Here is a 42,540-nt window from a genome sequence, read left to right on the forward strand (position 1 = left end):
CGCTCCCGCGCTTGCTTGCAAACTGCGCCTTGTTCTTCATCACATCTAGATTTTTTGAAACTATGAGGTCTACTACCGATTATTTTAGTAAAGTATCCCATCCACGGGCTCTGACTTCCAGTCCCTGTGATTTGCTCTCCAAGGTCCGGACGCATGTTTAGGCTTCTTCGAGAGGAGCCGTTTCGAATATTTTTTCCGGCGGGAATTCTTGCTAGCATCGTTGCGGTGGCACTTTGGCCTTTGGTTTACGGGGGATGGTTGGACTATTACCCGGGTGAAGCCCATGCGCGAATGATGATACAAGGATTTGTGGGTGGATTTGCGTTGGGGTTTTTAGGAACGGCGTTTCCTAAAATGATCGAGAGCCCGTCACTGACCTCCGCAGAACTTGGTGTGCTTCTACTTGCGTATCTGGGATGTGTCTTTGCGCATGCCTTCGACCAGATTGCATTGGGAGATATTTTCTTTCTGCTTTGTTGGTTTACGATGATGACTGCTTTGGTGGTGAGGTTTGTGTTTTTCAGAAAAGATCTCCCGCCACCTGGTTTTACTCTTGCCGGACTTGGTCTTTTGGCTGGTGTGGCAGGTACTTTAATTCTTCTTCTGGGACGGTTTTATGTGCTGTCTGAATTCCAATTTAAGCTCGGAGCTCTGTTTCTGAATGAAGCGTTTATTCTTGGACCCATTGTTGGAATTGGTGGGTTTCTCTTTCCGCGCTTCTTTTCCGACGAGGCAGTTAAAGAGTCCGCGTTGAGTTGGAACGCACGAGCTTGTTTCGGTTTCATTATTGGGCTGCTTTTATTTGGTACCTATATCACCCAAGCAGCAGGGGTTTCTACACTTGCGCCTATGATTCGCTCCTTGATTGTGACGTTATATCTACATTCTCAGGTTTCTGTGTTTCAGCGGGGATCTAGCACAGGCTCGTTATCTCTTATGCTAAGAATGGCTGTTGCCTTCCTTCTTCTGGGGATATTTGTCTCGGGTGTAACAGATGTATTCCAAGTAGCGATGAAACATGTAATTTTTATAAGCGGCTACGGTATGCTCATTCTGGCCATAGCTACACGGGTAACCTGGGGTCACAGTGGAAACTTGCACTTGACTCTAGGTAAACGAACCTCGCTCCGAATCATTCTTGGAATAGTTCTATTAGCCATGACGACTCGAATCGTTGCTGATTTGATCCCAGCCATCCGAGTTTCGCATCACGTGTACGCTGCGATCAGCTGGTTGATTGCGACCGTCGTTTGGTCATGGGCGGTATTACGATATGTCAGGCAGATGGATGCAGAAGAGGAGTAATTAAAACAATTCCTCTTTAGTGTAGGGGCGCTTGATTAAGTTTGAGTTATAGATGAATATGGATTTATTCCTACTTTTCACCAAATTTCACCTGGGTATTCTTTGAGAGCGCCCTAATCGAATGAGTTACCTTTTGAATAATTTTCGAACATTTCTTCTATATACCCTGATATCCTCTGTTGTTTCGCCAGTTGTATTTGCTGAAGTCGATTTTAATCAGGACATTTTGCCCGTTTTATCCGACAATTGTTTTAAATGTCATGGTCCTGATGAAAATACTCGGGAAGCAGACCTGCGTTTGGATATAAAGGAAGGCGCATTTGGGGATCTCGGAGGAGGTTTTTATCCGATTGTTCCGGGGAAACCCGACGAGAGTGAAATGATTTGGCATATCAATGCAGAGGATGAAGACGATCTTATGCCACCTCCTGATTCCGGATTATCATTAACCGAAAGGGAAAAGCAACTGATCGAGCAATGGATTGAGGAAGGAGCTGAGTGGAAAAAGCATTGGTCTTTCGAAGCGGTTAAACGTCCAGATCTTCCCAAGGTAAACTATTCAAAATGGCCGCAAAACGAAATAGACTATTTCATATTGGCCAAGTTGGAGGAAGGCGGTTTGTCACCCTCACCTGAAACCGATAAGACTACCTTAATTCGTCGTCTTACGTTGGACATTACAGGTCTTCCGCCAACGCCTGGTGAGGTGGATGCTTTTTTGACAGATACCAAGCATGACGCCTACGAGCGTTTGGTAGATCGTTTACTGGATTCTCCGCGGTATGGAGAGGCGATGGCTCTGCCTTGGCTGGATGCGGCCCGTTATGCTGATACGGATGGTTATCAAAATGATGGTCCTCGGGAAATGTGGCGGTGGCGCGATTGGGTGATCGATGCCTACAATCAAAACATGCCTTTCAATCAGTTTACCATCGAACAATTGGCTGGCGACTTGTTGCCCGATCCCACAGAGGATCAGTTGATTGCCACCGGGTTTAATCGCAATCATCGGTATAATTCCGAATCCGGTCTGGTTCTGGAGGAATTTCGTTTGGAAAACGCGGTAGATCGCGTGGACACCACTTCAACCGTATGGATGGGCCTAACCCTGGGCTGTGCCCGTTGTCATGATCACAAATACGATCCATTTTCCACCAAAGAGTATTATCAACTCATTTCTTATTTTAATAGTATAACTGAATCGGGAAGGGCGGTTAAGTTTAGCAACTCCGAGCCGTGGATTACAGCACCAACGAAAGAGCAGTCCAAAGCGTTATCTAAAAAGGATAAGCGTATTGTCGACGCGAGAACCGCACTAGAATCCAGTTTTCCGGAAATTGAGTTGGCCCAAAGCGCGTGGGAATCTTCTGGTGTCGAGCAGGCATCTGAGAGAAAATTTTTGAATAAAGGATTAATCCGCTATTATTCCTTTAATGGCAACGACCCAGGTGTGAGTGTGCTTGATGGACAGCCTTGGTTGAGTAGTGGAGTTTTCGGTACGGCGGCAAGTTTTGATGGCGGTAGTCTTTTTGTCGTGGAAAGTGATCCCATGTTTGTGACTGAGAATCGTTGGAGTATTTCGTTTTGGATAAAGCCCGATTCGGTGAGTGATTCGGTTATTATTTCCCGTCAGGAAACGAACACTACGAGGCCTGGGATTACAGTTGAATTAAAGGACGGGCATTTACAGTTTTATTGTATGACCAGGTGGGTCGCCGGGGTGGGGGCGGTTGAGACGCTTGAGGAACTTATTCCGGGGGAATGGAGGCATGTCACAGTCACCAATGATGGCTCTTACCGTGCCGGTAAAGGTATGAAAATATTCCTGGATGGAGTTTCAGTTTCGACTCGGGAATTACACAACACAAACAGTAACAAACAAGTGTTTGCGAAGAATGCGAAATTCCGTGTGGGAGGTGGTGTTGTTGGGAATAACTACATGGGCCTCGTGGACGAAATCCGTATTTACGACCGAACACTATGGGAAGATGAGGTGGCGATCTTGGCTGTTCCGCAATCGGTAAAGGAGCTAGCAGGCATCAAACCGAAACATCGTTCGAATGAAGCGACGGCAAAGCTTCAGAGCTACTACCTTGATAACGATGCAACCGAAGTTCACCAGGCTTTGGTGGATTCTCTGTTCGATGCGCGTTTGGATCGATTGAAGTTTTATGACAGCTTACCAACAACCATGGTCATGGAGGAGCTCGAATCTCCCATGGAAACGCATGTGCGAAGACGGGGTGTTTATCATGATCTTGGAGAGAAAGTGGAACGTAAGCTGCCGACGGTTCTTGTAACTTCCGACGAAATCTTCGAGGAAAACCGTTTGGGTTTGGCGCAGTGGTTGGTGAACGGAGAGCATCCATTGACTGGTAGAGTCACTGTGAATCGATACTGGCTTAAGTATTTCGGCCGCGGTCTGGTAAAATCCGCCGAAGACTTTGGAATTCAAGGGGACCGACCCAGCCATCCCGAGTTGTTGGATTGGTTAGCCGATGAATTTGTTCGTCTGAACTGGGATGTGAAAGCGATGCAAAAGTTAATCGTGACAAGCGCTACCTACAGACAGTCTTCACGGGTTAATCGTCAACTGTTGGAAAAGGATCCGGAGAACGTTTTACTTGCCCGTGGGACTCGCCAGCGTTTGTCTGCTCATGCATCTCGAGACCAGGCCTTGGCTGTAAGTGGCTTACTTGTGGAAAAACTCGGAGGACCATCTGTAAGCCCCTACCAACCAGATAAGTTTTGGGAAGAATTGAGTAATATGACGTACGAGCAATCGAAGGGGGAGGATCTCTTCCGGCGTAGCTTATACACCATCTGGAAACGAACCCTTCCTCCTCCATCTATGGCGGTGATGAATGCGGCTGATCGTGAATCCTGTATGGTGTCTCTCGATCGAACCAATACACCGCTACAAGCTTTAACCCTATTGAATGAAAAAGCGTATGTCGAATCGGCGCGCAATTTTGGACAACGCATTTTACTGGAAGGGGGAAGATCCATTCGAGATAGAGTTGAGTTTGCCTTTAGGAGCGTGGCTGGCCGCTATCCCCAGGAACAGGAGCAATCTCTATTGGAATCTGCCTATCGCGATTATCGTGTGCTCTATGCAGATGATCCTGAGGCTGCCAAGAAATTGATTTCTGTGGGAGAGTCCAAACATGCTGAAAATTTAAATTCTACTGAGCTTGCCGCAGCGACAACTTTTGCTAACATGTTGCTGAATTTGGATGAAGTCGTAACGAAGGAGTAAATCATGGATAACCTAAACCATACCAATGAAACTCGAATCTCCTGCGGGGAGGAGTGTCATAGCTATTCACAGCTTTCCTGTAATCCCTTAACGATGACCCGTCGCTTTTTCCTTGGAACAGCGGCCAAGGGGTTGGGTGGTATGGCTCTGGCCTCTTTGTTGAACGATAAGTTACTGGCAGCACCTGCGGATGGCAATGGTCTTCCCGGGATTCCACATTTTGCTCCCAAGGCCAAACGCGTCATTTATCTCTTTCAATCAGGAGGACCTTCACAGCTCGAGTTGTTTGATTACAAACCCAACTTGAATAAGCTTCATGGACAGGAAGTTCCTGCTTCGGTTTTTAATGGGCAAAGACTAACAGGTATGACTGCGGGGCAATCTTCGTTTCCTGTCGCGAGGTCCGTCTATGATTTTGAGCGTGTCGGAAAGAATGGAACTTGGATGAATACGGAACTGATGCCTCACCTCTCGAAAGTGGTGGATGATCTATGTATTATTAAATCCATGCATACCGAGGCGATCAACCACGATCCGGCTATTACTTTTTTCCAAACAGGTTTTCAAATCGCAGGTCGACCCAGTATCGGTGCTTGGTTATCTTACGGTTTGGGTAGTGCAAACGAAAATCTTCCAGCCTTTGTTGCGATGACGTCCAATGGAACCGCGGGTGGGGGGCAACCGCTTTACGATCGTTTGTGGGGTGCAGGCTTCCTGCCATCCAAACATCAAGGAGTAAAATTTGCGGGAGGAAAAGATCCGGTTTTGTATTTAAATAATCCTGACGGTATGAGCAGTGAGATTAGGCGAAAAACGCTCGATCATATCGCTGCCATGAACCAGATGAAGTTCGATGATTATGGGGATCCCGAGATTGAGACCCGTATTTCTCAATACGAAATGGCCTTCCGTATGCAGACGTCTGTTCCGGAATTAACTGATGTTACAAGTGAGCCTGACAGCACGTTCAAACTCTATGGCGAGGATGCCAAAAAACCTGGAACTTATGCAAATAATTGTCTGTTAGCACGCCGCTTGGCGGAACGTGGAGTGCGATTTGTTCAATTATTTCACCGGGCATGGGATGCTCACGGAAATCTACCCAGGGTTGAATCAAGGCAGTGCCAAGACACCGATCAGGCAACGGCCGGACTTATTTCGGATTTAAAACAAAGGGGCATGTTGGACGATACGCTGATCGTTTGGGGCGGAGAATTTGGGCGTACCGTTTATTGCCAGGGTGAGCTTTCACCCAAGGAATATGGTCGTGATCACCACCCACGTTGTTTCAGTATGTTTTTGGCCGGAGGGGGAGTGAAGCCAGGTATCAGTTACGGTGAGACCGATGATTTTAGTTACAACATCACTTCCGATCCAGTCAGTGTGCACGACCTTCATGCCACGATTTTACATCAGCTGGGAGTTGATCACAAAAAGCTGACCTACAAATTCCAGGGCCGCCATTATCGCCTGACCGATGTCCATGGTAATGTCGTCAAGCCGATCTTGGCTTGATGTATTTACCTCGGATCTAACTCAACTGTGCGATTGTACCTGTGCTGGCGTTATTGAAGTTGTCGTTTTCAACGCCGTACTTTTGGAGAAGTGTCAGGTGCAGGTTTGCCAGTGGAGTATGTTCAACGCAGACCACGTGACCTCCCGGTTTCAATGAACCACCTGCTCGACCGGCCAAAATGATAGGTACGTTCTCTTTTTTGTGACCGTTGCCATCTTTCATGCTGGAGCCATAAAGTACGGTTGAGTTGTCCAGCAAACTTCCATTGCCTTCGTCGATATTACTCATTCGTTCCAGCATATAGGCAAGCTGTTCAATATACCAGCGGCTTACCCGTGTGTATTCACTTACTGCTTGTTCCTGAAATTTGTGATGAGACATGCCGTGGTGATCGGATGTTACGCCATCCAGGAAACTGAAATTTTGACGACTGAAACCGTGCGCGGTCATTAAAGCCCCTACGCGCGTCGTGTCTGTCCAAAAGGAGAGCACCATGAGATCCATCATCAGTTTTAAATGCGTGCTGCGGTCTTGAGGAATGCCTGCCTCGGGACGAATCATCTCCGGTTGGGTGAGTGGCTGCCAGGAACGCTCCTGAGGATTCAAGGTATTTTCAATTCGGACTTCCACAGAGCGAACGCTATCAAGGTATTCACCGATTTTGTGTTGATCATGGTAACTCGCCTTGCGCTGTAAGCTTTTGGCATCGTCCAGAACCAGATCGACAACGCTCTTCCTTCGGGCTGCCTTGAGTTTAGCCTCAGGTCCGTTGTTGCTTCTGAACAGGCGGTCGAACGCTACACGGGGATTAATCTCGGGGGAAACACGTGTTGTCTCCGAGCTCCATGAAACGGTGTTGGCAAATGAAATGGGATTCCGACCGGCGTTTCCCTGGCGTGGAGGTTCTGTTCCTAAAGTAATAGACGGGAAAAGCGTATCCCTTCCTATGGCTTGGGCGACCATTTGGTCGAGGGAAACCGCATTCTTGTCACCCTCGATCTTGGTGCCAGTTAGAAAGGCTCCAGTCAATTGGACATGACCCTTACCTATATTGTCGAGGTTGGATAAAATGGTTAGCTCTCGTTTAAGTCCCTGGAGGGGTTTAAGAATTGGAGACAATTCAAATTGCCTACCTATACCAGTGACATCCCATGCTTCCGGAAAAACTCCATTTGGTTGAAAAATACAAGCCAATCGGGTTGGGGGAACTGCAGCCGAAGCCTTGGCCGAACTTCCCATAATGTCCAGATAAGGTAAGGCGAGACTGGCGCCTACGCCTTTAAGAAATGTTCTTCGTGAGATGTGCCAGTTGTTATTCATGATCGGGATTGGGGTGTTGAAACTGAAAGGGATAACTCAATATCACTTCTGATATTAATGACTTCGCATTGTAGTGGTTATTCTCCAAAGCATCAATGATTTTTATGATAGCCGCTTCGTCGTAGTGTTTCAACTCTCTGCCTAGCGCAAACGCTAACATTCTCTCAGTTATATTGCGGATAAACTCGTCCTGCTTATTTGCAAGAAGGTAGTCTTTGAGCTCAATGGGACCGTTAAAACTGACTCCGTCCGGCATGATGCCGCTGCTATCAATTGGTTGGCCGTTTTCCTTTGTTCGGTAGCGTCCAATAGCGTCGAAATTCTCTAGACCGAAGCCAATGGGATCAATTTTCTCGTGGCAATCCACACAGCTGGGATCGCGGCGATGCATTTCAAATTCCTCCCGCAAGGTTTGTCCTTTAACCTGCCCGGCATTTTCTGGAAGAATGCCAGCGTCGGCAGGAGGCTCAGGAATACGATTCCCGAGCAAGGTTTCCAGCACCCATTTGCCGCGACTTACGGGATTGGTCCGCACCGGATTGGAAGTGGCAGTTAGAATGCTGCCCATGCCAAGCAGGCCTCCGCGATTGCGGTCCGTGAGTTTCACAGGCCGCATTTGGCTGCCTTCCACGCCTTTTATTCCGTAGTGCATTGCCAACACATCGTTGAGATAGGTTTCGTCAGAATCCAACAACTCCAACAGACTTTCTCCTTCTTTTATTAGAGTATCAAATACCAGCAAGGTTTCTGCCTTCATTGACTCTTGAAGAGGGATATCGAAATTTTTAAAGGTTCCCGGGTCTGGAATTATGGATACACCGAGTGATTCGAAACCCAGCCATTGGCCAAGGAATGTTCCCATAGTCGCAGTTGCTCTTGGGTCCTGCATCATTCTGTCAATTTGCTGCTGAAGCGTCTTTGGATTATGCAAGCGATTTGATTTGGCCAAAAGAAAGAGCTCTTCATCGGGCATAGACATCCAAAGGAAATAGGAAAGTCTTGAGGCCAATTGGTAGTCATCGATGCGATATTCCTTGATTGTTTCTGATGGTGCCAACTCGGGACGATAAAGAAAGTGGGGCGATACAAGAACAGCTGTCAGAGCCAACTTCACCGACTCGTCAAACGATTGGCCTTCATTGGATGCTTTTTCGTAGAGTGAAGTGTAGCGTGCGACTTCCTTTTTTGAGACCTTTCGCCGGAAGGCACGCTGAGTAAACTGTTGCAGGATTGTATTGGCTGCTTTGACAGCGGACATCTTTTCTCCCGGCGTGGCTATAAAAACCAGTGACTCCGGAGGTGCAGTCTTGGGGCGGATGGGACCGCGAATTTTTACCCAGTCAATCGCCACACTTTGAGCCTTGTGTATCACTGCTTGTTTATCCGGTTTGACGTCGGCTATGGCAGCAAGAATCTGTTCGTTAGCATGAAGCTTTTCAGCATTCATGGAACGGAATCGATCTTCAAATTCCTCTTGAGACAGGTTCAGCTTTCTTGCGAGTTCTGCGGTAGCATCTTTGACAACCTCACTACGTTGAATGACGTAGTCCTTATATTTGAGAATTTCTTCAGGATCTCCTTTGGTTCCAAGTAAGCGCAGTTGTTCGTATTGCTCCTGCATTAGACTTATCGCTTCATTGAAACGTGCGATGGATGAGATAAGTGCTTCTGAATCACCCGGGCTTGAAGGGTACTTAGGCGCATTTTCAACTACGCCTTGTTGAACCAGCTTACCTGCGTCGACCGGAAGATCCTTGTAAGTTGGCTGCTTGGGTTGAGGTCTTGGTTTATAAAGGACAGCAGGTATTTGGATATTCCAGGCGACCTGATGACTGCCTTTTGCAACAAAGGTAGTGATTTCGTAGATTCCAGGATCCTCGCTGTAAATTTTGATATCTCCCTTGGTTTCATCGTTTATACGTAGACGCGTGCCCGTCGGACCCTCTGTACTCAGTGCTCGAACCGTAAATTCGTAAAACCCATCATGCGGAAAGTCGATCGACTCATAGAGAGTCATTTGACCGCGGTTAATGACGTAACCTAAGAAGTCGTTTCCAAACTGCTTTGGGGTTTCCCGGGTCTCCGTCATGAACATGTCTTCCGATTCATAATGGTACTCAATCGGCTCTTTCTTGAAGGACAGAAGTGCGTCGATGGAACGTTCTGCAGCATCAAAATATTTCTCCATCAAAACAGGGGTTATAAATAAGTTGTCGCGATCATTCGTAAAACCGCTTTGCCCTTCGCCGTCCTCGGAGAAAAAGTTTCCGGGCTTAATGTCAATGCCCAATAGGTCGCGCATAGTGTTGTTGTATTCCGTTTTCGTCAAACGGGGCATGGTTATGTGGCCTGGGTTTTTAACTTTGGACCAGTCAATTTCATTCAAAGTCTGTTCCAGCCAATTAACCAGAAGGGAGCGCTCCTCCGTAGTCGGTAGAGGCTCCTCATCCGGCATTTCTTCCGTTTTCACCAAATGGATTACCTCCTGCCAGAGCTTGTGCTCTTTGAGGAGCATTAGCTTATTATGGAAACTCGAAAGTTGGACATCTCCCTTTTGTTTTTCTTCTCCATGACAGCGAAAACAATATTCCTCCAGCAACGGTTGGATATCATTTTCAAATGTTATCGGGCCTTCTTCAGTTGCGGCTATCGCCACGCTGCCCAGTTCCAAAATTAACCAAAAAACCAGCACTGACAACATCGTCACTAGTGAGATCTTTGGGTGTTTCGGATTCAACTTTGAAGATAGCCAGTCGAAAGCCGTTGTATTTTTAGGAGAATGATTATTTCCCATTGGGAAAAAGGGTAGAAGATTACGATTTCAGGAACGTGCATTTCTAGAGGATTACTGCCCAGACTCAAGTACGATTGTTACTGTGAGATTTATCGGTTTTCCGCACTTGCGCGCAGATAAACAATTATGTCAGATAACAGCAATTTCGATGGAGAAGTTTAATAAGCCAGTCACTGAGGATTCAAACCAGGTAGCGGAAATATCAAGAGGTGAAATGCTTTTGCAGAAATTGAGATCCCGCATGTGGATTATTTCACCAACGGTTTTAGTCATAGTTGCTTTAATTCACCCTATCGCAGTACATCATTTCAAAATGAACCCATGGAAAGGGGGGGCGTTTGGAATGTTTTCATCAGTTGACCATTATAGTAATCGATTTCTTCGACTGACGGTGCCGACTGAACAGGGTGAATATCCCGCTTTATTGACAAAATGGAAAGCCAGTAGAATCCATATTATCTGTATTCCGAATATCGGCCTACTGAATGAAGAGGCGGCATGGCAAGATAACAAGAAATGGGTCCTTTTAAACACGAAGGATTTAGATATTTCGAAAGCTCTAAAAAGCACATCATCGCGGCAGGAGCAAGCGCTTGTAAATGCCTATGGGAGCAGCCCAGAACCAAGTAACAGGTCGATGAACTTTTACGATGAATTTCTTGTTCAATCTAACCTGGTAAAAGAATTTGAAGCCCATTCCGGAGTTGTCGGAAAATCGCGGCTTGAAGCCTTTCGATTGGTCTATGAAGGATCAGGTCAATTCAGTTCCAGAAAGTTGGCCTCTTCTGAAAACGACCAGGCTGGTAGATAGAGGGAAATCAATAGACCATTTTCTATGAATTTAAACGCGAGTTACCTTTGTAAGTTTTTAGATAGACTCAACGATTGGGTGAGACCCTATGTTCAGGGTGGTCCTTTTGATGCGGCGATCTGTATCACATTGGTATTCTTTTTGATCGAACGTTCCAGTGAACCACAGTTGCTAATCCTTAGCGGATTGGCAATCATCGTAAGACCCTTGTCCCGATCACCTGTTTATTGGATATTGTTGACCGGTTGGTATGTTGGATCCCAATGGCCTTATTGGTCGCATATGGACAATCATCTATACCTTTTTGCTTATTGGTGTCTGGCGATTATTCTGAGTCTTTTTAGTCAATTCCCAGAAGATGTATTGGCCAAATCAGCACGATGGTTACTTGGGTTGGTCTTCTTTTTTGCAGTGCTTTGGAAATTGCTGTCGATTGAATACTTGAATGGCTACTTTTTCGAATACGCTTTATTGGCCGACATACGACTATCACCTGTAAGCCTTGTCTTAGGACTTTCCGGGGAAACATTGTCAGAGAATCGTGATCTTTTGAGTATGTATATTTTCGGAGCTGATCCAACAAGCCAGCTAACCCTTACAACCTCCCCCTGGGTTCCATTTGTGGCCAAGGTATTAACCTGGTGGATATTGTTATCGGAGACAGCGGTAGCCATTGTTTTTTTGGCCCCGACGCGTTGGTTTAGTGATTTTTGGCGACATGGATCCATGCTTGTTTTTCTTTATACGACATACCCCATGGCCCAAGTAAGTGGCTTTGGTTGGATTCTGACTGCGATGGGAATTAGCCAGCTTAAGCGGTCGTCCAAGCCCATTTATCTTGCCCTGTATTTGGGAGCATTTCTCGTAGTATTTTTCTCAAAACATCCTGGGATTCGAGGGATTCTCCAACATATGAATTTTCTCTGAAATACTTTTTATTTTAACAAAGTGTGGATGCGGTTTATTGGAATTTGAGTAAGAAGTTTCCGGTCTACTTTACCGGTAGGGTTTGTTGGCAAAGCCGCTACTTCGTAGAGGTAATTTGGAATCATTGCGGTAGGGAGGTGCTTGAGTAATCCTTCCCGAATCTCCTCTTTACTGGTCAGATCATGTCCTTCTTGTAGTTTATAAAATGCATAGAGCCTCAAGGCATTATTAACCGTTTCATCCTCGCGGACAATCACCGCAATTTCAGAAATTTGGTCCAGCTTCATAAACGAACTTTCCACATCGGGAATTTCCATTCGGTAACCATTTACTTTTACCTGATTGTCTTTTCTCCCCAGATTTACCAAGCGGCCATCTTCCATTAAGTAGCCGTAGTCGCCGCTTCTGAAAAATTGCGTATTGTCTGTTAAACGTTTCAAGACTTCTTCGGTTTTATCTTTATCGCCCCAATAGCCTGAAAAAATGTTGGAAGTGTTCAGGCAAATTTCTCCCTCTACATTGTATGGGCAAGGATTACCCTCAGGATCTTGAATCGTTAAGTTAAGCTCTTTGAATGGGATGCCTACGGGAATTTGCTGTGGTACCACCGTCTCGTGAACAATGGGATCAAATGAGATAGATCCTGTTTCAGACGACCCAAGGTTAGAGTAGTAAATGGTCCCTTTTTTGAAGTGTTTTTTGAATTGTTCTATGTCACTGTGACGGGAAGGTTCTCCTCCTGGAGTTACGGAGCGAATGGAAGTAATTACTGTTTCTTCATCCAGAGAATTTATGAAACTTCGATACACCGAGGTTACTGAGTGAAAGATAGTTATTTTGTTGGCAATGAGCCATGATGCAAGAGCATCAATGCCACGCTGTTTTAATTGATAAAAGCAGAAGCAACTTCCAAACTGCATCGAAGCATAAAACCCATTTAAAAACCCCATAAAGGCTCCCGAGTAAACACTCAGGTAGCGATCGCTGCTTTTTAGATCTATTCCTTTTCCTCGCCGCCAACCGATATACGAAATACTACGATGATTGTGGAGAACTCCTTTCGGTTTGCCGGTAGTTCCAGAGGTAAACAATATTACGGCAGCCGAATATGGTTCAATGTGCGTTGGTAAAAGCACTTTGTCGATCTGAGCGGTTAGTTGGTCAATCGAAATGGTTTGAGCTTTTGATTTCTTAAAAACCTGTTCGGCTTTTTTCAGCAGACGATCGTCGGTTATCGCAAGGTCGGCACCTGACGCGAGAATTATGGCGTTTGTCCTTTCAGTGGGATGGTCGGGATCAAGTGGAATATAAAAATTTCCGGATTTCAACACAGCCAGGAAAGTTGCACACATGGAGTAGCCGTTACTCAGGTACACGGCGATTCCGTGACCCGCACCATCCAGGGTTTGAGTTATATGGGTGCCAATAAAATCAGAATATTCATCAAGTTCTTTGTAACTATAAAACCTGCCATTGCTCATGATGGCTTGTTCGTTTTTGAATGTTTTGACCACTTCCTTGAAGCGATTTACTGGCGAGCAAATTTGAGATTCAGGAAACGGGAGTTCTATTGATGATGAGGAATGGGTTGTTTTATTTGTATTCTTATTGCAGATTTCCTCGATGATTTGATTTGTGTGTTCAACCACGTTTTTGGCATCTTCACCATACATAAGCGTGAGATGATCTCCGGGTACTTCTATGATTCGAAGACCAAGGCTGGCTCTCTTGGTCCAGCCAAGTTCGTAATCAAGCTCTCTTCTTAGAAGAAGTTGTTTTTTTGCTCTCAATAAAATCAGCTCACCTTCAAAAGTTCCATAATCATAAACCCTCCGTAGGTTATTTTGCGCTGCATCTTCGATTCCCATCGCAGCCAACTGGTCGTCCCGAACTGTCCTGGAAGAACGAGAATTCAGTTTTTTCAAAAGATAAATCATCTTCACTCCGATCAACGAGCTTACGTTTGTGAGATTTAATCGAGCGTTATTCCGGCGATAGGTACTTCGTCCAAACCGGAATCTTATGACCAGTCGCTTTAATCTATTAAACAGGCTTCCCGTGAATCGTGGTTGGTAATATTCTTTGCCTCTTGCAATGGTGTCATATACTATAAGTAGTTCGATTTCGTCTCCGGTTGCCTTTAGCTGTTTGGCAACTTCCCAGGCAAAGGTTCCTCCGAAAGAGTACCCGCAAAGTCTGTACGGACCTTCTGCCTGAATATCCTTGATGGCCTTTATTTTATATTCAGCAATCTCTTCAACGGACTTGTAATTATGTTGGCCGCTTGATGATACCCTTGGTTCGAGGCAATAGCAGGGTTGATCTGGTTTCAGATGCTTACTGAATTCGCGGTAATGAAATATTCCACCTATGGCCGGGGCTAAAACGAATAGAGGCGTCTGATTTCCTTTGATTTGAAGCGGAGTTACGATAGCTCGCTTTTCTTCCTTCTCGAATGTGGCAATGAGTTTTGCAAAATCTGCAAGTACCGGTGCTTTGTAAACGGTTCCTGCAGGAATAAGGAAACCTGTTTTGTGTTCAACGGCCAAAGACATGTTAATTGCAGCCAAAGAATCTCCTCCCAGTTCGAAAAAGTGGCTGGATGCAGTCACCTCCTTCGAAGGAAGGAATTCTAACCAGAGCGAAACTAGGATTTCTTCGATTTCTGAAAGCTGCTTCATCTAAGAAGTTTTGGAATTAAATCGTTTTCCAAGAATTACAAAATACCTTTAATTATTCTCCAACAGACAAGGCTTATTTTGGGTTTAGGAAAATATCTGACGGAGAAGTCAAGCTTACCTAACGTTTTTTTAAATCCACAATCGCCTGGTAGACCAACGAATGCATTTTTCGGCGAAGGTTGTAGGGCGAGTTTCTTACCTGGATCATTGTTATTACCGTTAGGTCTTCAATCGGGTCTATCCAAAAAAGGGTTCCGGCAATTCCGCCCCAGTAGTATTCGCCCACAGATCCTGGCGCTCCCGTAGTGGTGACATCTTTTACGATTCGAAACCCTAGTCCGAAACCGTGATCAGCATTGGAGTCATAGGTTTCCAGTGTAGCCGGAAAATGATCAGTTCTCATCAGCTCCACGGTTTTCCGACCGAGTAGGCGAACACCATTAAGCTCTCCTCCATTGAGCATCATTTGGCAAAAACGCCAGTAATCTGCCGCGGTCGATACGAGGCCTCCTCCGCCTGAGAAGAATGTGACTTTGTTGACAAATTTGCTGGATTGAGGCGCATCGCTCAACTCTAACGAACGCGTGTCCTTGTTGAAAGAGTAGCAAGCGGCGAAACGACCTTCCTTTTCATCGGGTACTTCAAAAAAAGTATCTTTCATCCCTAAGGGAATAAAGACTCTTTCTTGTAGAAATTTATCGAGTGGCATTCCGGAGAGGATTTCCACCAGGCAACCCTGTACATCGACAGAAACACTATAAACATACTTATCTCCTGGATGGTTTTTAAGAGGGATACTCCCCAGGGTTTCCAAAAATTCTTTTGAGGATTTTTTTCTTAGCACTTCATGTTGGTTATATAGTTTGTCTACTTCGCTATTTCCAAAGATGCCATAGGTTAGTCCGGAGGTGTGGTTGAAAAGATGTTGAATCGTCATCTGCCTTTTAGGCTCAACCAACTCGCCGTCTACCATTACTTTTTGGTCCTTAAACTGTGGAATATATTTTGAAACGGGTTCGTTGAGTTGGAACTTACCTTCCTCGTGAAGCATCATGAGAGCCGAGCTCACTACGGGTTTGGTCATTGAATAAATCCGTACAAGCGTGTCCTTTTCCATCGGGTTTCCAGATTCCAGGTCACGAAGACCATAGTTCTCGTAATGCACGATTTTTCCGTGTCTCGCTACGAGTGAGACCGCTCCGGGCAACTCTCCTGAATCGACTAGCTTATTTAAGTTCTCATCAATCCTTTCCAGGCGTTCAGTGGACATTCCAACCGATTCCGGTTTGGCGAATGGGAGGTTAACTACTTTTGAATCAAGGTTTGCCAGGCTGGCAGACAGCAGAAGTAGTCCAGTAACAAGTTGTTTGCGATAAATCATGGGGTGGGGATTTTGAGCATTGAGGATTAAAAAGTGGCTATTGGATTCAACGGCGAACCTGTGCCACCTTCAACCGGTATAGGAGCTACTGTCAGAAGGAATTCATAGCGACCCAGTTCGTCGCATTTTTGAGCCAAGCGCTCGAGTTCGAGATTGTCGAGTATCGGCACTCCCATCACGTTCAACATCATCAAATGAATGGGCGAGGAGTAGCCTTCAATGCCCGATGGGGAAACATCGCTGCCTCCATCGCTTCCCATCACAGCAATGTCTCTTTCCTTGAGCCACCGAGCGCACGAGGCATATAGACCGGCAGAGCCGGATTCCCACGGGCCAAGCTCATCGCGCCTTGCCCAACGGCCTGTGTGAAGCAAGACGGCATCTCCCTTGCGAATCTTCACGCCCACCATTTTCTCCCATGCGTCCAGATCTTCCGGATACAGTGCGGTTCCAGGTTCGAGGTATTTGACTCCTTTGAGTTTTGCAGCGTCAATTAAAACTCCGCGGGTAAAAATTCCTTGCTTGGCATTTCGGATATCCAGTTTTCCCGCTCCCATCTCTGTAACAACGTTAGCTGAAAATCCGTTATACAATTTTCCGTCGTCTATGTAGTGGCATAAAGCGTCCATGTGGGAATGAGCGAAGCCGTGGTATGATACCGAGTAATTATCCGAATTCCACTGTTCTCCAAATCCCACCATCGTGTGCATGAACGGTCTGGGGTTGTCGGGGGCGATTGTTTTTATTACATCCCGTGCCGTTGAAACTGAAATGCCTTCCGTTACCAAGGCAGCGGCATCTTTTCGCGTTTGCGGCGTGATAAGGTTGAGTGCACCTTTCTGGTCATCCGCACCCCAGCGTCCCCAATTGGACAACTCTTTTTTCATAGACTCGATATCTTTCGCCGTAAGTGACTTGTGCTGGTTGGCTCCCAATGCAAGAGGTGCGAACATGGTAAGGGTAATTAGGATGCTGCGTATTTTGTTCATGATTAACTCGAATTGGTTTTGACTCTTAGTTGCTGTAATCCGTTTGTGCAAAGAAAATGAGTGGCGCAGAGATTGGGAATGTAGCCCAGTCATCATGACTGGGTATTGAAAACAGCACTAATATTTTTCAAGCGAGATTGCTTCTACGATCCCGACCCTACTACTCAAATGATTTCAGAGTCACCTGGGGCTTCCGGCTTTCTCGGGAGCAATAAATACCTAAGATGTCTATTCGACTCAAACCAGTTACCTGACGACTCTTCCCGAACCACCCGATTTGATCAAAGCTTCTACTTCTTCTCTGGTTGAGAAGTTGTAGTCTCCGTAAATGGAGTGGGCTAGGCAGGAAGCGGCTACTGCGAAATCAATGGCAGTCCCCGATTCTGAAAGCTCTGGCGTATTCAATGCGAAAATGAGACCCGCACCAAACGAATCTCCACCACCTACTCGATCCACAATGTTCCTGATTTCGAAGGGTTGGTATTCGCCTTCGTTTTCTGGTGAAAAGACGGATTTTTTGGTTGAAGCATCGTATAACATAGCTCCCCAATTGTTGTGAGAAGCTGAAATGCTTTCCCGAAGGGTAATTGCAACTTTGCTCACGTTGGGAAATTGGCTGACAATTTCTTTCGCTACCTGGGTGTATTTGGCAGCATCGATTTTGCCTGAATGAACATCGGTATTCTCAGGGTGGATTCCTAGAACGTCTGAAGCATCTTCTTCATTGGCGATCACCAGGTCGACGTAAGGCAAAATCTTTCGAATGGTTTTTTGGGCGAGCTCGTTGGCTGAGGTCCCTGGCTCCCAGTTCCACAGTTTTTTGCGGAAATTCAAATCACAGGAAACCGTAAGCCTTGCTTCCTTTGCGTTTTTTACCGCAGCCAATGTGGCCTCAGCTGATTGTGCTGAAAGGGCAGGCGTAATGCCAGTCGTGTGCATCCATCCCGCGTCACCATAAATAACATTCCAATCATACGCTTCGGGAGGAGTCATACTTACCGACGAGTAGTCGCGATCGTATATAACTCGGCTGGGTCGTTGGTTGGCTCCCGCTTCTACCCAATAGAGTCCAAGGCGTCCGGCATCCGTTAACACAATACTTTCTGTGTCGACCCCCAGTCCTTTGAGGTTCGCCAGGCAAGCTGCCGTTATGTCATTTTTAGGTAGGGCAGTTACAAAACGCGTTTTGCCACCAAGCATACTAAGGGAGGCCGCCACGTTCGCTTCCGCACCCGCGAAGGTCAGGTTGATATCGCCAGGGAGGGATTGACGAAAGCGTTTGAATCCGAAAGGGCAAAGGCGCCCCATGATTTCACCAAAAGTTACAATTGTTTTCATGATTAAATAGAGTCGGCTATGGTTCGAGCTTCACGGGCATTGGCTTCAATGGTGTCCCAATCTTCGGCGTTGATCACATCCTTTTTGGCAAGCCAGGATCCGCCAATGGCGCAGATGAGAGGTGACTTCAGGTAGTCGACCATGTTCTGGGCATTGAGTCCGCCCAAAGGAATAAAGTCGAGGCCAAGGTGTTGGTAGGGTGCTACCATTCCCTCGAGGTGTTTTAACCCGCCGGATGTTTCGGCTGGGAAATATTTTATGGTGCGGCATCCCAGTTCAATTGCGGCTTCGATGTCGCTTGGAGTCATGATGCCAGGGCCAAAAGGTAAGCCTCGCTCCTGCGCGTATTTAACTATCCTGGCGTTCATGCCCGGTGCCACACCGAATGCGGCGCCCGCTTCTACTACCTGATCTACTTGCTCTGTAGTAAGTATGGTTCCGATTCCTGCCAGCATTTCCGGAACTTCAGCTGTAATTGCCTTGAGCGCAGGTAATGCGGCCGGTGTTCGTAAAGTTAGTTCCATCGCTCCGATGCCGCCGCGAAGAAGAGCGCGGGCCACGGGAACGGCGTGAGCAGCATTGTCGATAACGAGGACAGCAACCACTTTGGATTGTTTTATTTTTTCGTGAAGATCTTTAGGAAACATAGTTTTTCTAAATAATAAACTGCCAGAAATTGTTTTGGCGTCGATTTATGCGTATGGAAAACAAGATGACCAGAAGGTTTTTAGTCAAAGGTTGAGTTTAAGGACCAAGCGCCCGTTTACCTTCCGTAGGGTTGATAGTAATGCTGTATTGATAGGTGCGGGATTTTCCCGCGGGTAGTTTTATTAGGTAGTCCTTTTCCTCAATGGCTTCCTCAGTATCTTGTAAGTCGTGGTGAGCAACCATAGGTTCTATCGCTGCATAGGGCATCCCAGGCGGCGACCATAAGTTGGTGTTTGGAAAGTCTTCCAATTCAACAGTCACATAAGGCTTCCGTCCTTTAAGTGCTATCCCGATGGATCGGGATTGGTTATCCAACAAAAACATTCCACCATTGGGGATACGATCGTCACTTAAACTGAGTCGGTCTTCATTGTTCAAGTAGTCTACTTTGTTTTCCTGAATCAGACTATCGATAATCTCGTTACGTTTTACATGCATCTTTTCGGAAAAGACGTATTGGTAATCCGAACGATCCCTGCGGTTAGCGAGCGGTGCGTTGAACCCCGGGTGGCCTCCAAGTGCAAAATAAAGAGTTTCATCCCCGGTATTGGTGACTTTGTATTTCTGCAAAAGGGTTAGCCCTTTTACCTGAGAGGTGATTTTAAGCTGAAATGGGAAGGGATAATGCTGCAAAGTTTCTTCAGACGAATTGAGCACCTGAACCACTTTACTTTCGGAAAAGTCTTTTTTTAGATTTTTCGGAGTCCGATCCTTTTTCTTTTCTTCGGTATGTTCTGCAGTTTCGAAAGTCGCAACGACTGCGAGTCCCATTCGCGGCATTTCAAACTCCTTACCTTTGTAGGTGAATCGGTTATCTTTGAAGCGGACATTGACTGGAAACATGTTGGGTGACCGCGCGGCCCAGAATTCAGGGTCACCTTGCCATAGGTATTCGATTTCCGTCGGTATATGTTTGATGCTTTGCAGTTCAGCTCCCTTCGTCGCCAGGGTGACTGACAGTTCCTTGTTTTGTATGGAGACAGTATGGTGGTTTCCCTGAAGCGAGTTGGTTGCCATTATGCTAAGAAAAAAGATGAATATCTTCATAGGTTTTATAATCCGGAAAAAATGGGATAGGGTCTTTGGGTTTACTATTCGGTATTGCCGAGAAGGACATCAACCAATTTTATAACTTCTTCCCTATGAAAACGCTTTTTCTCTTCTTTTGTTCCGTCATTTTATACAGCTCCCTTTCATTGAATGCAGCAACAGACCGTCCGAACGTGTTACTGATATTGACGGATGACCAGGGCTATGGGGATCTTTCATTGCATGGTAATCCCTACCTAAGCACGACTTCGATGGATCGAATCGGGAAAGAGGGGGTTCGGTTGGACCGGTTTTATGTAAGCCCGGTGTGTGCGCCGACGCGTGCCAGTCTAATGACCGGGCGTTACCACTTAAGGACTGGGGCATTTGGTGTAACCAGGCGTGAGGAGGTAGTGAATCCAAGCGAAACTACGATAGCCGAGTTGATGCGCGATAATGGTTATGCGACCGGTTGTTTTGGAAAGTGGCATAACGGCTCCATCTATCCGGAAACTCCCAACGGTCAGGGATTCCAGGAATTCCTTGGTTTCCTTGGCGGGTTGACCCAGCGTTATTTTGGACCCGAGTTAAATCACAATGGTGTAGAGGACGATTACGAAGGCTATGTTACGGAAGTGCTTGCCGATGCCGCGATCGATTGGATGAACGGGCAGGTTGAAGCAGATAAACCGTTTTTTTGTTATGTTCCCTTTAATGCGCCCCACACACCAGGGTTGGTGGATGAATCATACTGGAAACCATTTTATAACAAACAGGCAGGTCGTTGGGAGTCGGTCATTTTCGGTATGATTCAGGCCATCGACGATCAAGTTGGAAAGATCCTCAAATTCCTGGAAGAGAAAAGACTGGAAGAGAATACCATCGTTATTTTCATGTCCGATAACGGACCGGCCACGTGGAGGTATAACGCTGGATTGAAAGGGAAAAAGGGACAACTTTATGAAGGTGGCATTCGCGTGCCTTGTTTCATTCGATGGCCAGGAGTCTTGAAGCCTCATGCGGTTGGGAGGCCTTTGTCCCACCTCGATATTCTTCCGACGTTGGTCGAATGGTGTGAGCTGAAAGGAGCCGAGGGATTAGCGTTGGACGGACGAAGTTTTGCTTCGCTAGCCGAAGATCCATCAACGAAGTGGCCTGATCGAAATTTTGTATCCTTTTCCCAGGGACAGGAATCCAAGATCGAGCGGAACGGTACGGTTCATAGCGATCAATGGACGGCTGTTCAACAGGAGGGAAATTGGGAGTTGTACGATATTCAGGCAGATGTTCGTCAACGGCAGAATGTTGCTGATAAACATCCCGAGGTAGTAAAAGCGTTAAGTTCCTATTTTAAAGCCACCTTGGCGACTATGCCTCCGTTAGGAAAAGCGGCGCCTGTTCCGGTCGGGATTGAGGGGAATGTGATTGTTCTTTTGGAGGGACAAGATGCGATACTTCCCAAGTTCAAGGGGAAGGGTATTGATTATAACTATCCCGCCGGGTTTTCCCACCATTGGATCAGTCGATGGACAGAAAAATGCCTATCCTGAGTGGGATTTGGATATCGTAGACGGCGGCACCTATAGCATGGCCATGTACTACTGCATTGCAGAATCTGACCTTGGAGTGAAGGCCCATTTGGAGATCCAGGGAAAGCAACTCGCGATAAAAATAACCGAGGCGTTCGATCCACTGCCCAACCCACAACCGTTCTTGTTGGATGGCGAAGCAGCCAAATATCAGAATAAGGACTGGAAACGATTAGAGCTTGGTCAAGTTCGCTTGAAAGAGGGAGCTACAAAGCTTCGGATTCGCTTAACCGATATTCCGGGGAATGCAGGAATGGAAGTGAAAGAAATAGAACTTAGAAAAGTTAACTGAACTTATCGCTGCTTCTGTTTTCTTTGTGCGTAACTCTGCTGCCAAACGCACATAGTACCTATGAGAGCTGGCGAAGGTTTGTCCGGAATGGCGATGAGTTTCTTGCCTTGTAACACAACAGCGGAGCAGAACTCTATTTGAATGAAACGTTACTCATATTGCCATTTCATAATCCAGGGATCATTCATGATTTTCTGGTATTCTTTCAGCTTGGCTTTGAGCTCGTCGAGGACTTTTGCGAATTTTGGGTTATCCGCGAGGTTCTCATTTTCATACTCCAATTTGCTTAAATCATAGAGCTGCCAGGTTGGTCGATTCACATACTCATCTACAGTCATCATCCCATACTCGGTATCAGGACCTTTGGCTAACTGGGCTTGCCAGGTCGAACTTGCCCAGAGGTCGGATGCAAAGGGGTAGGGCAGTCCGGAGGCGATATTCCAAATAAGTTTGTATTTACCGTTATTCACCGAGCGCATCGGGTAATACATTTGAATTTCATGAAACGTGTGGGAGCCAAACACCACTTCCCAGTGAGTGGCTTTGGGTTTGCCCAAGATGTTGATCCAGGTCTTTCCATGGTAAGTATTATAATCGTTACCTCCCATGTTTTCCATGAAGACATACTCCTTGTCCTTATAAAACTCTTTGGCTGAAACCAACTTCTTGGGAGCGTTCTTTTTTTTGTCCAGCCCGCCAGCGAAATCGAGAAGAGAAGGAGTGATGTCGATATGACTGATCATAGCATCGCTGACCACTCCCCGGTTCTTCTCATAGGGATTTCGAACAACAAAGGGCACACGCAGGCCGCCTTCAAAAATGGTTGTTTTAGCGCCCGCAAATGCCATGCCGTGATCGGCAGTAAACACCAGCAGGGTTTTGTCGTAGAGGTCATTGGCTTTAAGAATTTCAATCAAACGTGCGACCCCTTGATCAACGCGCGCTGTGCTTTGGTAATATTGCGCTAGTTCACTTCTTGATTCTGCCGTGTCAGGTAGGAAGGGTGGAATTAGGACATCGTCCAGATCGTAGAATTTTTCATCCACGCCTGGGTGGGCACCGTCGTTGGGTTTGTTGCCGAACAAGTCAGGTTTTAAATCGCCAACGAAGTTTTCATCTTTACCTCCACCACGGTGTGGATCGCTGGTTGCGAAGTAGAGGAAGAAAGGACGTGCGTCGTTCGAAGTGATAAAGTCCTCTGAAGCATTTGCCATTTGCACTGCATTTCTTCCGTCACCGTTTAAATAGGTTTCATAATGAAACACATCTTCCGGAGCCACGTGGTATTTTCCGATTTGCGCAGTACGGTAACCTTCGTTTGCCAGTACTCTTGGAAGTGCCAGGCTAACCACATTCCGGTAGGACTCGAACTTGTGGTACGCATGAGTGTGACCGTATTGACCATTGTGATGGTTATGCAGCCCCGACATGACGACCGATCGACTGGCGGAGCAGCTGGCGGTGGTTGCGTAGGCCCGGCTAAACATCGTACCATCCGCCGCCAGGCTGTCGACTGCTGGCGAGTATGCCACTGTGTCTCCATAGCAACCCAGGGTTGGGCTTTGGTCATCGGTGATGATAAAGATGATGTTTCGTTCTGCGGCAAACACAGACATTGAGAAAAGCAAGGTTAGGAGTATTAGGAGGAATCTCATACATCCATCTAGAATTCCTGGAGTCCGAGGTTCAATCTCTTAATTATTTTTAAATGCCTGATTGAATCTGCGGATCGATTGGTTCAATTTCCTCACAATGAAGTTCGAGCATTACGCAATAAATGTTGAAGATTCGGTGGCAGTGGCCGATTGGTATATCGAGAATTGTGGGCTTTCCGCCAGGGTTGCGATGACAGATCCTCCTTTTACGCGGTTTCTGGCCGATGATACTGGAAGAGTGTTTATTGAGATCTATTCGAATCCAGTCGCCCCGATGCCAGATTACTCAACCATTAGCCACCTGCTTTACCATTTGGCCTTTGCGGTCTCGGATGCAGGTGCCGAGAAAGAGCGATTGATGACTGCAGGATGCACTTTTGTTGAGGAATTAAACCCGCAGGCCAACTCTCGACTTATCATGCTGCGTGATCCTTTTGGTATTCCGCTGCAATTGTGCCAGCGGGCCAATCCGATGAGTTAGTCAGTGTTGAAGGGCTCAATCCCATTCGTCACTATATCAGGTAAATTTATCTGCTATTGTTTCTGACCTGCTTCGCTGCTTTTGGTTCTTTAGCTAACAATGCCTTCATGAAGTCCAGAGCTTTGGGGTTGGAGGAAGCCACATTCTGTTTTTCCAGCGGATCTGCCTGGTAGTCATAAAGTTCATACACGATCTCGGATGTACTGGTATTCAGCCATTCTACGATTCGATAACGTTCGTTGCGGATGGCTCTTCCTATGATACTGGCCTTCGGATAGGAATGATAGGCGTAGTCGCGAATGCGTGTTTGCCCGTTTTTCAACACAGGCGTCATGTCCAAACCATCGATGGGTTGCGATGTGTTTGGTGCGGGAAGACCCGCTAAGGATGCGATGGTTGGGTAGAGATCCACTGTCTCAGTCAGTTGATGAGTAACGGATCCTGGCTTAGTGACTCCCGGTGCAGAAATGATTATTGGAATCCGGTTGGCTTGCTCATAATTACTATGCTTTGTCCAAGAGCCATGGTCACCCAAATGCCATCCATGATCCCCCCAAAGGACGACAATGGTATTTTCGGCAAACCCCTGTTCTATTAATCCATCCAGCAATTTTCCCACCTGAGCGTCCATGTAGGTTACGCTGGCGTAGTAACCGTGAATCAACTGACGAGTGAGGTCATCGTGGAACGGTTCTGAAGTGGGAATGGGTTTGAAGGCCATGATTTCTCCCCGTCGTTTCACTGCAAAATCTGGAGCGTCTTTTGGGGCATCAACAAATTCGGGCATCGGAAGTTTGTTTCTATCATACATGTCCCAATATAGTTTAGGTGCAGAGAAAGGTAAATGCGGACGAACAAATCCGACTGCCATAAAGAACGGTTTCTCTTCGTTTTCTTTCAACCAGCGCAAGCGATCAATCGCTGTCGCCGCGACCCGGCCGTCTGCATAGGCTTCGTCCAGGACATCGGCGGCTTCCCATGCAGCACCACGGGGACGTGCCTCTCCCGACGCGTTTCTTCCTGCGTTGGTGAAAAGACCTTCTTCCCTTGTTAACTCACGGTGGTTGCTTTCAGGTAACACATAGTCGATCACTTTATCGGGGTGATGAGGCACGCTCCAGGAAGCATCGTCGTTAGTGTTGCCATGGCCGATGTGAAACACTTTGCCCATCGAATGTGCCACATAGCCATTGTTTATAAAATGCTGTGGCAGGGTAACCGCGTCAGGATACACATCGCGAAACTGCGTTCCAAAACTGTAAAAGCCGGTGGAGGAGGATCTGCTTCCCAGCATCAGGTTGTAGCGGGAAGCCATGCAAACGGACTGGTTACAGTAGGCCATTTCAAAACGCATCCCCTGGGCCGCCAGTCTATCGATATTGGGACTGATTGCTACGGGGTCACCGTATGAACCCAAAGCAGGTTTCAGATCATCGACCAGAATCAATAACACATTGGGTTTATCGGTTTGCGCACCATTTGTTACGGAAGAGCCGAACACTAGAAAGGGAACTAGTGCTAGCAAAATTTTGCATTTTATGGATGTAAGCATTATTGAAAATTGGGAATTAAAGATCAATCACAGCCTTCGTTTTCATTCAAACTTAATCCTGTTTTGCGGTTTGGGGATTTCCAAAATAGAACAAAGGCGCTATACTCTGCCGCAAAGCTGAGAATACCTCGTTTTCCATAGGAAATTCATTCCAAGGTAAAATGAGTTAGACAAATCAGATTCCACGCCAGGATTTTTCCAAAATGCTTTCCTGCTTGATAAAGCTTCGAAAGGAAACAAAACCATTCACGATTATTCGTGGAAAGCGGCGACGCGTGTGGCTTCACAAATTCCATTTCCTGTGAATAAACCAAACACTGAATCATTTTTAATAAATTATATACTTAGCAAAACACTCGCTTAGCGTCCATGCCCACACTCACCACTGAAGAACTTCTAACCCAACTTAACTGGCGGTACGCTACCAAAGCTTTTGATCCTGATCTCAAGATTGATGAGGTCACCATGCTTGCACTTGAAGAGTCCCTTGTGCTGACTCCATCTTCTTTCGGCTTACAGCCTTGGAAATTCGTAATTGTGGAGAATCAGGAAACCAAGGACCAACTGCTGCCTCTCTCCTGGAATCAACCCCAAACGCGGGACTGTTCACACTTTGTGGTATTTTGCTACAATGATTCGTTTACCTTGGATGAAATTGACCGGTATCTGAATGCCACTGTCGAAGCCCGGGGCGGCAATGTATCTGACCACGCGGTTTTGAAAGGGATGATGGTTGATTTTATTCAACGATCGATTGACGGGGCTACCATTGACGATTGGTGCAAAAATCAGATTTATATTGCCTTGGGGCAATTGATGACAAGTGCTGCAGTTCTGGGAATAGATGCCTGCCCAATGGAGGGAATTAGCCCTCCCGATTTTGATAAGGTTCTTGGCCTTGAAGACAGTGGTTTCAAGACGATGGTCGCGTGTGCCTTGGGGTATCGGCAGGCTTCCGATAAATACGCTAAGCTACCCAAAGTTCGCTATTCCAAGGCAGAAATTATTCAAAGAGTCTAATTATCTTTTGCCAAAGTAAATTGAGTGACGAATCACATCTAATTTTATTTTTTTTGGAACATCTGCTTGCGAAATCTCACAAAACCATAAACTGCCTTGTTTGTAGTAACATACTCTACCATGAAAACTATTATGAAATTGAAAATTCTTACACTGGTTGCTTTTCTATTTGGAACAGCAGGAATCGCACTTGCTGCTAAAGGAAATACCATTGAGCTCACGGGTAATGATACGATGCAATTCAGCAGCAAAGCGTTTGAGGTCGCTGTCGGAGAGGAAATTACACTTGTATTCAAAAACTTGGGGACACTTCCAAAAGTAGCTATGGGGCACAACGTGGTTGTCTTGAAGCCAGGAACGCAACCTGCCGCATTTGGAATGGCAGCAATTGCAGCAGCAGCAACTGAATACATCCCTCAGGATGACGCGAATAAAGCATTGGTAATCGCTCACACCAAAATGTTGGGTCCCGGAGAGACGGATACCATAACCTTTACACTGACGGAAGCCGGAGCTTATCCATACGTCTGTTCATTTCCAGGGCATTTCGGATTGATGAATGGAATCATAACCGCTAAGTAATTTTCCAGTATTTAGAGTCTTTTGACTCGCTCCTCATTTTAGGCCGCATGCGATTTCGTGTGCGGCCTTTTTTTGCTGAAAAGAAGTCGTTTACCCGTTGTCAGAGAAGTTATTCGTCCTCATTAATCGTGCGTTTATGATTCCAGCCTTTCAGATACTCGATGCTCAAAACACCAAACTTGGAGCACTTGTGCTACGTCGTAGGACCATTGCCGCATTGGATGAGGTGGAAGTCTATGAAGTAAAGCTCGGTGAGGAATTCCTCATGTCCAGTCTCTTTCCGGAGGCGGAAAAAGAACTGGCCCATCTGGGTTTAGGAAAGTTATCTGACGGATTGTGGGACGTCGTTGTAGGCGGTTTAGGATTGGGCTATACGGCTGTTGCCGCTTTGGAAAACAGGTGTGTCAATTCTCTCGTTGTTGTAGAACTCTTCCCTCAAGTAATCGATTGGCATAGGCGAGGTTTGCTTCCTGTCGGATCCATTTTATGGAATGATCCACGTTGTCGACTTATCGAACAGGACTTCTTTGCGGCCGCACAAGATGGCTCTATTGGCCTTGATCCACATAGCCCGGGAAAGAAATTTCATGCAATCCTTCTCGATATTGATCACACTCCCAGTCATCAGCTCGACCAGGCGAATGCCGGATTTTACTCAATTGCGGGATTAACCGCCATGACTGAACAATTACACGGCGGCGGTGTATTTGGTTTGTGGTCAGATGCGGCACCCGATGCCAGTTTCACTGAAATGCTTCGTTCTGTTTTCACAGCTGCGGAAGCCATCGTCGTACCCTTTTACAATCCGATTTTGGATAAAGATTCGTCGAACACGGTTTATTTGGCAGTGAAGTGACACTGACACCTGAACACTGACACCAAAAAAAGGAAAGAGTAGGAGGAAGATCGAGAGTAAGAGTAAGAGTAAGAGTGGGAGGAAGAGGACGGGTAGGAGGACAAAACTCCTTTACGACTCTGCTCTCACGTCCAACCACGGTGGTTCATTCTCGTCCTCCCAAGTAGCTGAAATAGCGATTGGACGGCAACAAACTTCACAATCCAGAACGAGCTCAACCGATTCTTCCGAGTAGGGAATCTCCTCGATATCAATTTGTTCCCAGCAGTAGGGACACGTAATATCCATAATTCCCCTAGGCTAATTGATCTTTGATGGGTAGTTGTCTGATTCTTTTTCCAGTTGCTGCGAAAATTGCATTACACAGAGCAGGAGCAACCGGTGGAACACCCGGTTCACCTACCCCTCCCAGCTCCTTAATATCACCAGGATCTACCAGATGAACGGAGATCGATTTCGGGGCTAAGGAGATTCTTGGAACTTGGTAATCATGAAAGTTGCTTTGTTCAGCGCTTCCATTTTTGAAGCTTACTTCCCCGATGGCGGCCAGACCGATTCCCATCACGCAGGATCCCTCCATTTGGGAGCGAATACGATCGGGGTTGATTTGCGGGCCACAATCGATCGCCATGGTCGCGTTGTGTATGATCAACTGTCCTCCGCTTTTGACTTCAACATCCAGAACGCAGGCGACGTAGGAAACAAAACTGTAGTGAACTGCGAAACCCATACCACGGCCCTTCGGGTGCTTTTTACCCCAACCGGCTTCCTTGGCTGCGGTTTGAACGACCTTCCGCAAACGACCGGTGTCGACTGGATACAGTTTCGGGTTTTCTCCGTGATTCCAATCGTCGGCCATTGCGATAGGTTCGATTTTGCGATCCTTGCCCAGAAGATTCAGATAGAACTTCAGGTGATCCTTGCCCGCTTCGTGAGCCAGTTCACTTATGAAACTTTGCACGGCAAAACCGTGAGGAATATTGGATACGGAGCGAAACCATCCGATGCGTGTGTGTGCATCAATGCCCGGATTTTCGATGCGGATATTTGCCACATCGAAAGGAATATTTGCATGACCCATGCCGCTCTCGACGTTGAATTGGTGCCTTTGATCCGGTGCGAAAATGGACATGATGGTTGGAGCGACGGAGCGGTGCAGCCAGCCTGTGGTATTTCCCTTCTTATCCAAGCTTGCTTCCAGGTGCTCTCCGGAAACGGTATGAAAATAGTCGTGTTTTACATCATCTTCACGGGTCCACTGAACTCGTACAGGACGGCCTTTAAATGATTTGGCGATCTCGACTGCTTCATTAATGAAGTCAGCTTTCGATTTTCTACCAAAACCACCACCGAGTAAGGTAACGTTGACGCGTGTCTTTTCTAACGGAAGGCCAGTGCGTTCTGCAATATTTGTGCGTGCAGCTTGAGGTGCCTGCGTCGGAGCCCATACTTCGAGAAAGTCATCCGTCAGCAAAGCGGTTGCCACAGGTGGTTCCATGGGAGCGTGACCAATGTGTGGCAGGTAGTAACTTGCGGAATGTTTTTTGTGTGCCTTGGAAAAAGCGTTTTCCACATCACCATCGTCCCGAATTACTTTCCCCGGGTTTTCTGAAGCACTGATCAGGCTCTGATGATATGTTTTTGAGTCATAACTGTCGTTTGGACTACTGCTCCACTTTACCTTGAGTGCATTGCGACCTTGAATGGCTGCCCAGGTATTTTCTGCAACCACGGCGATTCCACCTAGAGGAAGAAAGTTTGAAGGTGCGGTGGCACCATCGATTTCCAATACTTTCAAGACACCTTTAACTTTTAAGGTATCTGAAGCGTCATAGGATTCGGCTTTACTGCCAAAGACAGGTGGGCGGGCGATCACAGCGTAAACCATATCGTCCAGACGAATATCTGCCCCGAAGTTTGCCTTCCCTGAAACGATATCCATGCCGTCGAAACTCAACCTCTGATTCTTGCCGATAAATCGGAAATCTTTTTCACTCTTGAGTGTGACTGAGTTGTTGTCGGGCACCGTTTGACTGCCCATGGACGATGCCAGTTCCCCATAGCCGATTTCGCGACGGCTCTTCTTGTGCACAACCTTATGATTGGACGCTTTTACCTGGGATACCGGGACCTTCCACTTGGAGGCCGCTGCTTGTTCCAGCATAGTTCTGGCCGTTGCGCCACAGCGACGCATGGGCATAAACCAATGGCGCATACTGCGTGAGCCGTCGGTGTCCTGATTGCCAAATGTATCCTGATCACCAATCGCTTGAACGATTCGACACTGTTCCCAGTCAGCTTCTAGTTCATCAGCCAGGACCAGGGCGAGGCTGGTGCGAATACCTTGACCCATTTCGGAACGGGTACAGGTGATATCTATCGTTCCATCTGCGTGGATTTGCACAAAGAGCTTCGGGTCCTCCGCTGTTCCTCCGGGCATGCCATCGGCACCGAATTTCGGTTCGTCCTGAGACCAACTCCAGTTAGCCGTGAGAAGCATGGCACCTGTGGCACTTACACCTTTTATAAAATTGCGGCGGTCAAGACTGCGGTTGGCGAATGAGAAATGGTTGAAAGAGGGCTTCATGCTGAAACTCCTTTCATCTTGGCAGATGCGGTGTGAATGGCGGTCTTAATGCGATTGTAGGTTCCACAGCGGCAGATGTTACCGACCATAGCGGATTCAATCTCGTCATCATTCGGAGTCGCGTTACTTTGCAAGAGTGCTGTGGCCGACATAACTTGGCCGCATTGGCAGTAGCCGCATTGGGGAACACCTTCTTCGACCCAAGCTTCCTGTACCTGTTTGCCAATCGGATCATCTGCTATGCCTTCGATGGTTGTGATTTTTTGGTCCTTGGCTGATGCGATTGTCGTGATGCATGCCCTGATTGGAGCACCATCCAGATGCATGGTGCACGCGCCACATTGGCCGATGCCACAACCAAATTTTGTTCCTGTGAACCCGAGAACGTCGCGGATAGCCCAGAGTAAGGGCATATCGTTCGGAACATCCAGTTTATGGGTTTTACCATTTAGGGAAATTATATGCATGAGAAGAACTGATGGGTTAAATATGAGTGGTTTACAGGGTCGGATTGAAGACAGATTGCATGGTGGTGAGAATTGTTCGAACAGGCAAACTCAATCTGGAAAGAATCGACAACGATCTTAAATGGTAGGGCCACAGCATCCTTGCTGTGCCGCGTGTTCCTTGTTGTCCTTCGGCAGGGCGAGGACGCTCTTGCCCTGCCGAATGATGGCCTCCGGTTGTGAGATCCGCCTCTGCTAGGCAACGGCGAGTCAGGCGGGTATGTTTGAAAAACTATTCAGTCTTTCGCTTCGCTGCCGGATTTTTCCACCAGCCCGTTGCCTTGGTAGTGCTCGTCACAAACCATTCGTGAAGTACCTGGCGAAGACCTGCTTTCACTTCTGCATAATCCGGTGAGCTCCAAACGTCTTTGATTTCGTCTGGATCATTTTCCAGATCAAATAATTGGCCGGCATCTTTTCCTATATACTCAACCAGTTTATAGCGTTTGTTCCGCACCATCAATGAGTGATCAAGATCTTGAAGCATGAGGTCCTGGGCATGTTCAGAAAAGACATACTCACGTTCTTCGGCCTTAGGGTCATCTTCAAGAAAAGGCATTAAGGATTTGGCTTCCATTTTTACTGGTGGCTCAAGACCCGCCAGTTCGAGGATAGTCGGGCCTATGTCGAACCACTGTGTCAGTGCTTCGACCTTTCGCCCGCCTTTATAGCGGTCGGGACTCCAAACCACTAGAGGTACGCGAACCGAAGAATCGTACATGGTCCATTTTTCAACCAACCCGTGATCTCCCAGGCAATCGCCATGATCGGAAGAAAAGATAACCACGGAATTTTCAAGAACGCCGGTTTCTTCGAGTCGTTTAAGGATCTTACCGATGCTCTCATCGATCATGGTAACATTGGCCAGGTAGTAAGCCCGCTGTAGTTTTCGTGCTTCGTCCGACGCGTGTGGATCAAAGTCTATAGAGTCAGCGAAACGCTGGGTGAGGCGTTTGCGAAAGGAATCAAGCGTCTCGGGTTGTGCATCCATTTCCTCCTGGGTCACTGGAAGAATAGGAAGGTCTTTTTCCATATACTCCTTCGTATAGCGCTCAACAGGATCAAAGGGTGGGTGGGGTCCCGGAAAACCGATTTGTAGAAACAGTGGCTCGTCATCAACGGCTGGCTGTTTCTCCTTGTCGATCCATTGCATAAGTTTGGAATTGTCTGCCCCGTAAGGTGATTTGTTAATCCAGCGAAGCGCCATGTCGCCGACAAACGTATCGGGATGGAGGTCCTCGGGGAGTTTCCACTCATAAGCTCCCTGGCGTTCTTTGGTGTCGGGCCAATCCCGATAAAAGGGTTTCTCAGGTCTGTCGAAACCTCGTAGATCCAGGGCCTTGTCCCACTCATCTTCAAAAATGTGCTGGGAGCCTTTCCACATAAGTTCTGACTCGCGGCGTTGTTTATTCTCAACGACAAAGCGCTCGTGAAATCCGTGAAGCTCGTTGTAAGGATCGCAATGCATCTTACCAATGTTCACACAATAATAGCCGTTGTCTTTCAGGTCTTGCACCCAGGTTCGAGGCCAGGGGTCGTTGTTTTTAAGCGCACCTGAGTTGTGTGGAAAGTAGCCTGTAAATAGGCTGGCCCTTGACGGCCCACAGGACGGTGCCGTCACATGGCACTGGGAGAACGCGACGCCTTCATTCACCAGTTTGTCCAGATGGGGCGTGTTAACGTGTGGAAATCCGAGAGCCGCGATTGTTTCGTAGCGTTGCTGGTCGGTGATTATAAGAATGATATTGGGGCGTTTCATGAGAAAAATTTATTATTGGGGTTAAATAGTCTCGAACAAGGTTCCAGCTAGACCTTGTTTATTGGAAAATGTAGGAGCAATTTTAATCGCGAGTCGATTTCAAAATAATGCTGAATAAACTCCTGATGGTGTGTTAGTTTTGCAGACCATCGAGGATGACCTGCCACAATGGATTATTATGGCGATTGACCATTTCGTAGTGCGACTTGCCCGCGTCTATTCCCTCCCAATATTTCCACCCAAGTTTCTCAGTGCCCAACTCGTAATCCATGCCATCCCAGGATCCGGACCGGAAGCTGTAAAAGGCCCAGTGCCAATCGTTCTCATTCATCAACTGTATTACATCTGTGAGGTATTGCTGTGCTCCATCTACTTGCCGGTTGCAGCCAATTTCAGCTGAGACGATTTGTTTATTTGGAATTTGATGTCGCTTGGCCCAATTGTGAACGGGCTCAAACTGTTTTGCCAGATCTTCACGCGTCCATGGAACTGTCTTGTCTCCGTCGCCTGTTGGCATTTTGTCTGGGTAGGAAAAACGACCGTTATTTATGCGAAAGGTAGAAAAAGTCCAGGGATCGTAAAAATGAAACGCGTACAAAATTCCATTTCCCTTCACGGGCTGGAAGAAATCGAATCCCTGAGCATTGGCATGAAATCGGGCATCGAACATGACGGGCGTTTTCGAATCTACCTGACGGACGGCATCGACCATTGTTTGATAAAAAAGGTGGAGGTCGGCTGCGGTTCCCTTGTTTATTTTTAGCCAGGTTTCAAATTCCTCGGCCCGGCCGCTCTGAAAACCATCTTTTCTCTCGGGATGCGGTTCGTTTATTATGTTGTAGCCAACCACAGCTGGGTGATCTTTCAGCTCAGTTGCAAGGTCGGTCCAAAATTGAGCACACTGATCGTGATAGTCGAAGTCTTCCCATAGCCGAAAATCAAACTCGCCGTTGTTGTGCTGCCGCCAACGTGCCCCCGGTATTCCGAAAAAAGTGATAACCACTTTGACGTTGGTTTGTGCTGCTCGATCAAGAACGGCTTTGAACAGGGCAAGGTCATTGGGTGGAATTCCTGAATACTGGTCAATGTCACCAATGAGGAAGTCCTTGCTGTCTGACTTCATATCCGCAGGAGACAATCGGATGTATTCGATTCCGAAACTCTCCGCTGCTTGAAACCATTCCAGGGTCCCTTCGTTGGCATCTCCATTTGCACCCTTTCTTTGGTTATCCCAGAATGAGAGTTTTGCGTTATCTGCCTTCTGACCGCAGCCGACGATGAACGCTACAAGTACTATTGAGAATAGCGATTTCAGGTTGAGTTGCATAGTGGGTGTCTGCGTGAAATTCCGTCGAGTCGATGTCAGACTTTTTGTGTTCGAATCGCCACCAAGGTGGCTCCTACACTTCGACTATCGATCCATAAACTGTAGGAGTTAGCTTGCTGACGATTTTGTATTTTATTTTCCGTTGAAAAAGTCGAACACCAACACCTTCTCAACATTCGGTCTAACGATGCCTCCAAACTCCTTATGGGACGGATGGGGTATGTAGGCGGCACGACCTGCCTCGTTTTCAAAGGTGACGAGAAAGCAATGTGAGTAACCGTCATCCAATCCTTCAGGGCTGTTGTTGGTGCCCCATTCATAGGCTGCGATTTCAGGGATGTCCCCGGGTAAGGAAGTGAACTTGGTTTGAATCGCCGATAACGACTCGTCGGTCGTACCTTCTTTTAGATCAAACAGTACCACGTGACGAAGTTTTCCGTCCGTGTCGGATACTCCTTGTGAATCGGTCGCCCAGAAGTCCACCACGGTTCCTTTGTCCAGCGACGGCAAGAGTAATTCAACAAACTCCTTATGCGCCGGGTGGGGGAGGTACTCTGCCCGTCCTGCGTCATCCGCAAAGCTAACCAAAAAACAATGGGTAAACCCATTCGCTTTCCCTTCAATGCTGGCATCGGTTCCCCATTGATAATCTACGATCGAGGAAATCTTTTTCGGTAGATCTGAGAATGCCTCTACAATGGTATTAACTTGGGCCGGTGTGGCCGCGTCTTTGAATTTAAACAGCACTACATGGCGGAGTAATGGAGCAGTTGTAGATGAGGATTCAGTATCAGAGGATGGTGTGCAACCAAAGGTCATAATGAGTATTGAAATAAGTGTGAGTCGCTGAGTGAGCATGGTAATAGGGATTATTGATTTTTTTGAAGTAGAGTGAACCTGAGTAAACAGTGCTTGAGGGACAAGTTATAAGTGGAAAAATTCTCCATCGAGTGCTGATATCAAAAACTTTTAGGAACCTAATTCTTTTGTAGCGAGACGTTTAGATTTAATCGAAAAGTAGAATGGGAAAACGACCAAACCTAGTGTTATTATTACTGTTATTGAGAGAAGGAATTTAACATCGCCTATGAGTCTTATCTTGGATGTGTTTTCGAAAAAGGCTTCACCTACCATTAGAGCAAATCCCGGCCAAACACCAAAGATTATTGAACCAACCAGAATTGGGAAGATCACCAGAGCGGCGGTAGGATCATTGTTCTTCTTTGTCAGTCCAGGACGAAAAAACTCGTACAAAAAAATCACTAAAACCATGAGCCAGATGGTAGAATCTTTCGGCTAATCTTCTCAATTAGAGTCATAACAGGTAAACTTCCCCATGTTTGTCATGTGAGAGGGTTACCCAGCTTTTCAGGTAATTACGGTGGCGTTTTAATTCTCCTTCGAACCGTTTGTCCATCGACAGGTTTACAAGCTCTCCTGGATCGTTTTCTAGATCAACGAGTGACTCCCTGAGGTCACCTTCACTGTAAGCGCAATATTTGTAGCGCTCACTACGGATCATGCGAGACCAATGATTTTCAGAGGCAACGTAAGGGCGGGTGGTATCCATGTTTAGGAGACTCTTTCCAAGAAAATGATTTGGAAGCTTTATGCCTGCGTAGTCACAGAAAGTGGGGAGGATATCCAACCCAATGTTTGCGAGTGATCGGTTTACGGTACCCGCTTGGATCGTTTTTGGATGGCGCATGATGAGAGGTACATGGACCGACTCCTCATACATAACACCCTTCGATGCAAGGCCGTGGCTGGCATCCATGTCACCATGATCACTTATAAAAAGAACCAGGGTGTCGTCTTTATGACCGGCTGTTTCGAGGCCATCTAGTATTTGCCCTATGTGTCCGTCCACCTCCTCGGTTAGTCTACAATAGATCCAGCGATACATGCGCCACTCACGTTCGTCGTACACTTGACGCATGATGCCGCTCGGAGTCACGGCCGTTTCTTTTATGTTTCCTGCGAGTGCGTCCGGCTCGTTGGCAGGGATTTGAAAATTGTCAGGCAGAGGAGGGAGTTTGCTGGTTGGAATCTTCGATGCCTGTTCATATAGTTCATTGACTCCTGGCATCATTTTTTCCCGCTTTTTATAGGCATTGTATGCGAAACAAATGTCGTGCGGATTGATGAATGAGGCCACGGCAAAGAATGGATTCTCTCGTTTCTTACTTATGAAATCCACACAGGCTTTCGGCAGTTTTTCACGTTCGTCTCTGAAATACTGATCGTATCCCGCATCTGCATTTGGATTTAGCTCCCGAGCCATGTGAACCTTACCGCCGTAGAAGGTATCATACCCAGCCTGTTTCATGAGTTTGCCCATGGAGTTTTGACTGGCTTCAGGTGGAAGCTTTTCAATTTTGGTTCCCTCGTTATTCAGCGCACCCAGACGACCAGGCATCATACCGGTTGCCATTCCCATTCTGCTGGGAACACAAACGGGGTTTGCGGCATAGGCATTTTCGAAACGCACTCCTTCAGCGGCGAGTGAGTCCAATGCAGGTGTTTTCAGCCAGGGGTTTCCCGTGCAGCTCATCATGCCGGAATGTTGCTGATCCGTCATAATAAACAGGATGTTAGGCTGCTTGTCTTTACTGTTGGATGGTTGGGCAGTTAAGGATCCTGCAAGAGCGCTTCCTGCAACGGCTGTCGTGGTAGTTTTGATAAAGTTTCTTCGATTCATCTCATTCTAAATTAGGGGTAATGCGAAGTTTAGATTGGTTCCTTGATCTCGAATTAAACACTTCGACGATAGGGATAAGCAAGCGTGAATAGCCGGAATAACAGACCTGCTTTTTTAAAACTCTGCGGTGCCCTGTTCGGCGAGACCTTCAACGAGAGCGTAGTCGGTAATTCTGCAAAAGTGCATGTACCTTCGCGTTTCCAGGATCACGAATCGAAAATGGGCTTATCGTTTTCGTCAAAATAGTTATGGTAGATTCGATCTTGCAGCTCAGTATTCGACAAGTCTTTCTCCGGGAACTTATAGTAACTAATGGTATCCGTCATATGTGTGATCGCTGATTTGCTCACTTCTCCGTTTTCGATCATTCCAATCGGTATTTCAATGCCCGAAGAAGTCGTCTGAAAGAGATTCCATGTGAACTCATGGTTCTTACTTAAAATAGACAATACCTCCAAGGTTTTCGGATAATCAACAAGTGCCATTAGCAGGTCGTCTCTGAATTCCACACTTCGGGTAAAGCCGGTTTCCAGGTTTTCCAAATGGTGTCTGAGAAGATTGCTCTCTCCGGTCAGATAAAGGGGGTATTCGATTTTATCGTAGATATTTACATAGTCGTTCCACCACCTGTGAACTTGAACAAGCTGAAAGCTTTCTTCCTGCATTTCATTGATGTATTCCTGTTCAAACCGATCAGTTGATCTATATTCCACTCTGCCAAACGCCGCATTCATATGAAGGTTCAATAACTTGCCTGACTCAAATGTCTACCCGCCAAGGTGGGTGCTTGCGATTTTCTCCTGCAAAGTAGAGTTTGATTTTGTTTCCCGATGGATCGTGCAAAATGGCCTCTCTCCAAAGGTAACTCATTTCAGTAGGCAATTGATCGAATACGAACCCCTTGGATGCCAATTCTATTACCCAGGCGTCTAGCTCTTCATGTTCGAAATAAATAGTGGCGCCATTCTTGAAAGATTTTTCGTCAAGCATGAGTGAAAAGGTCGAGTGGCCTTCCGGACATTCGAAGCGTGCATAGTGCGGCGAATCGACGATCTGTCTGAACCCCATATTTCTATAAAAAATGCATGCTTCGGGAACGTTTTTAACGGGTAGGGTGACCTGATTGAGATTCATTGTTACAACCTATAGCTGCCGTTCGGTTTTTTGCAAAATAATCTGTTTCGGCTTTTCAGATTCTGCTCTTCGCATTCGGGTTACATCCAATTGTGAGAAAACCAAGGCACTCTCTTTCTAGAAAGGATAGAGCAGAGGAACGATCAGTAGCATCACCAGCCAGACCATGCCCATCAATGGCAAGCCAACTTTTACAAAGTCCATAAATCGATAACGACCTGGTTCCACCACCAGCGTGACTACTGGGCTTGAAATGGGTGTGGCAAATGCGGAAGAGGCTCCAATTAGCACCGCTAAACAGAGGGGATAGGGCGATATTTCCAGCATTTTTGCCAGAGTCAGAGCAATGGGTGCTACTAATACGGCTGAGGCTGTGTTGGATAGGATTAGGCTAATGGATGCCGTTACTAGAAACAACGCCGACAAAATTGTCTTGGGCCCGGCGTCGCCCAACACATTTAAAAGTGTGCTTGCAATCAGTTCTATGCCCCCGGTCTTTTCGAGTGCGGCGGCTAAGGGCAACATGCCGGCGATTAAAACCAAACTCTTCCAGTGGATCGCCCGATAAGCGTCCTCCATTGTGAGGCATCTAGTAAAAAGGGCGGCGAGTCCCGCTATTATGGAAGCGGCCGCTAAAGGGATGATATTTAACACGCTTGCTGCAATAAGGCCGGACAGAATCAATAGTGCTATCGGCAATTTTCGGAAAGCCGGTATGATTTCCTGTTTCTCCCTGGCTTCTTCCAAAACGATAAATTCGCGGGACCTGATATTGAGGTTGTTAATTCGCTCCCATTTTCCTCCAACGAATAGACTATCGGAATTACGCAACTTCGTGTTTTCGAAGTCTTCGATTGGCACTTTATTTCTCCGCAAGCCCAGGACCTGCAGACCAAAGCGGTCCTTAAACTTTAGCTCTTTGATACTCTTGCCGATTAATGAAGATTCAGGGTGAATAAGGACAACCGCTCCACCCATTTCCCAGAGCCATTGTTCGCTTTGTTTACTTGTGAATTTGGCTTTCGAAATACCAGGTTCGAGGAGGAATTTCTCATGATTCTCCGGTAAACCCAGGGTTACGATGTGGTCATTGGGTTTGATTTCCCTTCTTGCATTCAGGTCGATGAAAATGTTCTCGCCCATCTTTCCTCGTCGATGAATGCCGAGAGCCCATAAATTAAATTCTGACTTTATTCCACTGTCTCCAATCCTTTGATTGGCTAACTTTGCTGTTGGTCCTATTTGGTATACTTCATAAATCTGTTTGGAACGAAAGCCTTCAAATAATTCGTTGATCGATCTATCTGCCCCGGACACTTCCTCCTGTTTTTCTCCTTTCGATAACAATTTTCTTCCGATTGTAAGCATATAAATAATCGCAAATAGAAGTACCATGAGGCCGATAGGAGCAAAACCGAAGAAGCTGAAACCTGGATACCCTGCTTCCCTTAAGGCCTCGTGAACTACCAGATTTGGTGGAGTGGCTATTAAAGTAAGCATGCCGCTGATCATAGCAGCCAAAGCCATCGGCATTAAAAATCTGGATCTGTTTAGACCGGTATTGGATGAGATCCTCAGGACGATGGGTATGAAAACGGCTACCACCGCGGTCGAGCTCATCAGACTGCTTAATACGGCCGCCATCAGCATGATGAGAATGAGGAGTTTACCTTCGCTTTGGCCGCCCTTTAATAAAATCAAGTTTCCTACTGCTCGGGCAACTCCCGTTCGATCCAGCATTTCGCCTATCACCAGAAGCGCTGCTATCAGGACGACTACCGGATTACCGAATCCGGAGAGTGACTCGTCGATGGTCATAATGCCACTGAGCATCAGGGTGACAATCACCATCAATGCGACTACATCAAAGCCGATTCGATTACTTGCCAAAAGTCCTGCAGCGACAACTACAAGAGCAAAAATAAAAACCATCTCTCCGGTCATCGTGAGGCAAGTTAGTGCGCGAATGAATTATGACAAGGCGGTAAGTTTTTTTATTGGTTAGAGGAAATATAGACAGGATCACCCAGAAATTTGGGTTGTCGATTGAGCACCCAGATATCCAACACCGTTTTAACGCGGGCGAGTTCCTCGCGGAGTTTGGTTTTAAAGGAATTAAGTGTGTTAACTTCCCGGGCATTGTAACCCTCCAGTGCCATTCCCCTTTGTTTCCCAATAAATATTGCCCGGCGATTGTGAAACTCCTGGGAGATGACAATGAGCATATCTTGTCCAAATATTTCCTTTGCTCTGACGACCGAGTCGAGTGTACTGAATCCAGCGAAGTCGCATACGATCCTGGCCTCCGGGATGCCTCGTTCCATCAATGCGTCTTTCATATCCTGAGGTTCGTTGTAGTGCTCGACGTGGTTATCTCCGTTTACGAGAATGGTGTGAGCTTTACCGGCATTGAAAACATCAACTGCCGCTTCGGTACGATTGTGGAAGAACAGGTTTTTCCTGCCATCAGAAAGATACCTTCGGCAACCGAGCACAAGAGCCACCTCAGCTTGTGGTAACCTGGAGATATCGGAAAACGTATTTGTTTCCGAAGCGGACTCGATGACCTTCCGCGCCAGAATGATTGAACCAAAGAATCCAAGTATTCCTGCAAGGAACGTTATAAGAAACAGTGATTTTATGTTGAGGAAAATTTCCATGACTTGATGCAAAAAATTACGGTACAAAATCTTGAAATCAGGTCAGCATTTTTCTGAGAAAGTTCACACATTCTTCAGGGTGAGTCATGACAATGAGATGTCCTCCTGTAATTTTCAAATCCACCTCTTCCGGAGAGGGGATTACAAGATCGTGGGTGCCGTGGATGCGAACAGGTTTGATGTTTGATACGAGTCCTTCCCAACTGAAAATTGCGCGGCACATGGTTCGAATAAAGTGAGGGTCGCTGTCAGCAAACATCTGGATGCAGTCGGAGCCCATTTTTCCGGCCAGTTTTTGAACAAACGCTAGTGGCGCGATTGTAACCAGCAGAGATAAGAACTGCAGAAAGGAATTTACTTCATTCTTGTGAACGGCGCTGCCTACAAGGATCAAATGATTGAGTTGAATCACGTTGGCTATCTCGCAAGCGACCATGCCTCCGAGGGATGTTCCGATTACGGAGTCTCCATTTTGTATGGCATAGGTCTCAATGATTTCAGCCGCCAGGTCGGGAATGCTTTCAGCTGTGGAATTTCTTGGCCAGTTGACGAAAACAGCATCTTTCAATTCCCGCCATGGACCGGAATACATGTCGGTCGAGGCGCCCATTCCTGGAAGGACGAATATCATTTCTGGTTTCGTCTGGGCAGAACAGGCAAGGTCGCAATAAATCGGAAGGGCCGCATGATCCCGTAAGAATCGGTGAGCGGTTTAACGCTGGGATCTGGCTCGGTGAGCTTTCTGAGGTATGGAATCGATGCCAATTGGATTAGGATGATGAACACAAAGTAGCTGAGAAAGGCAGGGAGGTTCATAGTTGGCGTAGCACCAGTTTTTTTGAAAAGAAGTCCCCATCCTATGGATGCTACGCCAGTGGCAAAGCCAACGACTGCTGTTAGCATGGCTACCTTTAGTGCCCGTTCACTTCGATCCGATACAAATGCCAAATACTTCATATGAGCGGTGAAGTAGGTTGAGCCCGCCGCTCCCAAAATAAAATAATTGAGGGGAAGTATTAAAACCAGAGCCCCTGAAAGCTGGGGGTAGGTCATACTGTTAGAAATGATAATGACCCAACTCAGGTAGACTAAAAGATTGAGGATGATAACCACTAAAAAAGATCTGCGAATTCCGAATCGATCTATTCGGTTTTTCATAATAAGAGCTCCCGCGATACCACCTACACTTTGGATAGCGGTAAACAAAACAATGCTGGTCTGGCTCATTCCTGCTTCTGCCTTGAGAAAGTAGATGCTGAATGGAACCACCGCGCTGCCACTGACAACCCAGATAAGAGAAATCACCATGTATTGTCGGAAACTTCCGGGGCTTAGCAATAACTTGGGTCCTTCTTTGATGATTCTAATCGGTCCGAAACTTTGTGGCTTTGCTACATCGGGCAGTTTTGCCAAGCCCACAAGGCATATCAATCCTCCTGCCATGGCCAAGGCATATTGTGACGAAAATGCATGATAGCTGCTAAGTCCTTTGAAGGTCAAACTGCAGAAGACGAGAGTAATGACCCCTGCTACATTTACGACCGCCATGTCGGTGCTAAAATAGCGGGCTTGAAGTTTTTCCGGCAGCAAATCGAACAACCAGGGTTGCATGGCCGAAGTGCCGATGGAGCGAAAAAAACAAAATCCAAACATGGATATGAGCAACCAGTTTACGTGGGTCGGATTGTGTTCCGTTGGGCCTGACATCACAATGTAGATAGACCCTGTTCGAAAAGCCTTCCGGAAGGAAGGTTTTCTTTTTTTTGGTTCGTAGTTCAGGC

At 46.8% G+C, this 42,540-nt stretch carries 35 protein-coding genes; 11 read left to right on the forward strand and 24 right to left on the reverse strand.

Annotated features, from left to right (window positions below; translation table 11 throughout):
* Positions 1 to 153 precede the first annotated feature (153 nt).
* The 3 genes from O3C43_12365 to O3C43_12375 all read left to right on the forward strand — a co-directional run bounded on the left by O3C43_12365 (position 154) and on the right by O3C43_12375 (position 6,079).
* The gene (locus O3C43_12365) at positions 154 to 1,305 is read left to right on the forward strand and encodes an NnrS family protein (GenBank protein ID MDA1067286.1); all 1,152 of its coding nucleotides are present in this window, start codon (positions 154 to 156) and stop codon (positions 1,303 to 1,305) included.
* A 133-nt stretch (positions 1,306 to 1,438) separates the two neighbouring features.
* Positions 1,439 to 4,564 (forward strand): DUF1553 domain-containing protein, encoded by a 3,126-nt coding sequence (locus O3C43_12370; GenBank protein ID MDA1067287.1) that lies wholly within the window; start codon positions 1,439 to 1,441, stop codon positions 4,562 to 4,564.
* Between the two features lie 93 nt (positions 4,565 to 4,657).
* The gene (locus O3C43_12375; protein MDA1067288.1) at positions 4,658 to 6,079 is read left to right on the forward strand and encodes a DUF1501 domain-containing protein; all 1,422 of its coding nucleotides are present in this window, start codon (positions 4,658 to 4,660) and stop codon (positions 6,077 to 6,079) included.
* Between the two features lie 16 nt (positions 6,080 to 6,095).
* Here the strand turns inward: O3C43_12375 and O3C43_12380 are convergent, their stop codons facing one another.
* From O3C43_12380 to O3C43_12390, 3 genes are all read right to left on the reverse strand, one after another.
* Entirely contained in the window at positions 6,096 to 7,400 is a 1,305-nt protein-coding gene (locus tag O3C43_12380) for a DUF1552 domain-containing protein (protein MDA1067289.1), read from the reverse strand.
* Positions 7,393 to 10,194 (reverse strand): DUF1592 domain-containing protein, encoded by a 2,802-nt coding sequence (locus O3C43_12385; GenBank protein ID MDA1067290.1) that lies wholly within the window; start codon positions 10,192 to 10,194, stop codon positions 7,393 to 7,395. The genes O3C43_12380 and O3C43_12385 overlap by 8 nt, the downstream gene beginning before the upstream one ends.
* A 129-nt stretch (positions 10,195 to 10,323) precedes the next feature.
* Positions 10,324 to 10,467 (reverse strand): hypothetical protein, encoded by a 144-nt coding sequence (locus O3C43_12390; protein ID MDA1067291.1) that lies wholly within the window; start codon positions 10,465 to 10,467, stop codon positions 10,324 to 10,326.
* A gap of 70 nt (positions 10,468 to 10,537) precedes the next feature.
* Between O3C43_12390 and O3C43_12395 the strand changes: the two genes are divergently transcribed.
* Positions 10,538 to 11,005 (forward strand): hypothetical protein, encoded by a 468-nt coding sequence (locus O3C43_12395; GenBank protein ID MDA1067292.1) that lies wholly within the window; start codon positions 10,538 to 10,540, stop codon positions 11,003 to 11,005.
* A 24-nt stretch (positions 11,006 to 11,029) separates the two neighbouring features.
* Entirely contained in the window at positions 11,030 to 11,932 is a 903-nt protein-coding gene (locus O3C43_12400) for a hypothetical protein (protein ID MDA1067293.1), read from the forward strand.
* An 8-nt stretch (positions 11,933 to 11,940) separates the two neighbouring features.
* On the opposite strand, the gene O3C43_12405 is transcribed toward O3C43_12400, so the two are convergent.
* From O3C43_12405 to O3C43_12430, 6 genes are all read right to left on the reverse strand, one after another.
* A complete protein-coding gene (locus tag O3C43_12405; protein MDA1067294.1) occupies positions 11,941 to 14,613 on the reverse strand; it encodes an AMP-binding protein in 2,673 nt (890 codons plus the stop codon).
* Between the two features lie 118 nt (positions 14,614 to 14,731).
* On the reverse strand, positions 14,732 to 15,994 hold the full coding sequence (locus O3C43_12410; GenBank protein MDA1067295.1) for a serine hydrolase: 1,263 nt from the start codon (positions 15,992 to 15,994) through the stop codon (positions 14,732 to 14,734).
* Between the two features lie 26 nt (positions 15,995 to 16,020).
* Positions 16,021 to 16,983, reverse strand: coding sequence for a cyclase family protein (locus O3C43_12415; GenBank protein MDA1067296.1), 963 nt, complete (start codon positions 16,981 to 16,983; stop codon positions 16,021 to 16,023).
* Between the two features lie 246 nt (positions 16,984 to 17,229).
* Positions 17,230 to 18,321: a sugar kinase gene (locus tag O3C43_12420; protein ID MDA1067297.1), complete on the reverse strand. Its 1,092-nt coding sequence runs from the start codon at positions 18,319 to 18,321 to the stop codon at positions 17,230 to 17,232.
* Positions 18,322 to 18,323: 2 nt separating this feature from the next.
* Positions 18,324 to 18,968, reverse strand: coding sequence for a bifunctional 4-hydroxy-2-oxoglutarate aldolase/2-dehydro-3-deoxy-phosphogluconate aldolase (eda, locus tag O3C43_12425; GenBank protein MDA1067298.1), 645 nt, complete (start codon positions 18,966 to 18,968; stop codon positions 18,324 to 18,326).
* A 97-nt stretch (positions 18,969 to 19,065) separates the two neighbouring features.
* Entirely contained in the window at positions 19,066 to 20,076 is a 1,011-nt protein-coding gene (locus O3C43_12430) for a hypothetical protein (protein MDA1067299.1), read from the reverse strand.
* A 95-nt stretch (positions 20,077 to 20,171) separates the two neighbouring features.
* Between O3C43_12430 and O3C43_12435 the strand changes: the two genes are divergently transcribed.
* Positions 20,172 to 21,608 carry an arylsulfatase gene (locus O3C43_12435; GenBank protein ID MDA1067300.1) on the forward strand — a complete coding sequence of 479 codons (1,437 nt, stop codon included), beginning with the start codon at positions 20,172 to 20,174 and terminating at the stop codon, positions 21,606 to 21,608.
* 7 nt (positions 21,609 to 21,615) lie between these two features.
* Positions 21,616 to 21,939 carry a hypothetical protein gene (locus tag O3C43_12440; protein ID MDA1067301.1) on the forward strand — a complete coding sequence of 108 codons (324 nt, stop codon included), beginning with the start codon at positions 21,616 to 21,618 and terminating at the stop codon, positions 21,937 to 21,939.
* Positions 21,940 to 22,088: 149 nt separating this feature from the next.
* Here O3C43_12440 and O3C43_12445 read toward each other — a convergent pair whose 3' ends face one another.
* On the reverse strand, positions 22,089 to 23,594 hold the full coding sequence (locus tag O3C43_12445; protein ID MDA1067302.1) for a sulfatase: 1,506 nt from the start codon (positions 23,592 to 23,594) through the stop codon (positions 22,089 to 22,091).
* 97 nt (positions 23,595 to 23,691) lie between these two features.
* On the opposite strand from O3C43_12445, the gene O3C43_12450 reads away from it, so the two are divergent.
* Positions 23,692 to 24,075, forward strand: coding sequence for a VOC family protein (locus tag O3C43_12450; GenBank protein MDA1067303.1), 384 nt, complete (start codon positions 23,692 to 23,694; stop codon positions 24,073 to 24,075).
* Between the two features lie 46 nt (positions 24,076 to 24,121).
* Here O3C43_12450 and O3C43_12455 read toward each other — a convergent pair whose 3' ends face one another.
* The gene (locus tag O3C43_12455; GenBank protein MDA1067304.1) at positions 24,122 to 25,627 is read right to left on the reverse strand and encodes a sulfatase; all 1,506 of its coding nucleotides are present in this window, start codon (positions 25,625 to 25,627) and stop codon (positions 24,122 to 24,124) included.
* Between the two features lie 369 nt (positions 25,628 to 25,996).
* Here O3C43_12455 and O3C43_12460 point away from each other — a divergent pair, with 369 nt between their 5' ends.
* From O3C43_12460 to O3C43_12470, 3 genes are all read left to right on the forward strand, one after another.
* On the forward strand, positions 25,997 to 26,647 hold the full coding sequence (locus O3C43_12460) for an NAD(P)H-dependent oxidoreductase (GenBank protein ID MDA1067305.1): 651 nt from the start codon (positions 25,997 to 25,999) through the stop codon (positions 26,645 to 26,647).
* Positions 26,648 to 26,779: 132 nt separating this feature from the next.
* The gene (locus O3C43_12465; GenBank protein ID MDA1067306.1) at positions 26,780 to 27,229 is read left to right on the forward strand and encodes a plastocyanin/azurin family copper-binding protein; all 450 of its coding nucleotides are present in this window, start codon (positions 26,780 to 26,782) and stop codon (positions 27,227 to 27,229) included.
* 136 nt (positions 27,230 to 27,365) lie between these two features.
* Positions 27,366 to 28,085: a spermidine synthase gene (locus O3C43_12470; protein ID MDA1067307.1), complete on the forward strand. Its 720-nt coding sequence runs from the start codon at positions 27,366 to 27,368 to the stop codon at positions 28,083 to 28,085.
* Between the two features lie 111 nt (positions 28,086 to 28,196).
* On the opposite strand, the gene O3C43_12475 is transcribed toward O3C43_12470, so the two are convergent.
* The 13 genes from O3C43_12475 to O3C43_12535 all read right to left on the reverse strand — a co-directional run.
* Positions 28,197 to 28,373, reverse strand: coding sequence for a CPXCG motif-containing cysteine-rich protein (locus O3C43_12475; protein ID MDA1067308.1), 177 nt, complete (start codon positions 28,371 to 28,373; stop codon positions 28,197 to 28,199).
* Positions 28,374 to 28,380: 7 nt separating this feature from the next.
* Complete coding sequence (locus O3C43_12480) at positions 28,381 to 30,672, reverse strand: xanthine dehydrogenase family protein molybdopterin-binding subunit (protein MDA1067309.1); 2,292 nt, start codon at positions 30,670 to 30,672, stop codon at positions 28,381 to 28,383.
* Positions 30,669 to 31,139 carry a (2Fe-2S)-binding protein gene (locus O3C43_12485; GenBank protein ID MDA1067310.1) on the reverse strand — a complete coding sequence of 157 codons (471 nt, stop codon included), beginning with the start codon at positions 31,137 to 31,139 and terminating at the stop codon, positions 30,669 to 30,671. Before O3C43_12485 ends, O3C43_12480 begins: the two co-directional genes overlap by 4 nt.
* Positions 31,140 to 31,410: 271 nt before the next feature.
* A complete protein-coding gene (locus O3C43_12490; GenBank protein MDA1067311.1) occupies positions 31,411 to 32,937 on the reverse strand; it encodes a sulfatase-like hydrolase/transferase in 1,527 nt (508 codons plus the stop codon).
* A gap of 133 nt (positions 32,938 to 33,070) precedes the next feature.
* The gene (locus O3C43_12495) at positions 33,071 to 34,264 is read right to left on the reverse strand and encodes a cellulase family glycosylhydrolase (protein ID MDA1067312.1); all 1,194 of its coding nucleotides are present in this window, start codon (positions 34,262 to 34,264) and stop codon (positions 33,071 to 33,073) included.
* A 132-nt stretch (positions 34,265 to 34,396) separates the two neighbouring features.
* Positions 34,397 to 35,122, reverse strand: coding sequence for a Dabb family protein (locus O3C43_12500; protein MDA1067313.1), 726 nt, complete (start codon positions 35,120 to 35,122; stop codon positions 34,397 to 34,399).
* Between the two features lie 457 nt (positions 35,123 to 35,579).
* Positions 35,580 to 36,965 carry a sulfatase-like hydrolase/transferase gene (locus tag O3C43_12505; protein MDA1067314.1) on the reverse strand — a complete coding sequence of 462 codons (1,386 nt, stop codon included), beginning with the start codon at positions 36,963 to 36,965 and terminating at the stop codon, positions 35,580 to 35,582.
* Positions 36,966 to 37,171: 206 nt separating this feature from the next.
* Complete coding sequence (locus tag O3C43_12510; GenBank protein MDA1067315.1) at positions 37,172 to 37,699, reverse strand: hypothetical protein; 528 nt, start codon at positions 37,697 to 37,699, stop codon at positions 37,172 to 37,174.
* A 25-nt stretch (positions 37,700 to 37,724) separates the two neighbouring features.
* Positions 37,725 to 38,099 (reverse strand): VOC family protein, encoded by a 375-nt coding sequence (locus O3C43_12515; protein ID MDA1067316.1) that lies wholly within the window; start codon positions 38,097 to 38,099, stop codon positions 37,725 to 37,727.
* A gap of 117 nt (positions 38,100 to 38,216) precedes the next feature.
* Positions 38,217 to 40,043 carry an SLC13 family permease gene (locus O3C43_12520; GenBank protein ID MDA1067317.1) on the reverse strand — a complete coding sequence of 609 codons (1,827 nt, stop codon included), beginning with the start codon at positions 40,041 to 40,043 and terminating at the stop codon, positions 38,217 to 38,219.
* Between the two features lie 50 nt (positions 40,044 to 40,093).
* Positions 40,094 to 40,759 carry a YdcF family protein gene (locus tag O3C43_12525; GenBank protein MDA1067318.1) on the reverse strand — a complete coding sequence of 222 codons (666 nt, stop codon included), beginning with the start codon at positions 40,757 to 40,759 and terminating at the stop codon, positions 40,094 to 40,096.
* A gap of 37 nt (positions 40,760 to 40,796) precedes the next feature.
* Positions 40,797 to 41,390 (reverse strand): alpha/beta hydrolase, encoded by a 594-nt coding sequence (locus tag O3C43_12530; protein ID MDA1067319.1) that lies wholly within the window; start codon positions 41,388 to 41,390, stop codon positions 40,797 to 40,799.
* Positions 41,387 to 42,540 (reverse strand): hypothetical protein (locus O3C43_12535; protein MDA1067320.1); only part of this gene is annotated, 1,154 nt, incomplete at its 5' end. The genes O3C43_12530 and O3C43_12535, both read right to left, overlap by 4 nt.

The sequence above is a fragment of the Verrucomicrobiota bacterium genome, assembly GCA_027622555.1.
Taxonomy (GTDB): Bacteria; Verrucomicrobiota; Verrucomicrobiia; order Opitutales; family UBA2995; genus UBA2995.

Excerpts from the sequence above, each read along its gene's own strand:
- O3C43_12460 (MDA1067305.1), top strand. The coding sequence starts at position 25,997 with ATGCCCACACTCACCACTGAAGAACTTCTAACCCAACTTAACTGGCGG.
- O3C43_12390 (MDA1067291.1), bottom strand. The coding sequence starts at position 10,467 with ATGACTAAAACCGTTGGTGAAATAATCCACATGCGGGATCTCAATTTC.
- O3C43_12455 (MDA1067304.1), bottom strand. The coding sequence starts at position 25,627 with ATGCTTACATCCATAAAATGCAAAATTTTGCTAGCACTAGTTCCCTTT.
- O3C43_12475 (MDA1067308.1), bottom strand. The coding sequence starts at position 28,373 with ATGGATATTACGTGTCCCTACTGCTGGGAACAAATTGATATCGAGGAG.
- O3C43_12375 (MDA1067288.1), top strand. The coding sequence starts at position 4,658 with ATGACCCGTCGCTTTTTCCTTGGAACAGCGGCCAAGGGGTTGGGTGGT.
- O3C43_12495 (MDA1067312.1), bottom strand. The coding sequence starts at position 34,264 with ATGCAACTCAACCTGAAATCGCTATTCTCAATAGTACTTGTAGCGTTC.
- O3C43_12380 (MDA1067289.1), bottom strand. The coding sequence starts at position 7,400 with ATGAATAACAACTGGCACATCTCACGAAGAACATTTCTTAAAGGCGTA.
- O3C43_12420 (MDA1067297.1), bottom strand. The coding sequence starts at position 18,321 with ATGAAAACAATTGTAACTTTTGGTGAAATCATGGGGCGCCTTTGCCCT.
- O3C43_12430 (MDA1067299.1), bottom strand. The coding sequence starts at position 20,076 with ATGAAGATATTCATCTTTTTTCTTAGCATAATGGCAACCAACTCGCTT.
- O3C43_12410 (MDA1067295.1), bottom strand. The coding sequence starts at position 15,994 with ATGATTTATCGCAAACAACTTGTTACTGGACTACTTCTGCTGTCTGCC.
- O3C43_12435 (MDA1067300.1), top strand. The coding sequence starts at position 20,172 with ATGAAAACGCTTTTTCTCTTCTTTTGTTCCGTCATTTTATACAGCTCC.
- O3C43_12510 (MDA1067315.1), bottom strand. The coding sequence starts at position 37,699 with ATGAATGCGGCGTTTGGCAGAGTGGAATATAGATCAACTGATCGGTTT.
- eda (MDA1067298.1), bottom strand. The coding sequence starts at position 18,968 with ATGTTTCCTAAAGATCTTCACGAAAAAATAAAACAATCCAAAGTGGTT.
- O3C43_12470 (MDA1067307.1), top strand. The coding sequence starts at position 27,366 with ATGATTCCAGCCTTTCAGATACTCGATGCTCAAAACACCAAACTTGGA.
- O3C43_12365 (MDA1067286.1), top strand. The coding sequence starts at position 154 with ATGTTTAGGCTTCTTCGAGAGGAGCCGTTTCGAATATTTTTTCCGGCG.
- O3C43_12485 (MDA1067310.1), bottom strand. The coding sequence starts at position 31,139 with ATGCATATAATTTCCCTAAATGGTAAAACCCATAAACTGGATGTTCCG.
- O3C43_12395 (MDA1067292.1), top strand. The coding sequence starts at position 10,538 with ATGTTTTCATCAGTTGACCATTATAGTAATCGATTTCTTCGACTGACG.
- O3C43_12465 (MDA1067306.1), top strand. The coding sequence starts at position 26,780 with ATGAAATTGAAAATTCTTACACTGGTTGCTTTTCTATTTGGAACAGCA.
- O3C43_12515 (MDA1067316.1), bottom strand. The coding sequence starts at position 38,099 with ATGAATCTCAATCAGGTCACCCTACCCGTTAAAAACGTTCCCGAAGCA.
- O3C43_12405 (MDA1067294.1), bottom strand. The coding sequence starts at position 14,613 with ATGAAGCAGCTTTCAGAAATCGAAGAAATCCTAGTTTCGCTCTGGTTA.
- O3C43_12415 (MDA1067296.1), bottom strand. The coding sequence starts at position 16,983 with ATGAACAAAATACGCAGCATCCTAATTACCCTTACCATGTTCGCACCT.
- O3C43_12450 (MDA1067303.1), top strand. The coding sequence starts at position 23,692 with ATGAAGTTCGAGCATTACGCAATAAATGTTGAAGATTCGGTGGCAGTG.
- O3C43_12500 (MDA1067313.1), bottom strand. The coding sequence starts at position 35,122 with ATGCTCACTCAGCGACTCACACTTATTTCAATACTCATTATGACCTTT.
- O3C43_12520 (MDA1067317.1), bottom strand. The coding sequence starts at position 40,043 with ATGACCGGAGAGATGGTTTTTATTTTTGCTCTTGTAGTTGTCGCTGCA.
- O3C43_12525 (MDA1067318.1), bottom strand. The coding sequence starts at position 40,759 with ATGGAAATTTTCCTCAACATAAAATCACTGTTTCTTATAACGTTCCTT.
- O3C43_12400 (MDA1067293.1), top strand. The coding sequence starts at position 11,030 with ATGAATTTAAACGCGAGTTACCTTTGTAAGTTTTTAGATAGACTCAAC.
- O3C43_12490 (MDA1067311.1), bottom strand. The coding sequence starts at position 32,937 with ATGAAACGCCCCAATATCATTCTTATAATCACCGACCAGCAACGCTAC.
- O3C43_12505 (MDA1067314.1), bottom strand. The coding sequence starts at position 36,965 with ATGAATCGAAGAAACTTTATCAAAACTACCACGACAGCCGTTGCAGGA.
- O3C43_12530 (MDA1067319.1), bottom strand. The coding sequence starts at position 41,390 with ATGATATTCGTCCTTCCAGGAATGGGCGCCTCGACCGACATGTATTCC.
- O3C43_12385 (MDA1067290.1), bottom strand. The coding sequence starts at position 10,194 with ATGGGAAATAATCATTCTCCTAAAAATACAACGGCTTTCGACTGGCTA.
- O3C43_12480 (MDA1067309.1), bottom strand. The coding sequence starts at position 30,672 with ATGAAGCCCTCTTTCAACCATTTCTCATTCGCCAACCGCAGTCTTGAC.
- O3C43_12445 (MDA1067302.1), bottom strand. The coding sequence starts at position 23,594 with ATGAGATTCCTCCTAATACTCCTAACCTTGCTTTTCTCAATGTCTGTG.